The sequence below is a fragment of the Nocardioides lianchengensis genome (assembly GCF_900101465.1).
GTDB lineage: Bacteria > Actinomycetota > Actinomycetes > Propionibacteriales > Nocardioidaceae > Nocardioides > Nocardioides lianchengensis.
This window is the reverse complement of sequence record NZ_FMZM01000017.1, coordinates 57,396-113,059: the sequence shown is the minus strand read 5'-3', so window position 1 is coordinate 113,059 and position 55,664 is coordinate 57,396. Positions and strand designations below refer to the sequence as shown.

Genomic DNA, 55,664 nt, shown 5'->3' with positions numbered 1-55,664 from the left:
GCACGACGTCCTCTGGGCCGCGTCCGGGGACGGACTGGAGCCTTGGTCGGTCACGGCCCGCGGCCGGAACGCGTGAGCCGCTCCCCTACGATCGGCCGCATGTCCTCCCTGAAGCGCCCGCTCGCCGTGCTCGCCGCTCTCGCCTCCGTGGCCCTCCTCGCCGGTTGCGGCGACGACGACTCCAGCGCCGGCACGGGCACCGACCCCGGATCGTCGACCTCGTCCAGCTCGTCCGCCCCGGCGGGCGAGGGCACCGGGGTCTCCTGCGACTACCCGACCGACCCGCAGGGTGCGGCCAAGGAGGTCGAGCCCCCTCCGGCCGACGCCACCGTGAGCGGCCAGGTCGCGGTCACCTTCGCCACCAGCCTGGGCGACCTGAAGGCCACCCTCGACGCTGACGCGGCGCCGTGCACGGTCGGCTCGATCGTCTCGCTCGCCGAGCAGGGCTACTTCGACGACACCACCTGCCACCGGGTCACCACCAGCCCCGGCTTCGGCGTCCTGCAGTGCGGCGACCCGACCGGCACCGGCACCGGCGGCCCCGGCTACACCATCCCGGACGAGCTGGAGCAGACCAAGGACTACCCCGCCGGCACCCTGGCCATGGCCAACACCGGCGCCCCGAACTCGGGCGGCTCGCAGTTCTTCATCTGCTACACCGACACGCAGCTGCCCCCGTCGTACACCGTCTTCGGCACGATCGACGAGGCCAGCAACCAGCTGGTCGCCGACGCCGCTGCCGCCGGCACCGCCGACGGCGGCCCCGACGGCGCCCCGAAGACCCCGATCGACATCAGCTCGGTCACGCTGGACTGAGGTCGGCGGGTCGGCGGGCGGTGCTGTAACGCGATGTTCGCCGCACTGGAGACGCGCTGCAGCGCGTACCTAGTGCGGCGAACATCGCGTTACAGCTGCGGCGCGTCCGGATAGCGGGCGCAACCGCCGCGTCAGAACGGGAAGCGGACGCCGGTGAGGTCCTCCGAGCGGGTCCAGAGGGACTTGGCCAGGTCGGGGTCGAGGGCGCGCTGGCTCCGGCCCACGGCCGTCGGCCAGCCGCGCATCTCGCCGAGGCCGTGCGGGCCGACGTAGGTGTTGCCGGGGACGTCCATGGTCGCGGCGTAGAGGGTGGGGAGCGCGCCCTGGGCCGCGGGCATGCCGACCAGCGGGTGGCCGTAGCGGCCGACGAGGGTCTTCAGCGGGCTGCCGGTGTTGGCGGTGATCGCGGTGACCGTCGAGCCCGGGTGCGCGCCGGTCGCGCGCAGGGTCGACCCGGCCGCGGTGAGCCGGCGCTGCAGCTCGGCGAGGAACAGCATGTTGGCCAGCTTGGAGGCGGCGTAGGCGGCGTACGGCTGATAGCGCCGGCGCTCCCAGAGCAGGTCGTCGAGGTCGAGGTCGCCGGTCAGGTGCGAGCGCGAGGAGACCACGACGACGCGGTCGGTGATGCGCGGAAGGAGCAGGTTGGCCAGCGCGAAGTGGCCGAGGTGGTTGGTGGCCAGCTGCAGCTCGAAGCCGTCGACGCTGCGGGAGAAGGGCAGGCCCAGCACGCCGGCGTTGTTGACCAGGACGTCGACCTCGCCGCACGCGTCGGCGAACGACCGCACCGACTCCAGCGAGCTCACGTCGAGCAGCGCGACCTCGACGTCACCGGCCATCTGCGCGGCCGCCTGCTCGCCCTTCGCGGCGTTGCGCACGGCGAGGGTGACGCGGGCACCCCGGTCGGCCAGCACCTTCGCCGTCTCGAGGCCGATGCCGCCGCTGGCGCCGGTGACGACGAACCGCCGTCCGTCCTGACGGGGTACGGCGTCCCAGCGTCGGACCCGGCCCATCACTCCACCGGGCCCGCGACGTACCGCACCGGGTCGCCGATCTGGACGGTGCGCCCGACCGAGCAGAGCCGTCCCTCGATCTGCTCCAGGGCCCGGGGCAGGAACGCGCGGGCCTTGTCGCCGCCGTCGCCCTCGGGGAAGGTCACGTCGAAGGTGACCCGCAGGTCGACCAGGTGGTTGCCGAGCTCGTCACGCACCTTGTGGCCCTCGCTGCGGGCGGCGAAGGACGCGAACGGCGCGCGCTTGCCGGTCAGGTGCTCGAGGTCGATCGCCCCGCAGCCGGCGAGGGCCACCAGCAGCAGCTCGACGGGCGTGAAGCTGTCGTCGTCGCCGCTGCCGACCGGCAGCACTCCCCCGCGGACGTTCGTGGCGGCGAAGGTGAAGTCGCCGGTGCTCTCGAGGGTGACGGTGCGGTAGGTCTCGGGCTGCTCGCTCATGGCCGAAGACTGCCAGACCGACACGCCCGGGACGCGGCCCGACTTGAATCCCGGGAACGGACCGGGTTGCGTGGAACGCGACCTGCCCGCCAATCGGAAGGCGAGTTCATGCTCACCCTCACCGAGAACGCCAGCACGATCGTCAAGGACATCTCCACCCAGCCCGGCCTCCCGGAGACCGCCGGACTGCGCATCACCTCCGAGAACGCGCCGGAGCCGGCCTTCGCCGTCAGCGCGGCCGACCAGGCCCAGCCCGGTGACCAGGTGGTCGAGCAGTCGGGGGCCACGATCTACCTCGACGAGACCGCCGCGGTGATGCTCGACGACAAGATCCTCGACGCCGCGGTCGATCCCTCCGGGAAGGTGGAGTTCGCGCTCGGGCTCCAGGCCTAGCCGCTCCCCCATCGACGCGAAGGCCCGGGTTCCGCTACGGCGGGCCCGGGCCTTGGTGTGTCGCGCGAGAGGCGCTCAGCGCTCCCGGCGCGTCGTACGACGGAGGCGGCGGGCCGCCTCGCGGACCACGGTCAGGTCGCGGGTCTGGGCCGCCCCCTGACCACGCTGGATCCGGCCCTCGACGATGCCGCGGGCCAGGTGGATCTCGGTGTGCATGGGGTGCGCTTCACTCTCTGCCCCGTCATGGGCCATCGACGTCTTTGTCTCTTACAGAGTACGTCGGCCGGAACCGCCGGACCTGAATCCCCGGAGCGGTGACGTGCACCACCCGCCAGCACCCGACCTGCCTTCCGGCACCTGTCAGGATCGAGCGCATGACCACCACGACCCGCGAGATCCACCTGGCCTCCCGCCCGCAGGGCTGGCCGACGCCCGACAACTTCCGCACCGTCGAGGTCGAGCTCGACGATCCCGGCCCTGGCGAGGTGCTGGTCCGCAACACGGTGCTGTCGGTCGACCCCTACATGCGCGGGCGGATGAACGACGTGAAGTCCTACGTCCCGCCGTTCCGGCTCGACGCCGCGCTCGACGGCGGCGCGGTCGGCGAGGTCGTCGCCTCGGGCGACGACTCGCTGCAGCCGGGAGACACCGTGCTGCACCAGCTCGGCTGGCGCGAGCACGCCCGCGGCCCGGCCCGGGCCTTCCGCAAGGTCGACGTCTCCCAGGTCCCCGCCTCGGCGTACCTCGGGGTGCTCGGCATGCCCGGCCTCACGGGGTACGTCGGGCTGACCCGGATCGCCGAGGTGCGCGAGGGCGACACGGTCTTCGTCTCGGGCGCCGCCGGTGCCGTCGGCTCGATCGCCGGCCAGCTCGCCCGCAAGCTCGGCGCGACGACGGTCATCGGCTCGGCGGGCGGACCGGAGAAGGTCGCGTGGCTCACCGGCGAGCTGGGGTACGACGTCGGCCTCGACTACAAGGCCGGCAGGATCGGCCGGCAGCTGGCCGAGCACGGCCCGGTCGACGTCTACTTCGACAACGTCGGGGGCGACCACCTCGAGGCCGCGATCTTCTCGATGGCCGACTTCGGCCGGATCGCCGCCTGCGGGATGATCGCCGACTACAACGCCGAGGCGCCCGCGCCGGGACCCCGGAACCTGATGATGATGATCAGCAAGCGGCTCAGCCTGCGTGGCTTCATCGTCACCGACCACGCCGACGTCGCAGGTGAGTTCTACGAGCGGGCCGGGGCCTGGCTCGCGGCGGGTGAGCTCTCCTATCGGGAGACGTTCGAGGACGGCCTCGACCGAACGGTCGACGCGTTCCTCGGGGTGCTCTCCGGCGCCAACACCGGCAAGATGCTCGTCCGCCTGTGACGAAGGGCCGGGTCAGCACCCGCGGTGCTGACCCGGCCCTCGCTCACGGTCGGTGGACGGCGCTCAGCCGACCAGCACCGTGAGCATCTTCATGCCGCTGACCACGTGCCCGAGCGGGGCGGTCTTCTGGGTGCGGACGAACGAGACCTTGCGCCGGCCCATGAGGTACTCCTCCTCCTCACCGCCGAAGTCCATCTTGTTCGGCGTGCCGACCTGGACCTGGACCTGGTCGTGCCGGACCTGGGCGGCCAGGGCCGTACGGACCTTCGCCACCGAGGATCCGGAGGTGTCGGTGTAGGCGCCGTCGCCGCCCTGGGCGACCAGCATCAGCAGGCCCGGGGAGCGCTTGGGCAGCTTGATCGGCTTCAGGGGCAGGACCTGCTTGCCGGCGCGGCCGCCGACGACCACGCGGAGCCGGATCGACTTGCCGGCGCGGCCGAAGGCCGGCGAGCGCCGGGTGATCTTGACCCACTGGCCGCCGCGCTTCTGCTCGACCGCGCTGATCGCGTGCCGGCGCAGGTCGTTGGTGACCGCGGCCTTGGCGGAGACGGACGTGATCTTGACGCCGTCCAGCTGGCCGAGGGAGTAGACCAGCTCGGCCACCCCCATGTGGGCCTCCAGGCCCAGGTCGGTGCTGGTGAAGCGGTCGGTGAAGGCCAGTGCGAAAGGCTTGGAGCCCTCGGTGCCGGTGATCCGCCAGGTGAGCAGCGAGGTGCCCTTGGCGGGCCCGTCGATGACCCGGTCCTGGTTGGCGATCAACTGGTAGAGGCTCGCCTCGGCGAGGAAGTCCGGGACCGAGACGGCGGTGCGGCCGGTGCGGGCGCGGGTGCCGTAGGTGACCGTCGAGGTGATGGTCGCCGCCGACGGCGGGGCGCCGAAGGTGCCGGTGACGCCCGTGGTCCGGTCGTCGGTGATGGTGCCGACCGCCGGCGCCAGGTTCGCGACCTTGAACGGCGAGCCGAGCGAGTCCGGCTGCACGTAGATCGCGTCGGCCGGGTGCAGGCCCATCGTCGTGGCGCCCAGCAGCACCATCGGGTGACCGAAGCCGACCACCCGGCCGTTGCAGACCGAGGTCACCGTGCCGACGCCGGCCAACGCGACGTCGCCGTACGCCGCCGAGACGCCGAGGTTGCCGCCGGCGACCAGGGTCTCCGGGCCCGCGGCCTGGGCCGAGGCCCGGCCGAGCAGGTAGGTGCTCTTGTCGAGGAACGCGGGACCCTTGGTCTGCAACTGGGCCAGGCGGCGCGCCGAGAGGCCGGAGACGCCCAGCGGCATGGGCAGTTCGCGGAAGCCCTGGGCGGCCTTCGCCGTGCTGATGCCGGCGGTGGCGGCGACCTTGCGGGCCGCCGCACCGCGCAGCGGGACGCGGCTGGCCGGGGTGGCGGCGAGGTAGTCGTCCATGTCCTCGAAGGGCGTGACGCCGGCGATCGGCGAGGGGCCGGCGGACAGGCCGTAGGCGACGGCGCCGATGAGGCGACCGTCCTGGGCGTAGACCGGCGAGCCCGACATGCCCTGCCAGATGCCGCCGGTGCGGGTGAACTCGGGCATCTCGACGTCGACCATGATCATGTCGACGTCGGGGGCGATGCCGTCCTCCAGGACTCCCAGGACCGTGCCGGTGAAGCCCACCGGCGTGGTCCCGCGCGTGACGGTCAGCCCGGTGACCTCGTCCTCGGCGGCGAGCTCGTCCACCGGGAACGCCTGCTTGCAGTCCGCGGTCGGGTCGGCCGCCTGCGCCGGGGACCCGAGCGAGGACCCGACGGCCGGCAGGCCTAGGGCCAGGGCGGCCACGGTCGCCAACGACACCATCCGGTGGCGGCGGTGGATCAGGGACATGGGGGAACACCTTCCGAGTGCGAGGGCGGCCACGACGGTCATCGGGTCCGCGGAAGGCGAAGCCTAGGTAAAGCACCGGGTCCCCGCCCCCGGAACGGGAGAACCCACCCCAAACCCTAGGGTGAGGCTGTGACCTCGACCGCTCGGAGCCTTCAGCACACCGAGGCCCGTGCCCGGGCCGCCCTCCTCGAGGTCCAGGGGTACGACGTCCGCCTCGACCTGGCCTCCGACGAGGCGACCTTCGGCTCGGTGACCACCATCGCCTTCACCAGCCGAGGCGGCCCGACCTTCCTCGACCTCAAGCCGGTCCGGGTCAACGCGCTGCGGCTCAACGGCACCCCGCTCGACCCCGACCTCCTCGAGCGCGGCCGGCTGCCGCTGGAGACCCTCGAGGGCGCGAACGAGCTCGTGGTCGACGCGGTGATGCCGTTCCGCAACGACGGCGAGGGCCTGCACCGCAGCGTCGACCCAGCCGACGGCCGGCACTACGTCTACGGGATGTCCTTCATGGACGCCGCCCCCACGATCTTCGCCTGCTTCGACCAGCCGGACCTGAAGGCGCCGTACACCTTCCACGTGCGGGCGCCGCTCGACTGGACGGTGATCGGCAACGGCGCCGCCACGCAGGTGGAGCCGGGCCTGTGGGAGCTGGCGACCACGCAGCCGCTGTCGACGTACTTCGTGACCCTGGTGGCCGGGCCGTACCACGTGATCCACGCCGAGCACGACGGCATCCCGCTCGGCCTCAGCGCGCGGCAGAGCCTGGCCGCCGGGCTCGAGGCGGACGCCGAGGAGCTGGTGACGCTGACCGGCCAGTGCTTCGACGAGCTGCACCGGCTGTTCGGGATCCGCTACCCGTTCGGGGCCTACCACCAGGCCTTCGTCCCCGAGTTCAACGCCGGCGCGATGGAGAACCCCGGCTGCGTGACCTTCCGCGACTCGATGGTCTTCGACTCCCGGGTCACCCGCGGCACCCGGCTCAACCGGGCCTCCACCATCGCCCACGAGATGGCCCACCAGTGGTTCGGCAACATCGTGACGCCGCGGTGGTGGGACGACCTGTGGCTCAACGAGTCCTTCGCCGAGTACCTCGGCAACCGGGTCGCCGCCGACGCGACCGAGTACGCCGAGGCCTGGGTCGACAACGCCTACGCCCGGCGGCTGTGGGGCCTCACCGCCGACCTCGGCCCCGGCACCCACCCCGTCGCCGGCAACGGCGCGGTCGACGCGGTCGCCGCGCTCCAGGACTTCGACGGCATCTCCTACGCCAAGGGCTCGACGATCCTGCGTCAGCTCGCGACGTCGCTCGGCGACCCGGTCTTCCTGGGCGGCGTGGTCGACCACCTCGAGCGGCACCGGTTCGGCAACGCCACGATGGCCGACCTGCTCGGCAGCTGGGAGCGGGTCGGTGCGGGCGACCTCTCGGCCGTGACGTCCGAGTGGCTGCGCACGGCCGGCGCCGACACGATCGTGCTCGACCGGACGGCCGGCGTGCTCCGCCGTACTCCCCCGGCGGGCTCGCCCGCCGACCGCGCCCACACCTTCCGGGTCGCCGTCCACGACGCGGCCGACGACGCCTGGCGACTGGAGCCGGTCACGGTGGCCGGTCCCGAGACGTCGTACGACGCGGGCGGCACGCCGGTCCTCGTCGACCCGTACGGCGAGACCTGGGCCGTCGTCCCGCCCGACCCGGCGACGCTCCGCGCCCTGGTCGACCTGCTCCCGCGCGTGAGCGACCCGCTGCTGCGCTCGGGCGTGTGGAACGGCGTGCGCGAGGGACTGCACGTCGGCGTGCTCGACCCCGCGGACGTGCTCGACCTGGTCGTGGCCCACCTGCCGGTCGAGGACACCGAGGACACGCCGCAGCGGGCCAACCCGCGGCGCACCCTGCCCTGGGTCTTCCAGGTGCTGCTGCCACTCTGCCCACCCGGCTCGGTCGCCCGCGTGCACGCCGCCGCGCTCGACCGGCTGACGGCCGCCGAGTCCGGCTCCGAGCTGCAGCTCGCCGCCTTCCGCACAGCGATCCGCTCGGCCGGCGACGAGGCCACCCTCCGCGGCTGGCTGGGCTCCGCCCCGGACGGCATCGACCCCGACCTCGAGCTGCGCTGGCGGGCGCTGCACCGGCTGGCCGTCCTCGGGGCCACCGACCCGGCCGAGCTCGACGCCGAGCTCGACGCCGGGCCCACCTCGCAGACCCGGGTCGAGCACACCCGGGCGATGTCGTCGCTCCCGACGGCTGCGGCCAAGGAGTTCGCCTGGGCGCGGTTCAGCGGCGAGGTCGACGCGACCAACTACGAGATCGAGGCGGCCGGGCTCGGGATGTGGCAGCCCGGTCAGGAGTCGCTGACCACGCCGTACGTCGAGCGCTTCTTCGCCGCCCTGCCCGGGCTGGCGGCCGTGCACAGCGGCTGGGTGCTGGGCGAGGCGACCGAGGCGTTCTTCCCCGCGACCGCGCTCGACCGCGCCACGGTGGACCGGGTCGCGGCGGTGGCCTCGTCGACCGGCCTCGACCCCACCGTGCGCCGCCGGGTCCTCGACGCGGGCGACCGGTTGGCGCGGATGGTGGCCGTGCGGGCGGCGTACCCGTCATGAAGGCGCGTCGCCCCGGCCCGACCGTGCGGGCCCGCGTGCAGGAGCTGATCGGCGACGCCGTACGACGGCACGAGGACCGGCTGGCCACCGAGGAGCCCCTGGAGATCCGTCTGGAGTGGCCGGGGGTCGCCGCCCGGCGGGTCTGGGTGACCATGCGGACGCCGGGCCACGACTTCGAGCTTGCGGCCGGCTGGCTGCGGCACGAGGGGGTCGTCGGCGCCGGGTCCGCCGTCCACGGGGTCGCCTACTGCACCGACGAGGCGCTGACGGCCGAGCAGGAGTTCAACGTCGTCACCGTGGCCCTCGACGGTCCGCCCGCAGCCGACCCCGGGCACCGGCACAACGCCGCCTCCAGCGGGTCGTCGGCCTGCGGGGTCTGCGGCAAGGACAGCGTCGCCGCGGTCCTCGACGTACCACGGGGCGCGCGGTGGGCGGGTCCCGTGCCGGCGCCGGACGTCGTGCGCACCCTGCCCGGTCGGCTGCGCGAGCACCAGCAGGTGTTCGGCCGCACCGGGGGCGTGCACGCCGCGGCGCTCGCCGACGCCGACGGACGGGTGCTGGTGGTCCGCGAGGACGTCGGCCGCCACAACGCCGTCGACAAGGTGACCGGGGCGCGGCTGCTCGCGGGCGAGCCGGTGGCCGGCGCCTGCCTGGTCGTCAGCGGACGGGCGGGCTTCGAGCTCGTCCAGAAGGCCGTGGCCGCCGGCACCGGCTCGCTGGTCGCGGTCGGCGCCCCCACCAGCCTCTCGGTGCGGCTGGCCGAGGAGGCGGGCCTGGTGCTCTACGGGTTCACGTCGTCCGAGCGCTGCGTCCGCTACGCCTGATCGATCACACCCGGCGTGGGGACGCCGGCTTGTCGGTGCCGCCTCCTAGGTTCGTCCTGTGCGCCTCCTCCACACCTCCGACTGGCACCTCGGCCGGTCGTTCCACCGCGAGGGGATGCTGACCCACCAGGCGGCGTACGTCGACCACCTGCTCGAGGTGGTCGACTCCGAGCGGGTCGACGTGGTGCTGGTGGCCGGCGACGTCTACGACCGCGCCCTCCCCCACGTCGACGCGGTCCGACTGGCCGACGAGGCCCTCGCCCGGTTGGCCGCCTCCCGGGCCCAGGTCGTCCTGACGAGCGGCAACCACGACTCCGCGCAGCGGCTCGGCTTCAGCTCGCGGCTGATCGACGCGGCGGGCGTCTTCATCCGCACCGACGCGGGCCGGGTCGGCACGCCGGTGCTGCTGGAGGACGAGCACGGCCCGGTCGCGATCCACGGCATCCCCTACCTCGACCCCGACGCGGTCCGCGAGCCCTGGGGCCTGGCCGCCCGCTCCCACGAGGCGGCCCTGGCCGAGGCGATGCGGCGGGTCCGCTCCGACCTGACGGGCCGCTCCGCCGCCACCCGCTCGGTCGTCCTCGCCCACGCCTTCGTGGCCGGCGCCGAGCCCAGTGACTCCGAGCGCGACATCAGCGTCGGCGGCGTCTCCCGGGTGCCGACGTCGGTGTTCGACGGGATCTCCTACACCGCGCTGGGCCACCTCCACGGCCCTCACACGCTCACTGACGCGGTGCGCTACAGCGGATCGCCGCTGGCCTACTCGTTCTCGGAGGCCGATCAGCGCAAGGGCTCCTGGCTGGTCGACCTCGGCCCCGCGGGCGTCACCTCCGCGACGTTCGTCGAGGCCCCGGTCCCGCGCCGGCTCGCCCGGCTGCGCGGCGAGCTGGACGCGCTGCTGGTCGACCCCGCTCTGGCCGTCCACGAGGACGCCTGGGTTCAGGTCACCCTCACCGACGCCGTGCGTCCGACCCGGGCGATGGACCGGCTGCGCGACCGCTTCCCCCACACCCTGCTGCTCGGCTTCGAGGCCGCGGTGCCGGGTCTGGGCGCGCTGCCGGCCGCGCGCACCCACGGCCGCACCGACCACGACGTCGCCCACGAGTTCATGACCGACCTGCGCGGGGTCGCGCCGACCGAGGAGGAGACGACGCTGCTGTTCCGTGCCGTCGACGCCTGCTGCGACGACCCCGACGTCGACACCGTCTTCACCGAGAGCGGGGAGGACGACTGATGCGCCTGCACCACCTCGAGATCACCGCCTTCGGCCCGTTCCCCGACACGGTCGAGGTCGACTTCGACCAGCTCTCCGGTGCCGGGCTCTTCCTGCTCTCCGGCCCGACCGGCGCCGGCAAGACCAGCGTCCTCGACGCGGTCTGCTTCGCGCTCTACGGCGACGTCCCCGGTGACCGCGCGACCGCGCGCCGGCTGCGGTCCGATCAGGCCGCCTCGGGAGTCGCCCCCCGGGTCACCCTCGAGGCGACCCTGTCCGGACGTCGCTTCCGACTGGTCCGCTCCCCCGCGTGGGAGCGACCCAAGAAGCGCGGCTCGGGCACCACCTCCCAGCAGGCCTCGGTCACGGTCTCCGAGCGGATCTCCGGCGAGTGGGCGCCGCTCACCAGCCGCCTCGACGAGGCCGGCCACCTGATCAGCCGTCTCGTCGGCATGAACCTCACCCAGTTCACCCAGGTCGCGATGCTCCCCCAGGGGCGCTTCCAGGCCTTCCTGCGCTCGCGCTCGGAGGAGCGCCACCAGCTGCTCCAGCGGCTCTTCCGCACCGGCCGGTTCGAGGACGTCGAGCGGTGGCTGCGCGACCGCCGCCTCGAGCTGCGGCGCTCGTCGGAGACCGCTCACCAGGACGTCGCCGACCTGGTCAGCCGGGTCTCGGAAGCGGCGACCACGCCCCTGCCCGACGAGTGGGACGTGCGCGACCTGACGGCCCCGGCCGAGGCCGGGTCGCTGGCTTCGTGGTCGGACCGCCTGCTCGCCGAGGCGCGCGGCGCCCTGGCCGGCTCGGCGGCGGCGACCCACGCGGCGACCCAGGTCGAGCGGTCGGCCCGCTCCGCCCTCGACTCCGGTCGGGCGACCGCCGACCAGCAGGCGCGGGTCGAGGCGGCCGCGGCCGAGCACGCCCTGCTCATCGGTGCCGCCGACGAGCACGCCTCCGCCCGCGAGCGGGTCGACGCCGGTCGGCGGGCGGCGTCGGTCATGCCGCTGTGGCGGGTCGCGCGTGCCGCGCGGGAGGCCCACGAGGTCGCGGCGGCCGACGTACCGGTCGGGGTCGAGCGCACGTCCGTGGAGACCACCGTGGCCGAGCTGGCGGACGCCTCCGCGCGCGTGCGGGCGCTCCGGCCGCGGGCCGACCGGCTGGTCGAGCTCGACCAGCGGCTCGCCGAGCTGCAGGAGCACGGCCGTGAGGTCACCGAGGCCCTCCGGGTGGCGAGCGAGCGGTCCGGTGAGCTCCCGACCCGGATCGCCACGCTGCGGGAGTCTCTCGAGGAGGCCCGCGCTGCCGCGGCGACGGTCGAGTCGGCCGCCGCCCGGCTGGCCGCCCACGACGAGCTGAGCGGGCCGACCGGGCTGACCGCCCTGCTGGAGCGGGCCCGGGCCGAGCACGCCGAGGCGCGCGAGCAGACCCTGACCCGTCGTACGACCTGGCTGGACCTGCGTCAGGCCCGGCTGGAGGGCATGGCCGCTGAGATCGCCCACGCGCTCGTGGTGGGCGAGAGCTGCCCGGTCTGCGGCTCCCATGAGCACCCCCACAAGGCGGCCCGGTCGGCGGACGCACCGGATGCGTCCGCCGAGAAGGCCGCCCACAAGGCCGTCGACGCGGCCGCCGCGCTCGAGCACCTCCGGGAGGAGGAGGCCCGCGACCTCGCCACCCGCCACGCCGTCGTCACCGAGCGAGCCGGCGACCCCGCCGAGCTCGACGAGCTCCGTGCCCGGCACGGCGGCCTCCGCGCGACCGCCGCCGGCGTCCCCGGCCTGGAGCGGACGCTCGCCGCGACCGAGTCCGAGCTCGCTGCGACCGCCGAGACCGCCCGCCGACTGGAGGCCGACGCGGCCGAGACCACCGCGTCCCTGCGCCTGCTCGGCCAGGAGGCCGTCTCCCACCGGGCCGAGGTGACCCGGCTGCTGGAGCCCACGCCCCACGGATCCCTCGACGACCTCGAGGCCGACCTCCACGACCGGGACCGGGACGCCCGCGCCCTCCTGCTGGCCCTCGACGCCCGCGACGCGGCCGCGGCCCGGGCGTCGGAGTCCGCGACCGCCCTCGACGCCGCAGCCCGGGACGCCGGGTTCGACGACCCGGCCGCCGCGGCCGCCGCGGCGCTCGCGCCCGACGTGCTCGAGCGGCTCGCCGCCCAGGTGGCCGACCACGACCGCCGGCTCGCCAACGCCGAGGCGATCCTCGCCGAGCCCGGCGCCGACCAGGTCGGCCTCTTCCCGCCGCCCGACCTCCGGGCGCTCACCCGCGCCCACGACCGGGCCCATCGCGCCCTCACCACCGCCCGCGCGACCGAGCAGGCCGGCTCCGGTCGCGTGGAGCGGCTCTCCCTCCTCGTCTCCGAGCTGGGCGGCGCACTCCAGCGCTGGGCGCCGGTGCGCGCCGAGCTCGACCTGACCACCCGCCTGGCGAGCTTCGTCGAGGGAAAGGCCCCCGACAACCGGCTCCAGATGCGCCTGTCCGCCTATGTCCTCGCCTACCGGCTCTCCCAGGTCGTCGCGGCCGCCAACGAGCGGCTGGCCCGGATGAGCGACCAGCGCTACTCCCTCGAGCACACCGGCCACCGCGGGGCCGGGGAGACCCGTGGTGGCCTGAGCCTGCTGATCCGCGACGACTGGTCCGGCGAGTCCCGGGACCCGGCGACCCTCTCCGGCGGCGAGACCTTCGTCGTGTCGCTCGCGCTCGCCCTCGGCCTCGCCGACGTGATCACCCAGGAGACCGGAGGCGCCGACCTCGACACCCTGTTCGTCGACGAGGGCTTCGGCGCTCTCGACGCCGACACCCTCGACGACGTGCTCGACACGCTCGACTCGCTGCGCGACGGGGGTCGCGTCGTCGGCGTCGTCAGCCACGTCGCGGAGATGCGCGACCGGATCCCCACCCAGCTCGTCGTGACCAAGGCCCGAACCGGCTCGACGATCGCGGTCACGGGCTGATCGCCTCGGGTAGGTTCGGTCGCATGAGTGGCCAGCAGGTCGATCCCAGCTTCCTCTCGCTCCCCTACCGCAGTCTGGGCGACACCGCGCTCGCGCGGGCGCAGGAGCTCGGGGCGAGCCACGCCGACTTCCGCTTCGAGCGGGTCCGCTACCAGGACGTCGCCGTCCGCGACGCGGTGTTGCAGAGTGCCAGCGACCGCGAGGATCTGGGCTTCGCGGTCCGGGTGCTGCACGGTGGCGCGTGGGGCTTCGCGTCGGGCGTCGTCCTCACCGACGAGGAGGCGGTGCGCGTGGCCGAGACGGCCGTCGCGGTCGCCCGGGTCGCGGCCGCGATGACCCCGGTGCCGGTCGAGCTGGCCCCCGAGCCCGTGCACGCCGACGTGACGTGGGTGTCGTCGTACGACGTCAACCCGTTCGACGTCCCCGTGGCCGAGAAGGCCGCCGTGCTCGTCGGGTGGACGGAGCGGCTGCGCACCGGCGCGGCCGTCGACCACGCGTCGGCGTACCTCCAACAGGTCCTGGAGAACAAGTACTACGCCGACCTCACCGGCACCCGCACCACCCAGCAGCGGGTCCGGATGCAGCCCGGCTTCGAGGCCATGGGCGCCGGCGCCGACACCTTCGACGCGATGGCCAGCATCGCCCCGCCCGTCGGTCGCGGCTGGGAGTACGTCGTCGGCCGCGGACCGGAGGCCTGGGACTGGGACGCCGAGGTCGACGAGGTCCCCGAGCTGCTCGCCGAGAAGCTGAAGGCCCCGAGCGTCGAGGCCGGCAGCCACGATCTGGTGATCCACCCGAGCAACCTGTGGCTGACCATCCACGAGTCGATCGGCCATGCCACCGAGCTCGACCGCGCGCTCGGCTACGAGGCCAACTACGCCGGCACCTCGTTCGCGACGTACGACCAGCTCGGCACGCTGCAGTACGGCAGCGGTGTGATGAACGTGACCGGCGACCGCACGCTGGAGCACGGCCTGGCCACCGTCGGGTACGACGACGAGGGGGTCGAGACCCAGTCCTGGGACATCGTGCGCAACGGGGTCCTGGTCGGCTACCAGCTCGACCGCGCGATGGGTCTGATGAAGCCGGAGCTCAACGGCGGTCGCTCCAACGGCTGCGCGTACGCCGACTCCCCGGGCCACATCCCCATCCAGCGGATGGCCAACGTCAGCCTCCAGCCCGCTCCCGATGGCCCGAGCACCGAGGAGCTGATCGGCCGGGTCGAGCGCGGCCTCTACGTCGTGGGCGACAAGAGCTGGTCGATCGACATGCAGCGCTTCAACTTCCAGTTCACCGGTCAGCGCTTCTACCGGATCCGGGACGGCGAGCTGGTCGGGCAGGTGCGCGACGTCGCCTACCAGGCCACCACCACGGAGTTCTGGGGGTCGCTGGAGGCGGTCGGCGGTCCGGACACCTGGGTGCTGGGCGGCGCGTTCAACTGCGGCAAGGCCCAACCCGGGCAGGTGGCGTCGGTGAGCCACGGCTGCCCGACGTCGCTCTTCCGCGGCGTCAACATCCTCAACACCACCGACGAGGCGGGCCACTGATGACCACCCAGCAGTCGACGCTGTCCCCCCAGTCCTTCGTCGAGCACGCGGTCGCCACCACGCTGGCCGACGACTGCGTCGTCCTCGTCCACGACAAGACCAGTGCCAACCTGCGCTGGGCCAACAACACCCTGACCACGAACGGCGTGATGCACGGCGTGACCGTCACGGTGATCTCGTTCGTCCGCACCGCCGCCGGTGTCTCGACCGGCTCGGTCACCGGCAGCGCGACCACCCAGGCCCAGGTCACCGCGCTCGTGGAGGCCGCCGACGCCGCCGCCCGGGCGGGATCACCCGCCGAGGACGCCGCCGACCTGGTCCGCGACCGGGTCTCCCCCGACTGGGCCGACGGGTCGGTCCCCACCGACGTCCACGTGTACGACGCCTTCGCCCCCGCGCTGGGCGAGGCCTTCGGCCGGGCCACGGCGGCCGACCGCGTCCTCTACGGCTTCGTCAACCACGAGGTCACCACCACCTACCTCGGCTCGACGACCGGGCTCCGGCTGCGGCACGTCCAGCCGACCGGCCACTACGGCTGCACCGGCAAGACGGCCGACCTCACCCAGAGCGCCTGGGTCGGGGGCGCCACCCGCGACTTCACCGACGTCGACGCGCTCGCCATGGACGCCACGCTCGCGCAGCGGCTCGGCTGGGGCGCTCGGCAGGTCGCGCTGCCGGCCGGCCGCTACGACACCATCCTGCCGCCGACCGCGGTCGCCGACCTGATGATCGACGCCTACTGGTACGCCGGCGCCCGGGTCGCCTGGGAGGGCCAGTCGGTCTACAGCCGGCGCGGCGCCGGCACCCGGATCGGCGAGCGGATCGCCCACCCCGGGGTCGGTCTGTTCTCCGATCCGTCGTACCCCGCCCTGGAGTGCGCGCCCTTCGCCGTGGCCTCGCGCTCCGGCAACGAGTCCAGCGTCTTCGACAACGGCCTGCCCCTGGTGCGCACCGACTGGATCCGCGACGGCGAGCTGACCGCGCTGCTGCAGACCCGGCACTCCGCCGCGATGACCTCGCAGCCGGTCACCCCGGCCATCGACAACCTGGTGCTGAGCGTCGACGGCGCCACCGGCTCCGTCGAGGACCTGGTCGCCGGCACCGAGCGCGGCCTGCTGCTGACCTGCCTCTGGTACATCCGCGAGGTCGACCCGCAGTCGCTGCTCCTCACCGGGCTCACCCGCGACGGCGTCTACCTCGTCGAGAACGGCGAGATCACCGGCGCGGTCAACAACTTCCGGTTCAACGAGAGCCCGATCGACCTGCTCGGCCGGTTCACCCACGCGTCCGCGACGGTCCCGAGCTTCAGCCGCGAGTGGGGCGACGACTACTTCTCCCGTACGGCGACCCCCGCCCTGCGGGTCCCGGACTTCAACATGTCGAGCGTGTCGCAGGCGCAGTGACGCAACCCGGTGCCGTGGTCGGGCGTATCCCTCCCGACAACCGACACGACGCACCAGGAGCACCACCATGCACAGCACCACCCGCCTCGCCCTCGCCACCGTCTCCCTGATCGGGACGGTCGCCGGCGTGGCGTTCACGCCCGCCTCCGCGACCGCAGGCCCCGAGTCCGTCCGGGAGCGTGGCGTCGTCCTCGTCTGCACCGGCACCCTGAAGGAGAGGCAGGTCGTGGTCGAGGTCTACGAGAACGACACCTACGGCAACTCCGTCTCCGTCGTCATCGGCGATCCGGACGCGGGAGGGGTCCACGGATCGAGGAGCACCACGACGAGCCTGTGGGCCGGCCGGCGAGTAGAGGCCACCGTCCGGGTCCAGGGCCGGCGGGCCGCCGTCACGGGCGTGGCCAGGAAGACCGGTCCGCGCATCGCCGTCCACGACGAGTTCGACGACGCCGGCCAGCACATCGTCGCGGACGGCTTCCACCGCCGCCTCCGCACCGACCTGACCCTGACCTACCGCAAGAGCCGGGTCCCGCTCACCTGCGCCCCGGCCTTCCGCTACGACGTCCAGGTCACCAAGGAGGACGTGGGCTGACCAGTCGAGGGCCGAGTCAGCACTACTGGTGCTGACTCGGCCCTCAACTCCTGTTGACTCGGCGCTACTCGGCGAAGGCCTCGGGGGGCGGGCAGGCGCAGACCAGGTTGCGGTCGCCGTACGCCTGGTCGATCCGGGCCACGGGCGGCCAGTACTTGTCCGGGTCGACGCCGGTCGGGAAGACGGCCAGCTCGCGGGAGTACGGGCGGTCCCAGTCGCCGACCAGGGCCCGCGACGTGTGCGGCGCGCCGCGCAGCGGGGACTCCTCGGGGCTCCACTCCCCCGCACCGACCCGGTCGATCTCGGACTTGATGGCGATCATGGCGTCGCAGAAGCGGTCGATCTCGGCCAGGTCCTCGGACTCGGTCGGCTCCACCATCAGGGTGCCGGCCACCGGGAACGACATGGTCGGGGCGTGGAAGCCGTAGTCGACGAGCCGCTTGGCCACGTCGTCGACGCTCACGCCGGTCTCCTTGGTCAGCCCCCGCACGTCGAGGATGCACTCGTGGGCGACCAGCCCACCGTGACCGGTGTAGAGCACTGGGAAGTGCTCGCCGAGCCGTGCCGCCACGTAGTTGGCCGACAGCACCGCCGACGCGGTCGCCCGGGTCAGGCCCTCGGCACCCATCAGCCGGATGTAGGCCCACGAGATCGGCAGGATCCCCGCCGAGCCGTACGGCGCCGCGCTGATCGGACCGATCCCGGCCCGCTTGTCGGCCTCCGGGTGCATCCCGTGCGTCGGCAGGTACGGCGCCAGGTGCGCGCGCACCGCGACCGGTCCGACCCCGGGACCACCGCCGCCGTGCGGGATGCAGAAGGTCTTGTGCAGGTTCAGGTGGGAGACGTCCCCGCCGAACTCGCCGGGCTTCGCGTAGCCGAGCAGCGCGTTGAGGTTGGCGCCGTCGACGTACACCTGGCCGCCGTGGGCGTGCACGACCTCGCAGAGCTCGGTGATCGTGTCCTCGTAGGCGCCGTGCGTCGACGGGTAGGTCACCATGATGGCCGCCAGGTCGTCGGCGTGCTTCTCGCACTGCGCGCGCAGGTCGACCAGGTCGACGGTGCCGTCGTCGGCGGCCTTGACGACCACTACCCGCATGCCGGCCATCACCGCGGACGCGGCGTTGGTGCCGTGGGCCGAGGACGGGATCAGGCAGACGTCGCGCGTGGCGTCTCCGTTGGCCCGGTGGTAGCCACGGATGGCGAGCAGGCCGGCGAGCTCGCCCTGCGAGCCGGCGTTCGGCTGGATCGACACCCGGTCGTAGCCGGTGACCTCGGCCAGCCAGCCCTCCAGCTCGGTGACCAGCTGCAGGTAGCCGGTGGCGTCCTCGGCGGGCGCGAACGGGTGCAGGTCGGCGAAGCCCGGCAGCGACACCGGCTCCATCTCGGTGGTGGCGTTCAGCTTCATCGTGCAGGAGCCGAGCGGGATCATCCCCCGGTCCAGCGCGTAGTCCCGCGCGGACAACCGCCGCAGGTAGCGCAGCATCGCGGTCTCGCTGTGGTGCGTCGAGAACACCTCGTGCGTGAGGTACGGCGTCCGCCGCCGCAGGGTCTCCGGAAGCGACTCGCCCGCGGCCGCGTCGACCGCGTCCAGGTCGGCCTCCACGCCGAAGGCGTCGAGCAGCCGGACCAGCGTGGAGCGGGTCGTGCACTCGGAGGTCGAGACCCCCACCCGGTCGGCGTCGACGAGCCGGAGCTGCAGGCCCAGCTCGCGGGCCTTCGCGACCACGTCGGCCGCCCGGCCCGGCACGACCACCTCGACGGTGTCGAAGAACTCGGCGTGCGAGACCGACAGACCGCCCCCGGCGAGGGCGGCGGCCAGCACCGCGGCGTACCGGTGCGTGCGCGTCGCGATCGCCCGCAGCCCCTCGGGACCGTGGTAGACGGCGTACATCGAGGCGACCACGGCGAGCAGCACCTGGGCGGTGCAGATGTTGGAGGTCGCCTTGTCGCGGCGGATGTGCTGCTCGCGCGTCTGCAGCGCGAGCCGGTACGCCGGGCGGCCCTCGGCGTCGACCGAGACGCCGACCAGCCGCCCGGGCAGGTGCCGCTCCAGGCCGGCCGCGACGGCCATGTAGCCGGCGTGCGGGCCGCCGTAGAAGAGCGGGACACCGAAGCGCTGGGTGGAGCCGACGACGACGTCGGCACCGAGCTCGCCGGGCGACTCCAGCAGCGTCAGGGCGAGCAGGTCCGCGGCCACGACGGCCAGGGCGTTGCGCTCGTGGGCCGCCTCGATCACCGACCGCGGGTCGAGGATCCGGCCCGACGCGCCGGGGTACTGCACGAGCACGCCGGACAGCTCACCCTCCGGGAGCCCGGCGGACAGGTCGGCGACGACGACCTCGATGCCCATCGCCTCGGCGCGGGTACGGACGACCTCGATGGTCTGCGGGAGCGCGTCGGCGTCGACGATGAACGGTCCGGACGCCTTGCGATTGCCCCGTCGTACGAGCGTCATGGCCTCGGCCGCGGCCGTGCCCTCGTCCAGCAGGCTCGCGTTGGCGGTGGGCAGCCCGGTGAGGTCGCCGACCACGGTCTGGAAGTTGATCAGCGCCTCCAGCCGACCCTGCGAGATCTCCGGCTGGTACGGCGTGTAGGCGGTGTACCAGCTCGGGTCCTCGAGCACGTTGCGCCGGATCACCGGCGGCGTCAGCGTGGCGTGGTAGCCGAGGCCGATCATCGCCTCCCCCGGGCGGTTGGCGCCGGCGATGGCCCGGAGCTCCCGGGCGGTCTCGTCCTCGGTGAGGGCCGGCGGCAGGTCCAGCTCGGCGGCGGGGCGGATGCCCCCCGGGACGGCGGCGGCCATCAGGGCCTCGAGCGAGTCGAACCCGAGCCGGGCCAGCATCGTGTCGACGTCGGCGGGACACAGCCCGACGTGGCGGTCGACGAACGGGAGGGCGGCATCGAGCTCGGCGAGCGATGGGACGTCAGACAACGGGGCTCCTCGAATCCAGAAGATGGGTCGATCGGCCTCCCCCTCTGTCGGAGCACCGTCGCTCCTCCAGAGTCGCCTGCTCCACGCGGTCCGGTGGCCTGAGAGGTTCCGGGGAGGAATTGCCCCTTCGGCGCCCCGCCCGGCGAACCGGTCGAGGACTCTCCCGCGCGGGATGGTCAGCAGATCAGAATCTACCAGCCGCAACGCGAACGGTCCGCCACCCCGAAGGGCGGCGGACCGCGCAGATGTCGATATGTCGACCTGTGGTCGAGTCGATGTGTCGCCGAATCGTCAACCGGCGTTGCGGGCCGCACGGCGCGCGGCGAGCTCGTCGCTGGCGCTCGCGGCCGGAGCGTCCTCGGCGGTGCGCTCGCTGGGCAGCTCGGCGAGCGTGCCCTCGATCTCGCGCCAGACCCCGCCGATCGCGATGCCGAAGACGCCCTGCCCACCTTGGAGCAGGTCGATGACCTCGTCGTTGCTGGTGCACTCGTAGACCGAGGCGCCGTCGCTCATCAGGGTGACCCGGGTGAGGTCCTCGGTCCCCCGCTCGCGCAGGTGCTGGACCGCGGTGCGGATCTGCTGCAGCGAGATGCCGGCGTCGAGCAGGCGCTTGACGACCTTCAGCAGCAGGATGTCCTGGAAGGAGTAGAGGCGCTGCGAGCCGGACCCCTTGGCCCCGCGCACCGTCGGCTCGATCAGGCCGGTGCGGGCCCAGTAGTCGAGCTGGCGGTAGGTGATGCCGGCCGCGTTGCACGCCGTCGGACCCCGGTAGCCGGTGTCGCTGGGCAACGGCGACACGTCATCGGTGAAGAGGAGCCCCTGCTCGTCGGCAGCCTCGACAGCCGCGGCTGCCTCGGGGTTCAGCTCCTGCTCGTGCTCGTTCACACGGTCCTCCGGGGGTCTACTCCGTTTGCACGTAACTACCGGGGAAGGTGCTGAAGCCGAGCGCGAGGCGCAACCACAGCGGTGGAGTTACAACAGAGACAGTTCAAGGTATGCCCCCGCCGGGAGGTGGTCAAAGATGTCGGCGGCGTGTCGCAACCCTCAACCTCAGGTTGAGGGTGAGGGCTACTGCGCCTCGAAGTCCTCGGGGGTGACCTGGTCGAGGAACTCGCGGAACTTCTCGACCTCGTCCTCCTGCTCGGCCGGCACGGCGAGACCGGCCTCGTCGAGGACCTCCTCGGCGCAGACGATCCGGGTCCCGGTCCGCAGCGCCAGGGCGATCGAGTCGGACGGCCGCGCACTCACCTCGGCGCCGGACCCGAAGACCAGCGTCGCGAAGAAGACGCCGTCCTTGACGTCGGTGATCCGGACCTCGGTCAGCTCGTTGCCGGTCGCCTCGAGCACGTCCTTCATCAGGTCGTGCGTCAGCGGCCGGGGCGGCACCACTCCCTGCTGGGCGAAGGCGATCGCGGTCGCCTCCACAGCGCCGATCCAGATCGGCAGGTAGCGCTCCCCCGAGACCTCGCGCAGCAGCACGATGGGCTGGTTCGACGGCATCTCCACCCGGACACCCATGACATCCACTTCGCGCACATCGCCACCCTACTCCGGCCGACGACATGGCCCCGACGGCCCTACGACGAGCGCAGACCGGCCTTCACCAGCGTCGCGTGCAGCCGGACCGAGAGCGCGGCGATCTCGCTCACGGCCTCCTCGGCGCGGGCCTTGGCGGCGGCGTCCCGGCCGCGCTTGTGGGGGGCGACGACCTGCTCGACCAGGCCGACCTCGCGGTCGGCGGCGGTCTTGAACGCACGCAGGTGGCGTGGCTCGAAGCCGAAGTCGGCGAGCTCGCGGGCGGTCTGGGCGATGACCAGGCAGTCGGTGTCGTAGTGACCGGTGCCGGGGCGCGGCGAGATCAGGCCGAACTGCTCGAGCTGGTCGAGGAGGTCCTCGGAGATCTCGGCGATCTTGACCAGCTCGCGCCGGGAGAGCCGCAGCTGGTCACTGCGGCGGAAGGACTCAGGCGAGGGCAGCCCGTCGGCCGCGAGCGCGACCCGCGGGACCGTGGGGACCACGGCGTCGATCGGCGGCGGCTCGAGGCCGCGATCGATCGCGTCGAGGTGCTCTCCGATCACCTTCAGCGGGAGGTAGTGGTCGCGCTGCATGCGCAGCACGTAGCGCAGCCGCTCGACGTCCTCGGCCGAGAACTTCCGGTAGCCCGACGGCGTGCGGTCGGGCTTGATCAGGCCCTTGTCCTCGAGGAACCGGATCTTCGGGATGGTGATGCCCGGGAAGTCGGGACGCAGGAGGTCGAGCACCTCCCCGATGTTCATCCGGCCCCGGGACGAGCCCGGGGTCGGCGCCGTCACGGCCACGGGCTCAGGCGCTCTCTTGTCCGGAGAAGAAGACCAGCCGGTACTTGCCGATCTGGACCTCGTCGCCGTCGGTGAGCAGCACCCGGTCGATCCGGTCGCGGTTGACGTAGGTCCCGTTGAGACTGCCGACGTCGCTGACCGTGAACGACGCGCCCTCGCGCGTGAACTCGGCGTGCCGGCGGGACACGGTGACGTCGTCGAGGAAGATCTCGCTGTCCGGGTGCCGACCGGCCTTCACCACGTCGGCGTCGAGCAGGAACCGGCTGCCGGAGCCGGGGCCGCGCTGGACCACCAGGAGCGCGTGGCCCGTCGGGAGCGCGTCGACCGCGGCCGCGTCGACCGGGTTGAGCTGACGGTCCGAGGTCTCCGCCTTGTCGCCGACCCCGATCTGGATCGTGGCCGTGGACTCCCCCACGGGCTCGCTGACGGTCGTGTCGTCAGCGGCAGGCGCCGGCTCGGCGCTCGCGAGCCGGGTCCCGCACTGCGAGCAGAAACGGGCGTCGTCGGGGTTCTGCCTGCCACATGCTGTGCAGAACGGCATCGGTCATCCTCCGGAGTCGTGCGTGAAACCCCAGGTCCCCCAAGGCGGAACCCTCAAGGCCGGGCTGAGGTTGACGGTTGTCCGAACCTATCAGCCCCAGCCTCGCGCTCAAGCCGGTTCGGGCCTCGCGGGCGGGACGGTCAGGAGCCGAGGGACTCGACGTACGCCGCGGCGTCCATCAGCTCGTCGAGCTGGGTCGGGTCGGACGGGACGACCTCGAAGAGCCAGCCGCCGGAGTAGGGGTCGTTGTTGACCAGCTCGGGGGTCGCGTCGAGGGCCTCGTTGCGGGCCACCACCTCGCCGGAGACCGGCGCGTAGACGTCGCTGACCGACTTGGTCGACTCCAGCTCGCCGCAGGTGCTGCCGGCCTCGATGGTGTCGCCGACCTCGGGGAGCGAGACGTAGACGATGTCGCCGAGGGCGTCCTGGGCGAAGTGGGTGATGCCCACCCGGACCGACCCCTCCTGCTCACCGGGCGAGCGCAGCCACTCGTGCTCGGAGGTGTACTGAAGGTCGTCGGGGTACAAGGCGTCTCCTCTGGTCCGAGCGGGCGGGGCGGTGCAACGGTGCCTGCGAAGGCTACTGCCCGGGAGCGGCCTGGGCGTACTCCGGATCCACGACGTCGCGCACCGCGGTGATCTCAAGGCGGCCGGGGTCCTTGAAGGTGAGGGTGCCCCCGTCGATCTCCTCGACCTGGTATCGCGGCCCGAGCGGGAAGGTGAGCGCACCCTCGAGGCTGTGCGGATCCCCGATCACGTCGAAGACGTACGGCGGTTCGAGCTGCTGCCCGTCGATCACGATCCCGCCCACGCCCTCCGAGAAGGCGCTCTGCGCCACCAGCCGGACCTGCCCGTCGACCTGGATCGCCTCGGCACTGCCGGTGCGCAGCTCCTGGACCATGTCGAGCAGGGTCTCGGCGCTGACCGGGCCGGTCTTCTCCTTGACGGTGATCCGGAGGCCGGGCCCGGTCACCGGCACCTGACCGGCGAGGATCCGCAGCGTCTCGGCCTCGGTCCGGGCCTGCCCGAGAGCGGCCTGGCGACGGTCGGAGTCGGAGCGGAGCTCGTCGCGGGTGTCCTCGAGCCGCGAGATCTCGGCCTCGGCCCGCTGGCTGGTGCCGGCGAGGCCGGTGAGCACGTCGATCAGGTCCTGCTCGCGGTAGCCGGCGAAGTCGGCGTCGTCGACCTGGGTGTCGCGGACCTGGGTGATCGCCGCGAACGCCAGCAGCCCGAGAAGCACGGCCACCACGGCCTGCCCACGCGACGGGCGGGTGAGGGCCCGCTGCAGCCGCTCCCGTCCGCTGGCGGGAGCCTCGTGGGGGGTCGGGTCAGGCATGGAACAGGTGCCTCCGGATCGCCGCGACGTTCGAGAAGATCCGGATGCCGAGGACGACGATGACGCCGGTCGAGAGCTGGCCGCCGACGCCGAGCTGGTCGCCGAGGTAGACGATCGCCGCCGCGATCACGACGTTGCTCACGAACGACACCACGAAGACCTTGTCGTCGAAGATGCCGTCGAGGTAGGCGCGCAGGCCGCCGAACACGGCGTCCAGGGCGGCGACCACGGCGATGGGCAGGTAGGGCTCCAGGGACTGCGGGACGTCGGGCTCGAAGACGAGCCCCAGCACGATCCCGGCGAGCAACCCGAGTGCGGCGATCACGGCGTGGTTCCCTCCTCGGCCCTACGGTCGGACTGCGTCGTGGCCACGGAGGCGTTCCGCAGTCGCTTGTCGCGGGCGGCCGGCAGCACCATCGAGTCCTCATTGTCCATGTCGAAGCGGAAGCCGTAGCGGTCCTGGAGCGCGTCGAACCGCTCGAACGTGTCGGTGTCGAGCAGGTCGGCGGCGAGCCGGCCCGAGTCGCCGATCGCCTGCAGCGTGTACGGCGGAAGCAGCGCCGACGACTCCACGTTGATGGCGACGTCGGAGTTGTTGATCGAGGTCACCACGCTGAGCCGGTGCCCGTTGAGCGCGATCGCCTCCGCACCCGCCTGCCACAGGCCGTTGATCAGCAGGAAGAGGTCCTCCTTGCGGATCCGCTCCTCCCCCTGCTCGGGATCGTCGACGGTGATCCGGACGCCCGGGCCGCGCACCGCCACCCCACCGGTGCGGACCGAGAGACGCTCGTTGGCGTCGGCCACCGACTGCTGGGCGGCGTCGGTGCGGTCCTGCTCGTCCTCGAGATCGGCGATCTCGTCGCGCAGGTCGGCGAGGCTCACCTGCTGCGCGGCCACGTCGGCCCGCTGGTTGAGGATCTGCTCGATCAGGCTCTCCCGGCCCGCGTCGACCGTGTCGGCGTTGCGGTTGGTCTGCACCGCCGCGGTCGTGACCAGCACGCCGAAGACGGCGACGACCGCCACCACGGCAGCGGTACGACGCCCGCGGTGGCCCGGTGGCGGGTTCGCCCCGCCGCGGGCCACCCGCCGCTCGGCGGCGTGCAGGTAGTCCTCATCGAGGGACTGCTGGGTGATCAGGGTGAGCAGCGGCATGGTCACCCGGGCCGGCAGCCGCTCCTTCGTGTCAGCCATGGCGGGCCGCCGTCGTCCGGCGCTCGGTGGTGGCGAGCAGCCGGCGTACCTGCCAGGCGTAGAGGACGCCGGCCCACCAGTAGAGCCCGATCCCCCAGAACGCGAAGGCCCAGCCGAAGACGTCGGCGAGCGTGGCGACCGTCCCGTCGCCGTCGCCGAGGAGCAGCAGCGGGAAGGCGTAGAGCAGGTTGAAGGTGGCGGCCTTGCCCAGGAAGTGCACCGGCAATGCGCTGTAGCCGCGGGTTCGCAGCAGCGGCACCAGGCCCCACATCAGCAGGTCGCGCAACGGCAGGGAGACCGCCATCCACCAGGGGATGACGTCGCGCAGGGCCAGGCCGACAACGACCGCCAGGATGTAGAGACGGTCGGCGACCGGGTCCAGGATCTGCCCGACCACCGTGGTCTGGTTGAACCGGCGCGCGAGCCAGCCGTCGGCGAAGTCGGTGAAGCCGGAGACCATCAGCAGGGCCAGCGCCCACCCGTCGGCCTCGGGTCCCAGCACCAGCCAGAGGAAGACCGGGACCCCGGCGAGGCGCAGCATGCTGAGCACGTTGGGCAGCGTCCATACCCGGTTGGTCGCCGCCGCCTCGTCCACCACGGTCGACACCCTAGATCGTGGGGAGGTCAGACCTGCTCCTCGAGGTGGGCCGCGTCGCGGATCTCTCCGATCAGCTCCTCGATCACGTCCTCGAGCGTGGCCAGTCCGACGGTGGTGCCGTCGGGGTCGACCACCCGCGCCATGTGGGCGCCACGCCGCTGCAGCTGCTCCAGCGCGTCGTGCAGCGCGTCCTGCGCGGTGACCGGCGCGAACGGTCGGATCCACTTGTCCTCGATCGGGCGCAGGCGACGCTCCTCGTCGGGCTCCAGCACGTCCTTGATGTGCAGGTAGCCGAGCAGCTCGCCGTCGTCGCCCTCCACCGGGAACCGGCTGAAGCCGGTCGCGGCGCAGAGCGCCTCGACGTCGGCGGCGGACGAGCCCCGCCGTACGGTCGAGAGGGTCGCCCGGGGCATCAGCACCGCGGACACGGTCTTCTCCGTGAAGCCCAGCGCACCCGCCAGCCGGTCGTACTCGTCGTCCTCCAGCAGTCCCTCTCCCCGGGACTCCTCGACCAGCGCCGCGACCTCCTCGCGGGTGTAGCTGGAGCTGATCTCGTCCTTGGGCTCCACCTTCAGCAGCCGCAGGGTGCCGTTGGCGATCGCGTTGAGCGCGACGATGACGGGGCGCAGGACGGTCACGACGCCGAGCATCGGCGGACCGAGCACGAGGGCGGCCCGGTCGGGGCCGGCGATCGCGATGTTCTTCGGGACCATCTCGCCGAGCACGACGTGCAGGAAGACCACGATGGCCAGCGCGATCACGAACGAGATCGGGTGCACCAGCCCGTGCGGGACGTCCAGACCCTCGAACAGCGGCTCCAGCAGGTGGGCGACGGCGGGCTCGCCGACCGCACCCAGCCCGACCGAGCAGATGGTGATGCCGAGCTGGGCGCCCGCCATCATCAGCGAGACGTTCTCCATGGCGCGCAGGGTGGTGCGCGCCATCCGCGAGCCGGCCTGGGCGCGCGGCTCGATCTGGCTGCGCCGAGCCGAGATGAGCGCGAACTCCGCGCCGACGAAGAAGGCGTTGAAGGCGAGCAGCAGCACGGCCACCACCAGGGCGGTGTAGTCGCTCATCAGGCGTCCGTCCCTTCCAGCAGCCGCAACGAGAGGCGGTCGACCCGGAGGCCGTCCATGTGCTCGACGGTCAGCACCGCGAGCTGCTCGCGCGGCTCGTCGGGGTCGGAGCGGTCGGGCACCGGCACCTCGGCCAGGTCGCCGCGCTGCGGGATCCGGCCGAGCACCTTCAGCACCAGGCCAGCGACGGTGTCGTAGTCCTCGTCGTCGGGCAGCTCGATGCCGGTCAGGTCCTCCACCTCGTCGGGACGCAGCAGGCCCGAGATCGACCACGATCCGTCGCGCCGGTGGCGGGCCCGGGAACCGCTGCGGTCGTGCTCGTCGGAGATGTCACCGACGATCTCCTCGATCACGTCCTCGAGGGTCACGATGCCGGCGTGCCCGCCGTACTCGTCGAGGACGACGGCCATCTGGAAGCCGTCCTCGCGCAGCAGCGCCAGCAGCGGGTCGAGGCGCAGCGAGTCCGGGACCACGATCGGCTTGACCATCAGGTGCTTGACCTTGGTGGTCGAGCGCTCGTGCAGCGGCAGCGCGACGGCGTGCTTCACGTGGACCGTGCCGACCACGGCGTCGTCGGCGTCGAGCACCGGGAAGCGGGAGTGCCCGGTGTGCCGGGCGGCCTCGATGATCGCGCTGGCCCGGTCGTTGACCTCGAGGCTGTAGGTGCGCACCCGCGGCGTCATGATCTCGCCGGCGGAGCGGGTGCCGAACTCCACCGAGCGCTCCATCAGCTCGGCGGTCTCGGCGTCGAGGGTGCCCTCGTCGGCCGAGCGCTGGATCAGCGAGGCCAGCTCGGTGGAGCTGCGCGCCGAGCGCAGCTCCTCCTGCGGCTCGATCCCGAGCCGGCGGACCAGAGCGTTCGCGGAGCCGTTGAGGAAGCGGATCGGGATCCGGTTGACGGCGGTGAACGCGCGCATCACGCCCTGGGTGGCCCGAGCGGTCTCGAGCGGCAGCGCGATCGCGTAGTTCTTGGGCACCAGCTCGCCGAACAACATGGTCAGCACGGTGCCGAGGACCAGGCCGAACGCGATCGCGATCGGGCTCACCGCGCCGGACGGCGTGCCCACCGCCTCCAGCGGTCCGCGGACCAGCTCGGCGATGGCCGGCTCGGCCAGGAAGCCGATGCCGAGGTTCGTGAGCGTGATGCCGACCTGGGCTCCGGAGAGCTGGGTCGAGAGGCTGCGGAGCGCGGTCTGCACACCCTGGGCGCCGACGTCGCCGGCGGCCGCCGCCTGCTCGACCCGGTTGCGGTCGACGGTGACGAACGAGAACTCCGCCGCGACGAAGACGCCGCACAGCAGGACCAGCACCAGGGCGAGGGCCAGGAGCAGGAGGGAGGTGGTCATCGGCGCTCCCCTGACGGGAGCGAACTACTTTGAGAGCCGTCCATGGGGCGGGAGGTGAGTCCTTCGAGACGTAGCCGGATGAGTCGCAAAGCATACTGACCCGTGACCTGATCCGCCGCACTCCGGGAGCTCCTCGCCTTAGGCTGGACGCGGTCGCCTCGAGCTCCCGGGGCGGTCGGCCTCCTCGTCCCCCCCTCCGTGGAGAACCTCCATGCCTCCCCTCTCGGGCACCCGTCGCACGCTCCTGACCGGCTCGGTCGCGGTCGCCGGCAGCGGCTCCGCCGTCCTCCTCCCCTCGACCGCCGACGCCGCCGTGTCCTACCGCGCCGTCCGCTACCGCGGCCGCCGCAAGCTCCTCTCGGCCGCCGACCGGCACCTCGTCAACCGCTTCTCGTACGGCGTCACGCCCGCCCTCACCCAGCAGGTACGACGGGCCGGTGGCGCCGAGAAGTGGTTCGCCCGGCAGCTCCGGCCGGGCAGGGTCTCCGACCGCGGCGTGCCGAACCACTTCGGCTGGTGGTCCGGCCTGTCCCGCGGGCCGGCCGAGCTCTGGAAGCGTCAGGCCGCCGACGTCGAGGGGGTCTGGGAGGTCACGGCCGACTACGCCCGCGCCTGCCTGCTCCGACGGACCTACTCGCGCCGCCAGGTCCTGGAGGTGATGACCGAGTTCTGGGAGAACCACCTGCACGTCCCGGTCAACGGCGACGCGCACGGACTGTTCCGGGCGTCGTACGGCCGGACGATCCGCAAGCACGCGCTCGGCCGCTTCGACCGGATGCTCCAGGCCACGACGGTGCACCCCGCGATGCTCGTCTACCTCGACGGGGCGGTGTCGACCGCCCGGCACCCGAACGAGAACCTCGGTCGCGAGCTCCTGGAGCTGCACACCGTCGGCCGCGGCGCCTACACCGAGGCCGACGTCCGCGGGTCGGCCCGGATCCTCACCGGCTGGCACGTCGACATGTGGAAGACCTGGAAGCCGTCGTACGTCCCCGCCGACCACGCCACCGGCGCGGTCTCGGTCGTCGGGTTCAAGCACCCCAACCGCTCGCGGGACGGGCGCGCGGTGACCATGGCCTACCTCGCGCACCTCGCCCACCACCCGGCGACGGCGCGCCACCTGGCCCGGAAGCTCGCGGTCAAGTTCGTCCGCGACAACCCGTCGCCCGCCCTGGTCTCCCGGCTGGCCCGGGTCTACCTGAAGAACGACACGGCGATCGCGCCGGTGCTGCGGGCGCTGGTCGCGTCGAAGGAGTTCAAGCGCAGCGCCGGCGACAAGGTGCGCGACCCCGGCGAGGACCTGGTCGCCACCCTCCGGGTCCTCGGCGTGCGCTTCGCGCGTCCGCCCGAGGGGAGGAAGGGCGACGAGTACGCCGCGACCCAGGTGCTCTGGCAGGCCAGCAGCATCGGCACCACGCCGTTCGGCTGGCCCCGACCGGACGGACAGCCCATCGACAGCGAGTCCTGGTCATCGCCGTCCCGGCTGATCGCCTCGATGCAGGTCCACTACAGCCTCAGCGGCGGCTGGTGGCCGAAGACCGGGATCGCCTACCGCAAGCCGCGGCAGTGGCTGCCGCGGCGGTCGATCCGCTTCGACCAGCTCGTGGACCACCTCTCCCAGCAGCTGCTCGGCCGGCACTCGACCAAGCGGCTGCTGGCCGCCTGCTGCCAGGCGGTCGACGTACGGCCGCACGAGCGGATCACCGCCGACCACGGCCTGGTGAAGTGGTCCTTCCCTCGGCTGCTCGTCACCTTCCTCGACTCCCCCACCCACCTGACCCGGTGATCGCGATGACCTCCCCGACCCCCTGCTGCCCGGAGTACGCCGCCGTCACCCGCCGTGGGCTCTTCCGTGGCGTCGCGCTCGCCGGCGTCACCACCGTCGTCGGCTCCGCCGTGGTGACCACCTCACCCGCGCAGGCCCTCGCGCCCGCCCGGTCCGTGCTCGTCGTGCTGTCCCTGCGCGGCGCGGCCGACGGCCTGTCGCTGGTGGTGCCCTACACCGACCCCGTCTACTACGCCGCGCGCCCGAAGATCGCCATCCCGGCGGATCGGCTGCTCGCACGCAACGGGACCTTCGGCCTGCACCCGCGGCTGAGCGCCCTGGTCCCGCTCTGGACCGCGGGCAAGGTCGCGGCCATCCACGCCACCGGCCTGCCGGTCGCGAACCGGTCCCACTTCGCCGCCATGGAGGCCGTCGAGGACGCGAACCCGGGCTCGACCACCCGCCAGGGCTGGTTGAACCGGCTGATCGGCACCGATGCGAGCCGCTCCCCGCTCGAGGGGTTCCACCTCGGCCGCAGCGTCGTCCCGACCTCCCTGTACGGCCCTCAGCCGGTGATGGCCGCGGACCGGCCGGACGGGCTCTCGATCCCGGCCGGCGACCAGCGCGGCCGCACCCGGTCCCTGCACACCCTGTGGGACTCGGACCGCTCCCCGCTCGGCCGGGGGATGCGGTCGGCCTTCGAGGCGGTGAACGGGTTCGGGCCGGTCCAGGCCGCCGCCGACCGCACCAGCAGCTACGCGGCGACCGACCTCGGCAAGGCCCTCGCCCAGGTCGCCCGGGTGGTCCGGGGCGATGTCGGGACCGAGGTGATCACCGTCGACCAGGGCGAGTGGGACCACCACAACGGTCTCGGGACGCTCGAGTGGGGCTCGATGCGCGATAACGCCCAGGAGTTGGCCACAGCCGTGGCGGCGTTCTTCGGCGACCTCGGTCCGCACACCGGCAAGGTCACGATGGTGGTGCTCAGCGAGTTCGGGCGCCGGGTACAGGAGAACGCGAACTTCGGCCTCGACCACGGTCACGGCAACGTGATGCTGGCGATCGGCGCGGGCGTGAAGGGCGGCTACTACGCGAGCTGGCCCGGCCTGACCAACACCTCCGACGCCGACCTGGGGGTCACCACCGACTACCGCAACGTCCTGGCCGACGTCGTCCAGTCCCGTTTCGGCGCCTCGATCCCCCGGGTCTTCCCGGGGCTGAAGCGCAAGCGGGTCGGGTTCATGCAGGGCGTCTGAGCCCGCCGTACGGCGCGGTGCAGCAGGTCAGGTAGACGGCGAGGGCACCCCGGGGACGAGGTCGCACGACTTCCGGGCGTGCTCGGTGATCGCGGTGCCGGCCGCGTCGACCTCCTGGCCGAGGGCCAGCACGTCGCCCTGGATCGCGGCCAGCTTCTCCTCCTGCTCGGGCGTCAGCTCGAAGGTCGTGAGGTCGTCGACCGAGATGCCGGCCTCGGCCAGCTCGTCAGACAGCTTGGCGAAGGCCTCGCGGATCCGATCCCACTCGTCCGCGATCTCCACGGGCGCGTTCTCGGCCAGCCTCTCGGTCGTCTCGGCGAAGGTGTCGAAGGTCTCCGAGGCACCCAGACCGGCCAGGAGCGAGGGGAAGTCCACCACGCTCTCGCAGTAGGCCCCGTCCGCGGCACCGCTGCCCGAGGTGTCGACGCCGACGCCGTCACCCGGGTCGCCGTCACTGCACCCGGCGAGCAGTGCGGCTCCCGCCGCCGCTGCGGCCGCCCACGTCGCGATCGTGCGCATCCGATGTTCCCCTCGGGTCGTGACGCGGCGGACCCCCGCGCCGCGCACCACCCTAGTCACGGGTGGCGCGCGGGCGGGGGTCCGTGGTGCGTCAGCTCGAGGGGGACGGCGACGCCGAGTCGTCGGACCCGTCGAGGTCGATGTCGCACTCGGACTCGGCGTGGTCGGAGATCTTCTCGCCCGCTCCGTCGAGGTCCTCGCCGATCTTGGTCAGCTCCTCCTGGAGCGTGGCCATGGCCTCGGGGTCGGCGCTCTGCAGCGCCGTGGGGTCGTCGAGGTCCTCGATCGACAGACCGGCCTCCTCGAGCTTGTCCTCGAGCTGGCCGAACGCGTCCTGGATCTTCTCCCAGTCGCCGGACACCTCGTCCGGCGCCTCGTCGGCGAGCTCCTCGGCGGCGTCCTTGAACTTCGTGAAGCTCGAGGCGTCCGAGGTGTTCTGGAGGGTGTCGCGGAAGCCGCTCAGCTTGTCGCAGTACGACGAGTCGCCGCCGCCCCCGCCACTGGCGTCGTCGCTCCCGCTGCCGTCGTCACCGCCGCAGGCGGCGAGCGCGCCGGCCCCCAGCACGATCGCCGCGGCCCACGTCCCGATTCGTCTCACGTCGTCTCCTCTGCTTGGTGACGCGCGCCGATGCGGCGCGCACCCCCGACGGTGCCCACACCCGCCGAGACCGCAAACGTGGCACACCTCATCCGGTGGCCAGCGCCGACGGAAGCAGGGCGCGGTCAGGTTCGTCGTCGTGGCCGGAGCCGCTCGCGCAAGACACCCGCCACGGCGACGTCCCCGTGGGGTCGATCCCCGTGAGCCGGGCTCAGGCGACGAAGGCGAGCTTGCTCTCGACGAGCGCCAGCACCGGCGGGGTGATGTCGGTGATGCCGTGCGTCTCCGCCGCGTGCCCGGCCACCTGGGCCAGCAGCTGATCGCGGTCGGCGTGCTCGAATCGGGCTGCGCATCCCGGCATGACGTCACCGCAGGCGAGCTTGAACAAGGTGGATCCCCCAGATCTTCAACGTGGCAGCCGCACCCAGAGCACGGCCCTCTCCTCATCCTGATCGGCACCGAGGGTGCCGCCATGAGCGATCACCAGGGCTCGGGCCAGGTAGAGGCCGATCGTGACCCCGGTGCCGTCGTCGTTGAGGTCGAACGGCTCGAAGAGCGCCTGCAGGACGTCGAGGTCGATCGGGTCGGCATCCCGGACCACGCGCAGCTCCACCCAGGGCGGCACCTCCGCGGTCTCCAGCCGCAGCTCGCGCGGGGTCGGGATCGAGTGACCGGCCTGCCACAGGTCGCGCAGCACGTGCCGGAAGAGGTCGGGATCGGCGCGGACCGTGACGTCCGGGCCGAGCCCCCCGATCTCGCCGAGATCGGTCAGCCCGTCCGCGAGCTCGCCGACGGTCACCGACCGCGGCTCCAGGCGCAGCCGGCCGAGCGACGCGGCGGCCAGCAGCTCGACGTCGACGACCCGATCGGCGAGCCGGGCCAGGGCATCGTCGAGCCGGTCGACCGAGCGGGCCAGGACGCTCGGCGGCAGCTCGTCCTCGCGCAGCATCGCCACCCAGCCGCGGGCGACGGTGAGCGGCGAGCGGAGCTCGTGGGCGAAGGCCGCCAGGAAGCGGTCGCGCTGGGTGGCCGCGTCCGGGTCCGGTCGGTTGGTGACCTGCGCCGTACCGGCGTCGACGAAGGTGCGCACCCAGCGCTCGAGGACCGCGGGGTCCACCTGCCAGCGGCGCGCGACGGCGTGCGTCGGCTGACCCCCGAGCACCTCCAGGGTCGCGGCGACCCGGGCGTCCCGGGTCCCGTCGGCGTCCCGGTCGACCGGCACCAGGTGCGGCCGGAGGCGGCGCTGCTCGGAGCTCACGTCCGAAGGATCGGCAGCCGACGGCCCGACGTGAGGCTCAGAGGCCGCAGTGGGTGGAGAAGAAGCCGCGCAGCGCCGCGCGGCGCTTGTCGCCGATCGGCAGGAAGTACGACGCCGCGTCGCCCAGCTCGGGCGCGACGACCCGGACCCCGACCAGGGTGCCCACCTTGTCCTCGGCGAGGGCGTGCGGGTCACAGCGGGTCGGCACCAGCCGGAGCACGACCTCGGCCGGCGGGTCCTTCGGGCCGAGCGGCACGGCCGGGGTTCGGTCGGCGACCGGCGACCCCGGGGCCGCGCGGAACAGCACGGTGTCCTCGAACCCCCCGAACGCGACATCGTCACGGTCCCCGGTGGGCGTCAGGGTGACGGGCAGCTCGAAGACCGACGCCCGGCCGGATCCGACGACCCGCGGCGTCCCGAGCTCGACCGTCGCGGCCTCGGCCAGCACCTCCTCGGCGCAGTCGCGGTCGAGAAACAACCCGATCGCGCCGTACCGGTCGGTCGCCGTGGCCTCCGAGACCTGCTCCGGCCCGTCGTCGATGCGGTAGGTCAGCCGGACGTGCGCGTCGGACCCGTCGCCGCACCGGCCGTGGGGCACCTCGAACGGCAGGTCGGCCTCGTTCTCGAAGTCCTTCTCCCCCGCCCACGTGACCTCGCCGAAGCGCGGCGAGCTGATCTCGGCGTGGGTCACGGTGACCTGGCGGTCCGGCTCGTTCACCAGCCGCACGTAGGCCGTCCGCGTGACCCGGAACAGCCGCCCCTGGTCGACGTAGGCTGAGAGTCCGGCGGGCATCGCGACCACCTCGGGGCCGGTTCCTCCGGGGCCTGAGGAGTCACCTCCCGCGCATCCCCCGAGCGCCACCGCAGCGACCAGCAGGAGGGCGAGTCGCACGCGGATCACAGTGCTCACTCTAGGACGGCGCACCGATGTCATCAGCCGCAACATTCCAGCCCTATGATCCGCGCGTGCACACGCTCGACGCTCTCGCGTACTTCCCCGACGACCCCACCCGGGTCTACCAGCTCCTGCAGTGGCTGCCGGTCCTCGAGCGGCTCCACGAAGAGCATCCCGTCGGGATCGTCACGCGGGACCCCGAGAGCGCGCAGGTCTGCCTGGACCGCACCTCGCTGCCGGTCTTCCTGGTGCCGTCGTTCCCCGAGCTCACCGAGCTGTACGCCGGGCTCGGCGCCAAGGTCGTCCTGTACTGCAACAACTCGATGCGCAACTTCCAGTCGCTCATCGACGGGCGGATGCTGCACGTGCACATCAACCACGGCGAGAGCGACAAGCAGAGCATGGCCAGCAACAACGCCAAGGCCTACGACCGGGTGTTCGTCGCCGGCGAGGCGGCGGTCCAGCGGCACGAGGCCGGGCTGCTGGAGTTCGACACCTCGCGCCTGGTCCGCATCGGCCGGCCCCAGCTCGATCTGCGGCCCGAGCCGATCCTCGGGGCGACGGAGCGTCGTACGGTGCTCTACGCCCCGACGTGGGAGGGCGACGCGGACTACAACGACTACACGTCGGTCGACGTCTTCGGCCCCGAGATCGTCCGGGCGATCCTGGCGGTCCCGGATGCGCGCGTGGTCTACAAGCCGCACCCGAAGGTCACGACGAGCCTCACCCCGGCCATCCGCCGGGGCCATGACGAGATCCTGGCGCTGGTCGCGGCCGCGGCGCGGCAGGAGCCGGACGCGGGCCACGAGTCGGTGATCGTCGGCGACATCCTCGCGGTGATGCCCGACTGCGACGCGATGATCACCGACGTGTCCTCGGTGGGCCTGGACTGGCTCTACCTGCGCACCGAGAAGCCGATCTTCATCACCGACCGGCACCACGACGGCGAGCGACTGCGCCAGGACGTGCCGGTGAGCCGGTGTGCCGACGTCCTCGACACCGCGGCGGTCGCCGATCTCACCGCACTGCTGACCGCGCGGCTCGAGCACGACGAGCACCACCTGGCCCGGGTGGCGATGCGCCACCACTACTTCGACGACCTCCAGGTCGGCGACAGCACGACGCGGTTCCTCGGCGCGGTCGCCGAGCTCGTCGAGCTGCGCGACCGGCTGGTCGGCGCGGTGCCGCCGGACGCGGCGGCGACCGCCTGAGGGGTCAGGCGGGTCAGGCGGTCTCGGCCGAGACGATGACAGCGGAGAGCTTCACGCCCGAGCGGGGGCTGTAGGTCACCGTCGTCCCGACCTCGGCGCCGAGGATGGCGCGACCCAGCGGGCTGGCGGGGGTGACCGTGTCGACGCCGGCGGAGGCCTGCTCGACCGAGCCGACGACGTACGTCTCGGGCCCGTCGCCCAGGTCGAGGGTGACGACGTCACCGACGGAGACCACCCCGTCGGTGTGCTGCTGCCGGCCGGCCTGCTCGATCTCGAGCTCGATGGTGGCGATGCGCTCATCGAGCAGCTGCAGGCGGATGGTCGCCTCGACGTTGGTGGCGCGGTCGGCGACGTCGCCGACGGCCTCGAGGCGGCTCTCGGCCAGGACCTGCTCACGCTCGACGCGGAGCGCCTCGAGGCGCTCGGCGAGGAGGGCCGAGGCGCTGCCCGGGGTGCTGGTGGCGGAGGTGAGGGTCAAGGGAGGCTCCTTCAGGTGTCCGGACGTCGTGCGGCCCGTCCCTGGGACGGTCCGGGCAGAGCCGCAACCACGCTGGTCGCCCAGTCATTCCCGCTGCTCCGAGGGGAGAGTAGACCGCGCGGGCAAACGGCGTGTTTCCCCGCCGGGAGCAGAGGCGTAACGTGACGGGATCCTGACGCGTTGGGGGGACACGGGTCCAGCCACAGGCCCGGTGCCCGACCTCACGACGGGAGGACCCATGACCCAGGGCGACGTCGAGACCTACTTCTCCTGCGGCGCGTGGCGCAACCGCGTCGTCGGGCGCGGCGAGCTGCCCGGCCAGCACGCCAGCCGTCAGCAGGCCGCCCGCGTCGGCAGCGTCATCGCCCTCGCCCGGCACGTGCACCACCTGATCCGCTACGCCGGTCCCGGCGGCGCCGAGGACGGCGTGCGAGTCCGAGCCTGATCGGCTGCGAACGGCGACCTGACAGGTTCCTGACAACTCGTCCCTAGCGTCGCCGTCATGCTGACGCTCCGTGGCCGCCGGGCCCTCTCGCTCCTCGCCCTCCCGCTGCTGGTCGCGCTGACCTCCTGCGGGAGCGACGCCTCCGACCCCCGGGTGGCCTCGCTCCCCCCGACGGCGAGCACCCCCGCGGCGACGACCCCTCCCGCCGGTGCTCCGACCGGGTCGCCGACGGGCGCCTCCGCCGGCCAGGGCGACCGTCGTCCGGTCTTCCGGGTCGACGACAGTCCCGAGCGTCGGGCCACCATCTGGAACGCCTACAACACCTGTCTGCTGGAGAACGGGGCGAAGGCGCCGACGGGCGACGGGCCGGCGGTCGCGCTCGGCGCGAACGGCGAGGGCGATCCCGGCGTCCTCGTCGACTACCCCGCTCCGCCGGAGGCGCAGGCGGCCTGCCTGCAGCTGGAGCCGGTCCAGCCGCCGGCGCTGGAGGCGGCCACCAACCCGGACTTCCACGAGCAGCGACAGGCCTACGTGCAGTGCCTGCAGGACGGCGGCCTGTGGGTCACCCTCCTCACCGACGACCAGCTCGACTGGACCTACTCCGAGGGCCACTCGGTGCCGGACGACTCGGCCGAGCTCGAGCAGACCTGCCTGGTGCAGGCGTTCGGGGCGGCGTGATGCCGCCCCTGCGCGGGCGGATCCTCGTCGCGGCCGCCGTGCTCCTGGTCGTCGCCGGGGGAACCGGGGCCGGGCTGCTGCTGACCGGCCGTGACGCCAGCCCGTCCGGCCCGGCCCCCGCCCCCGACGTGGCGACGGTCTCCGTGGTCCGGGGCGACCTCCGCCAGGCCACCCAGGTCACCGGCGAGCTCGGGTACGGCGCCCCGGTGACCGTGACCGGACGTGGTCCCGGCATCGTCACCTGGCTGCCGTCGGCGGGCCTCACGGTCCGCCGCGGGGAGCAGCTCTACCGGGTCGACGACTCCCCCGTCGCCGTCCTGTACGGCGACCTGCCCCTCTACCGGACGCTCACCGCGGACCCGGCCCCGCCCGAGCGCGACGAGGACGAGGACGAGGACGAGGACGAGGACCGTAAGGGCGGGGACGACCCGCCGCCCGACGTACCGCTGCTGACCGGGAACGACGTCGACCTGGTCGCGACCAACCTGGCCGCCCTGGGTCTCTACGGCGGGACGACCGAGGACGCGACCTACGGCTCGCTGCTGGCCGGCGCGGTCGCGGACTGGCAGGAGGCCCGTGGCCTGGAGGGCACCGGGGTCCTGGAGCCGGGCGAGGTCGTCGTGGTGGCGGGCGCCGTGCGCGTCGACGCGGTCACCGCACAGGTCGGCGCGGACGCCGCTGCGGACGTGCTGACCGTGACCAGCACCCGCCGCTCGATCGTCCTGCAGGCACCGCCGGACCTGGCCCGGTCGCTGGCGCCCGGCCGCCGCGTGCGCGTCTCGCTCGCGGACGGGCGGCGGCTCCGCACCCGGATCGTCTCCATCGGTGGCCGGGCCACGAGCGACGACGAGAGTGGCGGCCCGCCCACGGTCGCCGTGGTCGTCGAGGCCGCGCGCGCCGGGCAGCTCGCGGACGCCGTCCTCGGACCGGTGACGGCCTCGATCACGACCGCCGCCCGGAAGGACGTCCTGCAGGTCCCGGTGACCGCGCTGCTGACCCTGGCCGGCGGCGGGCACGCGGTGGAGCGGTCCGACGGCACCCTGGTGCCGGTGACCCTCGGGATGGTGGCCGACGGCCTGGTCGAGGTCACGGGTCTCGAGGACGGCGACACCGTCGTGGTGGCGTCGTGACCGTCCTGCGGCTGACCGCCGTCCGCAAGGAGTACGCCGGCGGCGTGGTCGCCCTGCACGAGGTGGACCTGGCCGTGGAGCGTGGCGAGGACCTGGCCATCGTCGGGCCGTCCGGGTCCGGTAAGTCGACCCTGCTCCACCTGATGGGCACCCTGGACCGGCCGTCGTCGGGCACCGTCGAGATCGCGGGCGAGCGGACCGGCGACCTCGGCGACGCGGCGGTCTCACGGCTGCGGGCGCGCTGGCTCGGCTTCGTCTTCCAGCAGTCCCACCTCGCCGATCGGCTGAGCGCCGCCGACAACGTCGCCACCGGCCTCCTGTACGCCGGGGTGCCGCGCCGCCGGCGTCGCGGCCTCGCCCTCGAGGCACTCGAGCGGGTGGGGCTGGCCCACCGGGCCACCCACCTGCCCCACGAGCTGTCCGGCGGCGAGCGCCAGCGCGTCGGCATCGCCCGCGCGCTGGTCAACCGTCCCGCCCTGGTCCTGGCCGACGAGCCGACCGGCGCCCTGGACCAGGCGACCGGGCGCCAGGTGCTCGCGCTCTTCCGCGAGCTGCACGTCGAGGGCACCACGATCGCCCTGATCACCCACGACCCGGCCGTCGCCGCCACCTTCGCGCGTCGCGTCGAGATCCGCGACGGCCGGCTCTCCCCGGTGGTGGTCGCATGAGCAGCGCACTCGTCGACGCCCTGGTCCTCGGCTGGCACGGCGTCCGCGGCCGGCCCGGTCGTGCGGTGATGAGCGCGGTCGGGATCGCCCTCGGCATCGCCACCCTGGTGCTGGTGACGGGCATCCCGGCCAGCGGGCAGGCCGACCTGGACCGCCGGCTCAGCGAGCTCGGCACGGACGTGCTCGTCGCGCAGCCGAACGGGGCGAGCGACCCGGCTCCCACCCTCCCCGAGGAGGTGGCCGCCATGGTCCGTCGGATCCCGCCGGTCGAGGCCGCCGCGGCCGTCGCCAACCTCAACGCGCGGGTGCTCGGCGACCCGCTGGCCGACCCCAACCGGACCGCGGGTATCACCACCCTGGCCGCCACGCCGGACCTGTTGGCCGCCGTGCGGGGCCGGGTCGAGGCCGGGGTCTTCCTCAGCGACGCGACCGTCGACCTCCCGGCGGTGGTGCTCGGCGCCCGCGCCGCCGCCTGGCTCGGGGTCGACGGCGTGGACCCGGCGCGGCCCCGCCAGCTGCTGGTCGACGACACCTGGATGAGCGTGGTCGGCGTCCTCGCACCCATGCCGCTCACCCCCGAGCTGGAGCAGGCGGCGTTCGTCGGCGCGGGCGCCGCTCGCGCTCACCTCGGGTACGACGGCCGCCCCACGGTCGTCTACCTCCGGGCCGTCGAGTCGCAGGTCGAGGCGGTCCGCGACGTGCTACCGGCGACGCTGGACCCGACGCTGCCGGGGCTGATCTCGGTCAGCCGCCCGTCCGACGCGCTCGCCGCGAAGCGCGCCACCCAGGGCACCTTCGCGGCGCTCTTCCTCGGGCTGGCCGGCGTCGCGCTCGCGGTCGGCGGGATCGGGGTGGCCAACACGATGATCGTGTCCGTGCTGGAGCGGCGCCGCGAGATCGGCCTGCGGCGAGCGCTCGGGGCGACCCGGCGCGACGTACGACGGCAGTTCCTCACCGAGGCGGTGCTGCTCTCGCTGCTGGGCGGTGCGGCCGGGACGGCGACCGGGGTGCTCGGCAGCGTCGGGTACGCGGTCGCGCGCGGGTGGCCGGCCGTCGTCCCCCTGCCCGCCGTGGCGGGTGGCGTGCTGGGCGCGGTGGTCGTCGGTGCGCTGGCCGGCATCTACCCCGCCGTCCGCGCCTCCCGCCTCTCCCCCACCGCCGCCCTGGCGACGGCTTAGGGTCGCGGCGTGGCACGCATCCTGATCGCCGAGGACGATCCCAAGCAGGCCGAGCTGGTCCGGCGGTACGCCGTCGCGGAGGGCCACGAGGTCACGGTCGTGGGCGACGGCCGCGCGGCGGTCGACGAGGTACGGCGCCGCGTCCCGGACCTGCTGGTCCTCGACGTGATGATGCCCCGCCTCGACGGCCTCGACGTCTGCCGGATCCTGCGGTCGCAGCCGGAGTCGGAGGCGGTGCCGATCCTGGTGCTCACGGCCCGGGCCGGCGAGGACGACCTGCTCGACGCGCTCGATCTGGGCGCCGACGACTTCCTCACCAAGCCCTACAGCCCCCGGGAGCTGATGGCTCGGGTGCGCTCGCTGCTGCGGCGCCACCGGGTGTCGTCGAGCGGGGTCGCGCGCCCGCCGATCACGGTCGGCGAGCTGGTGGTCGCGCCCGCCACCCATGAGGTCCACTGGCGCGGCGTGCCCGTCGACTGCACGGCGGGCGAGTTCGCGCTGCTGGAGACCCTGGCCGCCGAGCCGGGCCGGGTGTTCAGCCGCGAGCAGCTCATCGCCCGCTCCCACGGCGAGAGCGGGCACGTGACCCGCCGTACGGTCGACGTGCACGTGGCCAACCTCCGCAAGAAGCTCGACCCGGCGCTGATCCGCACGGTCTACGGCGTCGGGTACGCCTGCGCGGTCGCCCCGTGAGCGGTCCTCGCACCCGGGTGCCCTGGCGCCGCAGCCTGTTCGTCCGGATCTTCGGCATCGCCGCCGTGGTGGCGCTGGTCGCGGTGGCCGCCGCCACCTGGGCGACCGTGCGGGCGACCACGGTCGCGGTCCGCGAGGAGGAGCAGGAGTCGCTGCACACCGACGCCCGGACCTACGACGCGCTCGTCGACTTCGCCGCGACCCACCGGGACTGGGCCGCGGCCGCCCCGCTCGTGGACCGCCTGGCGCGGCAAGCGGGCCACCGGGTCAGCGTCACCGACCTGAGGGGTCGGGCGCTGGTCGACTCCGAGGACCGCACCGACCCGCGCGACCCGGCACGTGCCCGCGCCACGCTCGACCCGCTGGACGTCGACACGGTCCTGCGCGACACCCTGGAGCTCCCCGCCACGGCGGCCGTCGCCGAGCCCGCGGTCATCCCGTGCGACGAGGGCGACGGCGAGGGCTGCCGGCGCTACGCCGTCGCGCCGCCCGGAGCGCTCGACAGCCGGGCCCTCGGACCGTTCGCCGACTCCGACGACACCCGCGCATGGACCCGCCTGCAGGCCCTGGTCGACCGCTGCCTGGGCCGGGCCGGGCTGGCGCCGGTCGAGGCGGTCGTCGAGGACTTCTCGGTCATCGTCGCCTACCGGGAGCGCCACGGCACCGTGGCCCGCTGCGCGGACCGGGCCCGCCGCGCCGCGCTCTCGGGGTACGTCGCCCCCGCGGCCCTGCTGTTCGTCGCCGACGGCTCGGAGTCGACCGCGGACGTGCTGTGGGACTTCTCCCGGGCCGCCCAGCTCCGCATCGCCTGGCTGGCCGGCGCGGTCCTCCTGGTCACGTTGCTGCTCTGCGCGGTGCTCGCGGGGAGCGTGGTCCGCCCGCTGCGCCGGATGGCCGCCGTGGCCCAGCGGGCCGGGGACGGCGACCTGGGCGCCCGGGTGCCGGCCCGGCGCCCCGACGAGGTCGGCGAGGTGGCCCAGGCGTTCAACCGGATGGCCGAGCGCCGGCAGCAGCTGGAGGAGGCCAGGCGGCGCCTGGTCGGCGACGTCTCGCACGAGCTGCGGACCCCGCTCGCCAACGTGCGCGGTTGGCTCGAGGCGGCGCAGGACGGGCTGGTCGAGCCCGACGACCGTCTGCTGGCCAGCCTGCACGAGGAGACCCTGCATCTGCAGCGGCTCGTCGACGACCTGCACGACCTCGCGCTCGGGGACGCCGGCGAGCTCCGGCTCGAGCCGGCACCGGTCGACCTGGCGCTGTTCCTGGCCCAGGTCGCCGAGGCGTTCGGCGGCGCGGCCGAGGCGGCCGGGATCGAGCTGGACGTCGCGGCCGAGCCCGGCTCGGGCGTGCGCGCCGACCCGGTCCGGCTGCGTCAGGCGGTCGGCAACCTGGTCGCCAACGCGCTGCGTCACACGCCCCGCGGCGGCCGGGTCACCCTCGCCGGCTCCTCCGGCAGGATCGCCGTGTCCGACACCGGGGAGGGGATCCCCGCCGACGAGCTGCCGCACGTGTTCGAGCGGTTCCGCCGCGTCGACCCGTCGCGGAGCCGGGCCACGGGCGGCAGCGGACTGGGCCTGGCCATCGTCCGCCAGATCACCGAGGCGCACGGCGGTGCGGTCGAGGTCACCAGCACCGTGGGCCGGGGCACCACCGTCGCACTCACCCTCCCCGGCGAACCCGGCGAACCCGACTCGCCCAGCGCTCCGGGCCGCTGATGAGAGGATCGGGACGTGCCCTACCTGGACGTGTCCGGTCACCGCAGCTACCACGAGATCACCGGCGCCGGTGAGCCGCTGCTGCTCCTGCACGGCGGGTTCTGCTCGATCGAGACCATGCGGGCGATGTCAGGCGAGCTGACCCCGTCGTACCTCGTGCACGCGCCGGAGCGGGCCGCCCACGGACGCACGCCCGACCACGGCCGGGCCTTCGACTACGGCGCGATGGTCGACGAGACGCTGGCCTACCTCGACGCCGTCGGCCTCAGCGACGCCCACGTGGTGGGCTTCAGCGACGGCGCGATCATCGGGCTGCTGCTGGCCCGCGACCACCCCGGGCGGGTCCGCTCGCTCGTGACGATCAGCGGCAACCTGGACCCGTCCGGCTTCGTGACCGGGGACCGCACCCCCAGCGCGGCGTGGCAGGCGGCTTCGGCGCAGATCGATCGGGAGTACGACGAGCTCTCCCCCGACGGTCCGGAGCACGCTCCGGTCGTCACCGAGCGGCTGATGGCGCTGTGGACCCAGCAGCCGCAGATCGTGCCCGCGTCGCTGGCCGGCGTGACCGCGCGGACGCTGGTGATGGCCGGCGACCGCGACAGCATCAGCACCGAGCACACCCTGACGATCGCGAGCGCCGTCCCGGACGCCCAGCTCTGCATCGTCCCCGGGGCCAGCCACCTGCTGGTGGTCGAGCGTCCCGGTCTGGTCGGCCGTATCGTCCACGACTTCCTGCAGGAGAGACCATGAGCAACGACGGGATGCGCAGCACCTGGACCGACGTCGGCGCCGGGTGGGTCGAGCAGGAACAGACCTTCGACGCGGCGTTCGCGCCGATCACCACGGCCCTGCTCGCGGCCGCGGCGATCGAGCCGGGGCACCGGGTGCTCGACGTCGGCTGCGGCTCGGGCACCCTCCTCGAGGCGGCTGCGGCGTCGGGAGCGACGCCGGTCGGCGTCGACATCTCCCCGACGATGGTCGAGGCCGCACGGCGCCGGGTCCCCGTCGCCGAGGTCCTCCTCGCGGACGCCCAGTCGACCGACCTGCTGGCCGCCGCGCCGGGCCCGGCCTTCGACCGGGTGGTGTCCCGCTTCGGGGTGATGTTCTTCGCCGACCCGGTGGAGGCCTTCACCCGGATCCGGACCGCGGCCGCGCCCGGCGGCCGGCTGGCCTTCGTCTGCTGGCGCGGCGATGCCGAGAACCCGATCTTCACCCGGGGCACCGAGGTGCTCACCCGCCGGCTCCCGCCGGTGGAGCGTGACCCCGACGGCGCGCCCGGCCCCCGGGCCTTCGCCGACCCGGACCGGGTCCGGACGGTCCTGGCCGACGCCGGGTGGGACCGGGTCGCCGTCAAGGCGCTCGACGTCGCCCTCGACTACTCCACCGCCACCAGCGACGGCGTCGAGGAGCGGCTGGCCACCATCCTGGCCACCGGCACCGGGCGGGACGCGCGGGCCCGTCTGGAGCCCGAGCTGGGGGCTGCGGCGTGGACGGCGCTCCTCGACGAGGTCCGCGCCGAGCTCCGCGCGACCCTCGTCGACGGAGCGCTCCAGCTGCCCGCCGCGACCTGGTTGGTCACGGCGTCCGCCTGAGCGATCAGCCGTTCTGGGCCAGCACGAGGGCGACGTCGTCGCTGGTGTCGTGCGAGCCGAAGGTCAGCAGCCGCTCGACCAGCCGGTCCAGGGCCTCGTCGACCGGGCCCTCGCCCAGCTCGGTGGCGAAGTCGTCGAGCGGGAAGAACTCCCCCTGACGATCCCGGGCCTCGACCAGGCCGTCGGTGTAGAACAGCAGCCGGCTGCCGGCCGGCCAGGTGTGCTCGGAGAGGACCGGGGCGCTGCCCAGGCCGAGCGGCAGTGTCGGCTCGCCGGTGTCGACGAGTGCGGCGCCCGCGTGGGTGACCAGCAGCGGCGGGTGGTGGCCGCAGTTGGCCAGCACGACGTGCTCACCGTGGAACTGGCCCAGGATCGCGGTCACGAACTCCTCGTCGCCGATGTGCTGCAGCAGCGCCTCGTCGATCCGGCGGGCGAGGCTGGCCGGGTCCGGCTCGGTGAACGCCGCGGCCCGGAAGGCGCCCAGCACGGCGGCAGCGGTCTGCACGGCCTCGAGGCCCTTGCCCCGCACGTCTCCGACGATCACGCGGACGCCGTACGGCGTGGCCGCGACCTCGTAGAGGTCGCCGCCCACCAGGGCCTCCTCGCTGGCCGAGACGTAGCGCGCGGCCAGCCCGACCGAGCCGATCGCCGTCGGCATCGACCGCAGGACCGCCCGCTGGGCGGTCTCGGCGATCACGATCATCCGGCGCAGCCGCGCCTCGCGGCGGTCGCGCAGCAGCGCGGAGACCGTGGCCAGGACGGAGAGGCCGATGCACAGGCCGACGCGGAACCAGTAGGAGCCGGTCATCGGCAGGTCCAGCCAGAGGCCGCCGAAGGCCGAGGCGAGGACAGCGCCGACGGCCACCACGGCCGTGCGCCGGACGTCGGCGAGGAACGAGGCCACGATGGGAGCCGCGACCATCGCGGTGGTGAGCTGCAGCTCCCCGACCACGGAGATCGTGGTCAGTCCGGCCAGGAGCACGAGCCCGATCAGCAGCCCCAGGTTCTCGCGCGGGTGCCGCGACCAACTCGTCATCACGCCTCTTATCCTTGCAGGCCGGTCGACATTCCGTCGCCGAACCCCTCCCGGGCCTAGACCACGGATCAGGACGGCGGGTACGGCGCCGCCTTCAACGACCGAGCCAGGTGCACGGCGTTCGCCGCCGAGGTCCGCGTCGTCGACGCGGTCTTCTCGGGGGTCTCGTCGAGGTCCTGGTAGTCGACGGACCCCATCGCTTCGCCGACCCAGTAGGTTCCGGCGTTCGCCGCGACCGAGAAGCCGGTGTCGTTCAGGGCCTGGAGAAGCTCGGCGACCACGTGGTGAGCGCCGTCCTCGTTGCCGACCACTCCGACCAGAGCCACCTTGCCGAAGGTCAGCATCCGGCCCTCGTCGTCGGTCTCGCTGATCTCGGCGTCCAGCCGTTCCATCACCACCTTGCTGAGCGAGGCGGGCTGGCCCATCCAGATCGGGGTCACGACCGCGAGGACGTCAGAGGCCAGCATCTTCGCGCGAATGTCCGGCCACTCGTCGCCATCGCCCTCGTCCGTGCTGACCCCGAACTTCACCGTGTGATCGGCCACCCGCACGACCTCGCCCGGGGCGCCGTGAGCGGCGAGCTCGTCGAGGACCTGCCGGCCCAGCAGCATCGAGCTCGACTCGGCCGGCGAGGGCTTCAGGGTGCAGACCAGGACGAGCGAGGTCAGGTCGCTCACGGCGTGAACACGACCTTGACCATGCCGTCCTCCTTGTCACGGAACTTCGCGTACGCCTCCGGGGCCTCGCTGAGCGGCAGCCGGTGCGTCGCGAACGACTCGGTGCCGAGCGGGTCGGCGTCGTCGGTGAGCAGCGGGAGGATGTCGTCGGTCCAGGCGCGGACGTTGGCCTGGCCCATGCGCAGCTGGATCTGCTTGTCGAACATCTGCATGAGCGGCATCGGGCTGGTCGCGCCGCCGTACACGCCCAGGACGGAGACGGTCCCGCCACGGCGTACGGCGTCGATGCCCTGGTGCAGGGCCGCGAGCCGGTCGATGCCGGCGTTCTTCATCAACGGCTGCGCGACGGCGTCGGGCAGCAGGCCGACGGCCTTGATCATCTTCTCGGCCACCGGGTTGCCGTGCGCCTCCATGCCGACGGCGTCGATGACGGCGTCGGCACCGCGCCCCCCGGTGCGGGAGCGGACCTCCTCGCCGAGGTCGTCCACGGCGTCGAGGTCGATCGTCTCGGCCCCGCGCGCCGCCACCCGGGCCAGCCGCTCCGGGACCCGGTCCACGGTGATCACGCGCAGACCCTCGTGCCGGGCGATGCGGGTGGCCATGTCGCCGATCGGTCCGGCGCCGACGACCAGCAGCGTGCCGCCCGCGGGGACGTCGGCGTACCGCACGCCCTGCCAGGCGGTCGGGAGCACGTCGGAGAGGAAGAGGAAGCGGTCGTCCGACGGCCCCTCGGGGACCTTCACCGGGAGGAAGTCGGCGAACTGCACCCGCAGGTACTCCGCCTGGCCACCGGGCACGGCGCCGTACAGCTTGCTGAAGCCGAGCAGGCTCGCACCGGTGCCCTGGTCGCGGTTCTGGGTGGTCTCGCACTGGCTGTAGAGCTTCCGCTCACAGGTCCAGCAGGACCCGCAGCTGATGTTGAACGGGACCACGACCCGGTCGCCGACCTTCAGCTCGCGCACCTCCGGTCCGACCTCGACGACCACGCCCATCGGCTCGTGGCCGACGATGTCGCCGGGAGTCATGAAGGCTCCCAGCGGTTCGTAGAGGTGCAGGTCCGAGCCGCAGAGGCCGGTGGACGTGACCCGGATGATCGCGTCGGTGGGATCGACGATCGTCGGGTCCGGCACCTCCTCCACCCGGATGTCGCGGGGTCCTTGCCACGTCGCAGCCAACATGTCTGTCCGGTGACCCGCAGGCCGTCGGGAGCCACGCACCCGTAGGGGTGACGGGTCAGCGGGCCTGGACCAGGTAGAGCACGGCGATGGCCACAGCGGCCAACCCGAGCGCGCGGCGGAGCAGGGTCTCGGGGAGGTGGGGCTGGAGGGCGGCGCCGGCGTACCCGCCGACCAGGCCGCCGAGCCCCGCCGCCAGGCCGACCGACCAGTCCGGGGCGATCGAGCCGGGCTGGCCGAGCGACAGCCCGGCGAAGGCGAGCACCCCGACGACCGACGTCACCAGGGTGGAGGCCAGCGCGGCGGGGGCGACCACGCTCACCGCCATCCCGCTCCCGACGAGCAGCGGGCCCAGCACCGAGCCGCCGCCGATGCCGTAGAGCCCGCCGATCACCCCGACGACCAGGGCCAGGGCGGTCACGGTGCGCGGCGGCAGCCCTCGCGCCCGTCGTACGACGCCCCCGCGGCGGGGTCGGAGGATCAGCAACCCGGTCGGCAGCAGCACCGCGGCCGCGACCAGCCGGAAGACCGTCGGGTCGCTGACGACATGCACGCGGAGCACCGCCCCCACCACGACGCCGGGGACGCAGCCGACGACGAGAGACCGGACCAGGGTCGGCTCCAGCTGCCCGCGCCGCCAGTAGCGCCACAGCGCCCCGGGCCCGGAGACGACGTTGAACAGCAGGTTGGTCGGCGTGACCTGAGGGTTGGGCACGTGCAGGACCGACAGCTGCACCGGCAGCAGAAACACCGCCCCGGAGACGCCGACCGGCGCGGTCAGGGTGGCGACGACCAGCCCGACCAGGAGGGCCACCAGGTCGCGCTGCCACTCCATGGCGGCAACCTAGGGCACCGGGCGACCGGCGCGGGCGGAGTGTCAGTCCCGCGAGACCGGGCAGGCTCTCGGGCATGCAGGTCTCGACGGAAGGCTCCCGACTGGTGTTCACCGGCGAGCTGGACGAGGTGTCGATCGAGCTGGCCCGCGAGAGCCTCGACAGCGCGACCTCGGCGGGCCCGGTCGAGCTCGATCTCTCGGGTCTGACCCACCTGGCCAGCATCGGGATCAGCCTGCTGGTCGCCACCCTGCGCCGGGTCGGCGGCGACGGCCTCGAGGTCCTGGCCCGGCACGGCTCGGCGGCCGACCAGGTGCTCGACATGTACCGGATCCCGCACCGGAGCACCTGAGCGTCAGGCGTTCGTCGGGCACTCCGGGTTGGTGCAGACCCGCTCGTCGACCGTCGGGTCGCCGCCGCCCACGACCCCGTCGCTCGGCCCGACGGGACCGTCCGGCTCGACGACGCCGTCCCGGGCGCGGAGGCGGACCTCGGAGCCGCAGACCGAGCAGGGCTTCTCGTCGGTGTACATGCCGTACCCCGTACCCACCGCAGGGGTGAGTTTCTCCGGGTTCCGGCGAGGACACTCGGGAGGCGTGCCCGAGACCGCCGTACGTCCCGTCCTGCTGACGTCCCCGCCCACCGCGGACGACGCGCTGCCCGGCGAGGCGGCCCGCTCCGCCCGTGGGCTCGACCCGGCGGACGTCGAGGCGGTGCTCCGCTGGGCAGCCGGACTCGGGCCGCGGGTGCCGCACCCCGCCTCCGGCGGGACGGCACGACGCTGGGAGCTGCTCGCCAGCGTCGGTGCCCAGGACCTGAGCGTGGCCCGGATGCTCGAGCCGCACCTCGACGCGCTGGCGATCCTGGCCGAGGACGGGACGACGCCGCCCGCGGACTCGACCTGGGGCGTGTGGGCCGCCGAGGGGCCGAACGCCCGGCTGACCGCGCAGGGCAGCGACGAGGCCGGCTGGGTCCTCGACGGCCGCAAGCCCTGGTGCTCCCTGGCCGGCTCGCTCACCCACGGCCTGGTCACCGCCTGGGTCGGGGACCACCAGCGCCGGCTCTTCGCGGTCGAGATGGCCGACCCCGGTGTGACGGTCGAGGACGGTCGCTGGGTCCCGGCGGGGCTCGCCGAGGTGGTCACCACGCCGGTCGCGATGACCGCGGTCGCGGCCCGACCCGTCGGTACGACGGGCTGGTACCTCGAGCGCGACGGCTTCTGGTGGGGCGGGATCGGCGTGGCCGCCGTCTGGTACGGCGGCGCCGTGGGCCTGGCCCGCCGGCTGGCCCGGCAGGTCCGCGAGCGCGAGCCCGACCAGCTGGCCCTGATGCACCTCGGCGAGGTCGACGCCGCCCTCGCCGGAGCCCGCGCCACGCTGGCCGAGGCGGCGGCGGTCGTGGACGCGGGCGGGGTCACCGGCCCGGGCGCGGTCCTGCTCGGCGCCCGGGTCCGGCATGTCGTCGCGACCGCCGTCGAGCTGGTCGGCCGCCACGTCGCGCACGCCGTCGGCCCGGGCCCGCTGAGCCAGGAGCCCGAGCACGTCGCCCGGGTCGCCGACCTGGCCCTCTACGTCCGCCAGCACCACGCCGAGCGGGACGCCGCCGGGCTGGGCGGGATGCTGGCCGAGCACCACCCCGAGGAGGCCCCGTGGTGACCTTCGCCCACCACCTGCCCGGCACGCCGCCGCTCGGCTGGACCGGCCACCCCCGCCACGGCGACGTCCCGGAGCTGGATCTGTCCGACGTCGACCGGCTCGTGGTCGTCGCCGCCCACCCCGACGACGAGTCGCTGGGCGCCGGCGGCCTCCTCGCGCGCGCCGACCGGGCCGGCTGGGTGGTCGACGTGGTCGCGGCCACCGACGGCGAGGCCAGCCACCCCGACTCCCCCACGCACACCCCCGAGCGACTGGCGGCGGTCCGGCGCGGCGAGCTGCAGGACGCCGTCGCCGCGGCCGCGCCGAGTGCTCGCGTACGGATGCTCGGGCTGCCCGACGGCGGGCTGGCCGGCCACGAGGACCACCTCGCCCGGACGCTGGTCGACCTGGTCGGCGACGGTCGCCGTACCCTCCTGGTCGCGCCGTGGCGCCGCGACGCCCACCCCGACCACGAGGCCGCCGGCCGGGCCGCGGCCACCGCCGCGGCCCGGACCGGCGCGCGACTGCTGGAGTACCCCGTCTGGTTCTGGCACTGGGGCGACCCCGAGGACGCGCCGTGGACCGACCTCCGCTCGCACACGCTCGCCGACGCCGACCGGGACGCGCGGGAGCGGGCCCAGGCCGCCCACCGCAGCCAGGTCGCGCCGTTGTCCGACCGCCCGGGCGACGAGGTGCTGCTCGCGCCCGAGCTGCTGGAGCACTTCGCCGGCCCGCGCGAGCTGTTCATCGCCGAGCGGCCGTACGACGCCGCGCTCGACGACCTGCACGCCGTCGAGGCTGACCCCTGGGGCGCGGACACCCGGTTGTACGAGGCCCGCAAGCGCGCCCTGCTGCTGGCGGCGCTCCCCCGGGCCCGGTTCCGGCACGGCCTGGAGGTCGGATCCTCGACCGGCGCCCTGGCCGCCGACCTGGCTGAGCGCTGCGACGAGCTCCTCGTGCTCGACGCGAGCCCGTCCGCGGTCGCCGCCGCCCGCGAGCGGCTGGCCGGCTCCGCCGGCGTGACGGTACGACGGGGCGCGGTGCCCGCGCAGTGGCCCGCTCCCCCGGCCGGCGGATTCGACCTGGTCGTGCTGTCGGAGGTCGGCTACTTCCTCAGCCCGGTCGACCTGGACGACGTGGTCGAGCTGGTTCGCGCGACCCTGGCGGTCGACGGCGTGCTGGTGCTCGCCCACTGGCGCCACGAGGTCGAGGGATGGCCGCTGGACGGCCCTGCGGTGCACGCGACCGTGGTGGCGGCCGGCGTACGGCCGGTGGTGGCGCGCTACGTGGACCGCGACGTCGAGCTGCTCGTGCTGGCCGACCCCGCGGTGCTGCCCGATCCGCGGGCGGAGGCGTGAGCGCGGTCGACCGGGTCCTCGTCGTGGTGCCCGCCCGCGACGAGGAGACCCTCCTGCCGGCCTGCCTCGACGCCTTGGCCCGCGCCGTGGAGATCGGGCATCGCGAGGTGGCCATCGTGGTCGTCGCCGACCGTTGCCGCGATCGCACCGCCGACCTGGCCCGGGCGGCCGGGGTGCACGTCGTCGAGACCGACGCGGGCTGCGTCGGGGCGGCCCGGCGCGCGGGCGTCGCGGCCGGGCTCGCCCTGCTCCCGCCCGCCCCCGACGACCGGACGTGGCTGGCGAGCACCGACGCCGACACCCGGGTCCCCCCGGGCTGGCTGCGCGACCAGCTCGCGCTGGCGGCCACTGGCATCGGGCTGGTGGTCGGTCCCGCCGTCCCCGACCGCCGAGACCTGGACCGCGGCACCTGGCGGGCCTGGCGACGCCGGCACGCCGCGGCCGCCCTCGGCGTCCACGTGCACGGTGCCAACCTCGGGTTCCGGCTCGACGCCTACTGCGCCGCCGGCGGCTGGCCCCGGCTGCCCGAGCACGAGGACCGGCACCTGGTCGACGCGATGCTCGCCGCCGAGGTACCCGCCGCGGCCGGGCCGCCGGTGACCACCTCCGGCCGGCTGCACGGCCGGGTCGGCGGCGGCTTCTCCGGCTACCTGCGCGGGCTCCGCGACGTCAGGTGAGGCTCAGGTGAGCCGGACCGCGACCAACGCGACGTCGTCGTCGGGGAGCTCCGGCAGCAGGCCGCGCAGCAGCCGGTCGCAGAGCTCCTCGAGCGGTACGTCGTCCGCGACCAACCGGGCCAGCAACGCCTGCATGGCAGCCAGGCCCTCGTCGAGGCTCTGCCCGCGGTGCTCCACGAGGCCGTCGGTGTAGAGCAGCACGGTGGCTCCGCGCGGCAGCGCCACCACGGACTCGTCACGCTCGGTGTCGGGGTGCAGCCCCAGCAGCAGCTGGGAGGTGGCCGCCCACAGCGGCCAGACCTCGACCGGGTCGTCGGGGCGTCCCGTCGGCGGCATCGCCACCAGGGGCGGCGGGTGCCCGGCGTTGGACCACCGGAAGCGCATCGTCCCGGTATCGCGCTCCGCGTCGGTCTGCTCGAGGCGGGCGACCACCGCCGTCGCGGTCGTCTCGACCTGCAGGGTCTGGATCGCCCCGTCCACGCGGCGCAACACGCCGGCCGGCCCCTCGCCGGTCGTCACCGCGATCCCGCGCAGCAGGCTGCGCACCTGACCCATGGCGGCGGCCGCCGCGGTGTCGTGGCCGACCACGTCGCCGATCACCAGGCTGGTCGAGCCGTCCGGCTGCTGGAACGCGTCGTACCAGTCGCCGCCCACCTGGGCGGACTCGGCCGCGGGCTCGTAGCGCACCGCGACCTGCAGGTGCTCGGGCTGCGGCGGCGCGGTGAGCATGCTGCGCTGCAGGCCCAGGGCGAGGTCCTGCTGCTGGGAGAAGGCCCGGGCGTTGTCGAGCGCCGAACCGGCGCGCACCGCGACCTCGGTCAGCAGGTCGAGGTCGTCGGAGGTGTAGGTCCCCAGGCGCCGGTCCCGGAAGACGCTCAGCAGCCCGACCGTGCGCGCCCGGCCGCGCAGGGGTACGACGACCGCCGCGTCCGGTCCGAGCCGTCCGAAGAGGTCCCGGGCCTCGCCCGGCTCCAGCACGGCCGCGATCGCGTCGGTCGCCCCGCGGCGGACCACGACCGGCTCGGACCGGCCCAGGGCCTGCGCGACGTACGACGAGTCCGTGAGGGCCGGCAGCCGCACCTCGGCGTACCGCTGGACGAGGCCGCGGCGCTCGGGGTCGTGGTGCCAGGCGCCGATGTCGCGCAGCCGGTGCCGCCAGCCGTGGCCGGCGACCGGCCCGTTCCCCTCGACCAGGGTCACGACGCACCAGTCCCCGAGCACGGGCACGACCAGCTGAGCCAGCCGGGCGACCGCCTCCTCGGCGTCGAGGGTGTCGGACAGCGAGCGGGTCACCTCAGCCAGCAGCGTCGAGCGCCGCCCCGCGCGGGCGACGGCCTCCTCGGCCGTGCGCCGCGCGGTGACGTCGACGAAGTAGACCGACAGCCCGTCCGGACTCGGCCAGACCCGCACCTCGTACCAGGTGTCGAGGGGCACCGGGTAGTACGCCTCGAACTCGACCGGCTCGCCGGTCTCCATGGCATGGCGGTAGCTCCGCTCGAACTCGCTCCCGACCGCGGCCGGGAAGAGCTCCCAGAGCACCCCGCCGACCAGGGGCATCCCGATCCCGCCGAGCAGCCGGAGCGCCTCGGCGTTGGCGTAGGTGAACCGCCAGTCGCGGTCCACGGCGAAGAACGCCGAGGGCATCGTCTCCAGGACCCGGGCGACGCGGGCCTCGCCGTCCTGCACGGCCGTCGTGTCGTACGCCGCCCCGACGACCCGGGCGGCCTCGCCGTCGGGTCCGGCGACGGCCCGCCCGCGCGCGGAGATCCAGCAGACCTCGCCGGTGGGCCGGACCACGCGGTACTCCGCGGCGTAGCCGCTGCAGGTCGCGATGGCCCCCGAGAGGGCGGCGGCGACCCGTTCCCGGTCCTCGACGTGCACCGATGCGTTGAACGCCTCGATGGTGCCGCCGAAGGTCTCGCGGGTCAGCCCGAACAGGACCAGCAGCCGCTCGTCCCAGCGCAGCTCGCCGGTGGCCAGGTCCCAGTCGAAGACGCCCACCCCGGCGGCGTCCACGGCGAGCTGCCAGAGCAGCCGGTCGTCGTCGTACGACGCGGTCAGGGCCGCCAGCTCCAGCTCGGCCAGCACCGGGCCGGCGAGCTGCTCGAGCAGCGAGACGTCCTGCTCGCTCCACTCGCGCGGGGCGCGGTCGAAGACGCAGAGCGCACCGACCGTATGACCGTCCGCGACCAGCGGCACGCCGAGATAGGACCCGACGACCCCCGAGGTCACCGGCGGCAGCGCGTCGACCCGCGGATCACCGGCGGCGTCGACGACCACGACCGGTCCGTCGGCCCGCACGGTCACGGTGCACAGCGAGTCCGCGGCCGGCGACCGGCCACCGACCGAGTCGGCCGCGTCGCCCACGCCGCCCATCACCGTCTGGTCGTCGGCGATGATCGACACCTGGGCCGACCCGGCCCCGGTCAGCCGGGCGGCCAGGTCGGCCAGCCGGTTGAGCGCCGGGATGCCGTCGGTCTGCCCCGCGAGCCGCCGGGCGTGCTGCTCGCGCGACGGCCCGGCCTCGTCGTGCTCCGAGGACGGACCGCCCGTGGCGAAGGGACCCGGGCCGGTCATGGTCGACCGGCGGGGGCGTGGTGGGGCACGGGCACTCCAGGTGGTTCGCCGCTACAGCGCGCGTTGTTCAGTGGCGGCATCGTCGCACGGCCCCGACCCCGATCGGGTCGGATCCGGGAGGGTGGGATCAGCCGGCGGCCGGGATGTCGGCGACGACGCGGGTGCCGGCCGAGGTGTCGTAGCCCCAGGCGCCGCACAGCCGCTCCACCATGGCCAGGCCGCGACCGCCGAAGGAGGTCGCCGAGGGCATCGACGCCTCGAGCCGATCGACCTGGCCCCCGTCGCAGACGCTGAACCGCAGAGCACCGTCGAGGAGCACCCAGGCGACCTCGATGGTCCCGTCGTCGTGCGGGCGACCGTGCCGCACCGCGTTCATCACCAGCTCGCCGACCACGATGTTGGCGTCCTCGACCACGTGCCGCGCGGCGCCGCGCGCCTCCAGCTCGTCGGTCACGAACCCACGGGCAGCCGTCACCGAGGACACCTCGAACGGGAGGCGGACCCGGTCCGCCTCCGGGGGCACCGACAGTGACTGCATGTCTTCCTGGTGCCCGGGACCGCCCTCGCCCAATCCGCTCACGAGGTGCGGTGGGGAAGGCCACAGATCCGGAGGACCCGTTGGGCGACGGTCCCCTCGGCCGCGAGCAGCTCGCTGGACGCCGACCCGTCGTCGCTCCGGGTCGCCCCAATCAGGGCCGCGATGGCCACGCTCGGGAAGTAGTCGACGTCGCTCAGGTCGATGACGACCGGCGTGCCGGCCGCAGCGATGTCCGCGCGGAAGACGTCGAGGCTGGTCTCGTCGACGGTGCCCGAGAAGGCGAGCGTGCGGGTGTCCGGGTCGTACGCCGAGGACAGCGGTCGTTCCTGCATGGCTCGCAGCCTAGTGTCCCCCTCCTCGTCACCTCCCGGACGCTCCGACCGGTCACGATCGCGGCGTGAGCGACCCGACCGCCGACGACGTCCGCACCTACCTGGAGCTGACCCGCCTCCTCGACGAGGTCGAGCGCACCCGCCCCGAGCTCTCCGCCCCGCTGCGGCTGACCCTGGTCCGGGCGCACCGCGAGCACCAGGTGGCCTGGCTCGACGAGGTGCGCTTCCGGCTGGTCGTCGCGGAGCTCGCCGCGTCGTAGCCACCCCGGTGGTTGAGGAGGTCGCGCAGCGACCGTCCCGAAACCCCCGCACCCGAGGGAACGACACCGACCCACCGGGTTTCGAGACGTGACCCCGTCCCTCCTCACCTCACGCCGGAGGTTGAGGAGGTCGCGCAGCGACCGTCTCGAAACCCCCGCACCCGAGA

58 protein-coding genes and 1 riboswitch (1 of these 59 only partly in view) are annotated in these 55,664 nt (G+C 73.7%); of the genes, 28 read left to right on the top strand and 30 right to left on the bottom strand.

The window, feature by feature from the left end; translation table 11 throughout:
• Together BLT76_RS24120 and BLT76_RS24115 are read left to right on the top strand one after the other, a co-directional pair.
• Positions 1-76, top strand: partial view of an alanine racemase gene (locus BLT76_RS24120; RefSeq protein WP_090860859.1) — the 3' portion only. Its footprint begins 980 nt before the window's first position; the window shows 76 of its 1,056 coding nt (coding positions 981-1,056); its start codon lies off the left edge, out of view; its stop codon occupies positions 74-76.
• A 23-nt stretch (positions 77-99) separates the two neighbouring features.
• Positions 100-816 (top strand): peptidylprolyl isomerase, encoded by a 717-nt coding sequence (locus BLT76_RS24115; protein ID WP_090860858.1) that lies wholly within the window; start codon positions 100-102, stop codon positions 814-816.
• Between the two features lie 131 nt (positions 817-947).
• Here the strand turns inward: BLT76_RS24115 and BLT76_RS24110 are convergent, their stop codons facing one another.
• Complete coding sequence (locus tag BLT76_RS24110) at positions 948-1,826, bottom strand: oxidoreductase (protein ID WP_090860857.1); 879 nt, start codon at positions 1,824-1,826, stop codon at positions 948-950.
• Complete coding sequence (locus BLT76_RS24105; RefSeq protein ID WP_090860856.1) at positions 1,826-2,263, bottom strand: OsmC family protein; 438 nt, start codon at positions 2,261-2,263, stop codon at positions 1,826-1,828. The genes BLT76_RS24110 and BLT76_RS24105 overlap by 1 nt, the downstream gene beginning before the upstream one ends.
• A 108-nt stretch (positions 2,264-2,371) precedes the next feature.
• On the opposite strand from BLT76_RS24105, the gene BLT76_RS24100 reads away from it, so the two are divergent.
• Positions 2,372-2,656: a Fe-S cluster assembly protein HesB gene (locus BLT76_RS24100; RefSeq protein WP_090860855.1), complete on the top strand. Its 285-nt coding sequence runs from the start codon at positions 2,372-2,374 to the stop codon at positions 2,654-2,656.
• Between the two features lie 75 nt (positions 2,657-2,731).
• Here BLT76_RS24100 and BLT76_RS26025 read toward each other — a convergent pair whose 3' ends face one another.
• Positions 2,732-2,872, bottom strand: coding sequence for a hypothetical protein (locus BLT76_RS26025; protein WP_170867239.1), 141 nt, complete (start codon positions 2,870-2,872; stop codon positions 2,732-2,734).
• 158 nt (positions 2,873-3,030) lie between these two features.
• Here BLT76_RS26025 and BLT76_RS24095 point away from each other — a divergent pair, with 158 nt between their 5' ends.
• Positions 3,031-4,029, top strand: a complete 999-nt coding sequence (locus tag BLT76_RS24095; protein ID WP_090860854.1) for an NADP-dependent oxidoreductase — start codon at positions 3,031-3,033, stop codon at positions 4,027-4,029.
• A gap of 63 nt (positions 4,030-4,092) precedes the next feature.
• Here BLT76_RS24095 and BLT76_RS24090 read toward each other — a convergent pair whose 3' ends face one another.
• Positions 4,093-5,865 carry a SpoIVB peptidase S55 domain-containing protein gene (locus tag BLT76_RS24090; protein ID WP_139175848.1) on the bottom strand — a complete coding sequence of 591 codons (1,773 nt, stop codon included), beginning with the start codon at positions 5,863-5,865 and terminating at the stop codon, positions 4,093-4,095.
• Between the two features lie 129 nt (positions 5,866-5,994).
• Here BLT76_RS24090 and pepN point away from each other — a divergent pair, with 129 nt between their 5' ends.
• From pepN to BLT76_RS24055, 7 genes are all read left to right on the top strand, one after another.
• A complete protein-coding gene (gene pepN, locus BLT76_RS24085; RefSeq protein WP_090860853.1) occupies positions 5,995-8,457 on the top strand; it encodes an aminopeptidase N in 2,463 nt (820 codons plus the stop codon).
• Positions 8,454-9,281, top strand: coding sequence for a formate dehydrogenase accessory sulfurtransferase FdhD (locus BLT76_RS24080; RefSeq protein ID WP_090860852.1), 828 nt, complete (start codon positions 8,454-8,456; stop codon positions 9,279-9,281). Before pepN ends, BLT76_RS24080 begins: the two co-directional genes overlap by 4 nt.
• A 58-nt stretch (positions 9,282-9,339) precedes the next feature.
• Positions 9,340-10,515: an exonuclease SbcCD subunit D gene (locus tag BLT76_RS24075; protein ID WP_090860851.1), complete on the top strand. Its 1,176-nt coding sequence runs from the start codon at positions 9,340-9,342 to the stop codon at positions 10,513-10,515.
• A complete protein-coding gene (locus BLT76_RS24070) occupies positions 10,515-13,445 on the top strand; it encodes an AAA family ATPase (RefSeq protein ID WP_090860850.1) in 2,931 nt (976 codons plus the stop codon). Before BLT76_RS24075 ends, BLT76_RS24070 begins: the two co-directional genes overlap by 1 nt.
• Positions 13,446-13,468: 23 nt before the next feature.
• Positions 13,469-14,992 (top strand): TldD/PmbA family protein, encoded by a 1,524-nt coding sequence (locus BLT76_RS24065; RefSeq protein WP_090860849.1) that lies wholly within the window; start codon positions 13,469-13,471, stop codon positions 14,990-14,992.
• Entirely contained in the window at positions 14,992-16,395 is a 1,404-nt protein-coding gene (locus BLT76_RS24060; protein WP_090860848.1) for a metallopeptidase TldD-related protein, read from the top strand. The genes BLT76_RS24065 and BLT76_RS24060 overlap by 1 nt, the downstream gene beginning before the upstream one ends.
• A gap of 67 nt (positions 16,396-16,462) precedes the next feature.
• Positions 16,463-16,987, top strand: a complete 525-nt coding sequence (locus BLT76_RS24055; protein ID WP_090860847.1) for a hypothetical protein — start codon at positions 16,463-16,465, stop codon at positions 16,985-16,987.
• A 64-nt stretch (positions 16,988-17,051) separates the two neighbouring features.
• Here the strand turns inward: BLT76_RS24055 and gcvP are convergent, their stop codons facing one another.
• From gcvP to BLT76_RS23995, 12 genes are all read right to left on the bottom strand, one after another.
• The gene (gcvP, locus tag BLT76_RS24050; protein ID WP_090860846.1) at positions 17,052-19,919 is read right to left on the bottom strand and encodes an aminomethyl-transferring glycine dehydrogenase; all 2,868 of its coding nucleotides are present in this window, start codon (positions 19,917-19,919) and stop codon (positions 17,052-17,054) included.
• Positions 19,920-19,995: 76 nt separating this feature from the next.
• Positions 19,996-20,095, bottom strand: a riboswitch (glycine riboswitch).
• A gap of 115 nt (positions 20,096-20,210) precedes the next feature.
• On the bottom strand, positions 20,211-20,804 hold the full coding sequence (locus tag BLT76_RS24045) for a MerR family transcriptional regulator (protein ID WP_090860845.1): 594 nt from the start codon (positions 20,802-20,804) through the stop codon (positions 20,211-20,213).
• Positions 20,805-20,987: 183 nt separating this feature from the next.
• Entirely contained in the window at positions 20,988-21,455 is a 468-nt protein-coding gene (locus tag BLT76_RS24040; protein WP_090860844.1) for a bifunctional nuclease family protein, read from the bottom strand.
• 41 nt (positions 21,456-21,496) lie between these two features.
• Positions 21,497-22,231, bottom strand: coding sequence for a transcriptional regulator FtsR (gene ftsR, locus BLT76_RS24035; protein ID WP_425287104.1), 735 nt, complete (start codon positions 22,229-22,231; stop codon positions 21,497-21,499).
• Positions 22,232-22,241: 10 nt separating this feature from the next.
• Positions 22,242-22,778 (bottom strand): zinc-ribbon and FHA domain-containing protein, encoded by a 537-nt coding sequence (locus BLT76_RS24030; protein WP_090860843.1) that lies wholly within the window; start codon positions 22,776-22,778, stop codon positions 22,242-22,244.
• 140 nt (positions 22,779-22,918) lie between these two features.
• Positions 22,919-23,305, bottom strand: a complete 387-nt coding sequence (gene gcvH, locus BLT76_RS24025) for a glycine cleavage system protein GcvH (protein ID WP_090860842.1) — start codon at positions 23,303-23,305, stop codon at positions 22,919-22,921.
• 52 nt (positions 23,306-23,357) lie between these two features.
• Entirely contained in the window at positions 23,358-24,113 is a 756-nt protein-coding gene (locus tag BLT76_RS24020) for a DUF881 domain-containing protein (RefSeq protein ID WP_090860841.1), read from the bottom strand.
• Positions 24,106-24,438 carry a small basic family protein gene (locus BLT76_RS24015; RefSeq protein ID WP_090860840.1) on the bottom strand — a complete coding sequence of 111 codons (333 nt, stop codon included), beginning with the start codon at positions 24,436-24,438 and terminating at the stop codon, positions 24,106-24,108. Before BLT76_RS24015 ends, BLT76_RS24020 begins: the two co-directional genes overlap by 8 nt.
• Positions 24,435-25,304: a DUF881 domain-containing protein gene (locus BLT76_RS24010; protein ID WP_090860839.1), complete on the bottom strand. Its 870-nt coding sequence runs from the start codon at positions 25,302-25,304 to the stop codon at positions 24,435-24,437. Before BLT76_RS24010 ends, BLT76_RS24015 begins: the two co-directional genes overlap by 4 nt.
• On the bottom strand, positions 25,297-25,911 hold the full coding sequence (clsA, locus tag BLT76_RS24005; RefSeq protein WP_280139659.1) for a cardiolipin synthase ClsA: 615 nt from the start codon (positions 25,909-25,911) through the stop codon (positions 25,297-25,299). The genes BLT76_RS24010 and clsA overlap by 8 nt, the downstream gene beginning before the upstream one ends.
• A gap of 17 nt (positions 25,912-25,928) precedes the next feature.
• Positions 25,929-26,978, bottom strand: coding sequence for a hemolysin family protein (locus BLT76_RS24000; RefSeq protein ID WP_090860838.1), 1,050 nt, complete (start codon positions 26,976-26,978; stop codon positions 25,929-25,931).
• Positions 26,978-28,324: a hemolysin family protein gene (locus tag BLT76_RS23995; protein WP_090860837.1), complete on the bottom strand. Its 1,347-nt coding sequence runs from the start codon at positions 28,322-28,324 to the stop codon at positions 26,978-26,980. Before BLT76_RS23995 ends, BLT76_RS24000 begins: the two co-directional genes overlap by 1 nt.
• A gap of 211 nt (positions 28,325-28,535) precedes the next feature.
• On the opposite strand from BLT76_RS23995, the gene BLT76_RS23990 reads away from it, so the two are divergent.
• Together BLT76_RS23990 and BLT76_RS23985 are read left to right on the top strand one after the other, a co-directional pair.
• Positions 28,536-30,110, top strand: a complete 1,575-nt coding sequence (locus tag BLT76_RS23990; RefSeq protein ID WP_090860836.1) for a DUF1800 domain-containing protein — start codon at positions 28,536-28,538, stop codon at positions 30,108-30,110.
• Between the two features lie 5 nt (positions 30,111-30,115).
• Complete coding sequence (locus BLT76_RS23985; protein WP_139175846.1) at positions 30,116-31,345, top strand: DUF1501 domain-containing protein; 1,230 nt, start codon at positions 30,116-30,118, stop codon at positions 31,343-31,345.
• A gap of 27 nt (positions 31,346-31,372) precedes the next feature.
• Here the strand turns inward: BLT76_RS23985 and BLT76_RS23980 are convergent, their stop codons facing one another.
• The 5 genes from BLT76_RS23980 to BLT76_RS26020 all read right to left on the bottom strand — a co-directional run bounded on the left by BLT76_RS23980 (position 31,373) and on the right by BLT76_RS26020 (position 34,621).
• Positions 31,373-31,864, bottom strand: coding sequence for a hypothetical protein (locus BLT76_RS23980; RefSeq protein WP_090860834.1), 492 nt, complete (start codon positions 31,862-31,864; stop codon positions 31,373-31,375).
• A gap of 91 nt (positions 31,865-31,955) precedes the next feature.
• Positions 31,956-32,462, bottom strand: a complete 507-nt coding sequence (locus BLT76_RS23975; RefSeq protein ID WP_090860833.1) for a hypothetical protein — start codon at positions 32,460-32,462, stop codon at positions 31,956-31,958.
• Between the two features lie 211 nt (positions 32,463-32,673).
• Positions 32,674-32,850 (bottom strand): DUF1059 domain-containing protein, encoded by a 177-nt coding sequence (locus BLT76_RS23970; RefSeq protein ID WP_090860832.1) that lies wholly within the window; start codon positions 32,848-32,850, stop codon positions 32,674-32,676.
• Between the two features lie 18 nt (positions 32,851-32,868).
• Positions 32,869-33,720 (bottom strand): sensor histidine kinase, encoded by an 852-nt coding sequence (locus BLT76_RS23965; protein ID WP_170867238.1) that lies wholly within the window; start codon positions 33,718-33,720, stop codon positions 32,869-32,871.
• Between the two features lie 37 nt (positions 33,721-33,757).
• Positions 33,758-34,621: a hypothetical protein gene (locus BLT76_RS26020; RefSeq protein WP_170867237.1), complete on the bottom strand. Its 864-nt coding sequence runs from the start codon at positions 34,619-34,621 to the stop codon at positions 33,758-33,760.
• Positions 34,622-34,686: 65 nt separating this feature from the next.
• On the opposite strand from BLT76_RS26020, the gene BLT76_RS23960 reads away from it, so the two are divergent.
• The gene (locus BLT76_RS23960; RefSeq protein ID WP_170867236.1) at positions 34,687-35,826 is read left to right on the top strand and encodes a CDP-glycerol glycerophosphotransferase family protein; all 1,140 of its coding nucleotides are present in this window, start codon (positions 34,687-34,689) and stop codon (positions 35,824-35,826) included.
• 13 nt (positions 35,827-35,839) lie between these two features.
• Here the strand turns inward: BLT76_RS23960 and BLT76_RS23955 are convergent, their stop codons facing one another.
• A complete protein-coding gene (locus BLT76_RS23955; RefSeq protein WP_170867235.1) occupies positions 35,840-36,304 on the bottom strand; it encodes a GreA/GreB family elongation factor in 465 nt (154 codons plus the stop codon).
• A 238-nt stretch (positions 36,305-36,542) separates the two neighbouring features.
• Between BLT76_RS23955 and BLT76_RS23950 the strand changes: the two genes are divergently transcribed.
• Genes BLT76_RS23950 through BLT76_RS23910 form a run of 9 tightly spaced genes read left to right on the top strand, consistent with a single transcriptional unit; the run spans position 36,543 to position 44,400 of the window.
• A complete protein-coding gene (locus tag BLT76_RS23950) occupies positions 36,543-36,749 on the top strand; it encodes a hypothetical protein (RefSeq protein WP_090860828.1) in 207 nt (68 codons plus the stop codon).
• Positions 36,750-36,806: 57 nt separating this feature from the next.
• A complete protein-coding gene (locus BLT76_RS23945; protein WP_090860827.1) occupies positions 36,807-37,427 on the top strand; it encodes a hypothetical protein in 621 nt (206 codons plus the stop codon).
• Positions 37,427-38,557, top strand: a complete 1,131-nt coding sequence (locus BLT76_RS23940; protein WP_139175844.1) for a peptidoglycan-binding domain-containing protein — start codon at positions 37,427-37,429, stop codon at positions 38,555-38,557. Before BLT76_RS23945 ends, BLT76_RS23940 begins: the two co-directional genes overlap by 1 nt.
• Positions 38,554-39,225 carry an ABC transporter ATP-binding protein gene (locus tag BLT76_RS23935; protein ID WP_090860825.1) on the top strand — a complete coding sequence of 224 codons (672 nt, stop codon included), beginning with the start codon at positions 38,554-38,556 and terminating at the stop codon, positions 39,223-39,225. The genes BLT76_RS23940 and BLT76_RS23935 overlap by 4 nt, the downstream gene beginning before the upstream one ends.
• Positions 39,222-40,403 (top strand): ABC transporter permease, encoded by a 1,182-nt coding sequence (locus BLT76_RS23930; protein ID WP_090860824.1) that lies wholly within the window; start codon positions 39,222-39,224, stop codon positions 40,401-40,403. The genes BLT76_RS23935 and BLT76_RS23930 overlap by 4 nt, the downstream gene beginning before the upstream one ends.
• A gap of 9 nt (positions 40,404-40,412) precedes the next feature.
• A complete protein-coding gene (locus tag BLT76_RS23925) occupies positions 40,413-41,096 on the top strand; it encodes a response regulator transcription factor (RefSeq protein ID WP_211753205.1) in 684 nt (227 codons plus the stop codon).
• Positions 41,093-42,808: a sensor histidine kinase gene (locus tag BLT76_RS23920; protein WP_090860823.1), complete on the top strand. Its 1,716-nt coding sequence runs from the start codon at positions 41,093-41,095 to the stop codon at positions 42,806-42,808. The genes BLT76_RS23925 and BLT76_RS23920 overlap by 4 nt, the downstream gene beginning before the upstream one ends.
• 15 nt (positions 42,809-42,823) lie before the next feature.
• The gene (locus tag BLT76_RS23915) at positions 42,824-43,558 is read left to right on the top strand and encodes an alpha/beta fold hydrolase (RefSeq protein WP_211753203.1); all 735 of its coding nucleotides are present in this window, start codon (positions 42,824-42,826) and stop codon (positions 43,556-43,558) included.
• Positions 43,555-44,400 carry a class I SAM-dependent methyltransferase gene (locus BLT76_RS23910; protein ID WP_170867234.1) on the top strand — a complete coding sequence of 282 codons (846 nt, stop codon included), beginning with the start codon at positions 43,555-43,557 and terminating at the stop codon, positions 44,398-44,400. Before BLT76_RS23915 ends, BLT76_RS23910 begins: the two co-directional genes overlap by 4 nt.
• A 4-nt stretch (positions 44,401-44,404) precedes the next feature.
• Here BLT76_RS23910 and BLT76_RS23905 read toward each other — a convergent pair whose 3' ends face one another.
• From BLT76_RS23905 to BLT76_RS23890, 4 genes are all read right to left on the bottom strand, one after another.
• The gene (locus tag BLT76_RS23905) at positions 44,405-45,436 is read right to left on the bottom strand and encodes a PP2C family protein-serine/threonine phosphatase (protein WP_139175842.1); all 1,032 of its coding nucleotides are present in this window, start codon (positions 45,434-45,436) and stop codon (positions 44,405-44,407) included.
• A gap of 68 nt (positions 45,437-45,504) precedes the next feature.
• Complete coding sequence (locus BLT76_RS23900; RefSeq protein WP_244509551.1) at positions 45,505-46,113, bottom strand: flavodoxin family protein; 609 nt, start codon at positions 46,111-46,113, stop codon at positions 45,505-45,507.
• Positions 46,110-47,291, bottom strand: a complete 1,182-nt coding sequence (locus BLT76_RS23895) for an alcohol dehydrogenase catalytic domain-containing protein (RefSeq protein ID WP_090860821.1) — start codon at positions 47,289-47,291, stop codon at positions 46,110-46,112. The genes BLT76_RS23900 and BLT76_RS23895 overlap by 4 nt, the downstream gene beginning before the upstream one ends.
• A 55-nt stretch (positions 47,292-47,346) precedes the next feature.
• Entirely contained in the window at positions 47,347-48,123 is a 777-nt protein-coding gene (locus BLT76_RS23890; RefSeq protein WP_090860820.1) for a TSUP family transporter, read from the bottom strand.
• A 74-nt stretch (positions 48,124-48,197) separates the two neighbouring features.
• On the opposite strand from BLT76_RS23890, the gene BLT76_RS23885 reads away from it, so the two are divergent.
• Positions 48,198-48,473 (top strand): STAS domain-containing protein, encoded by a 276-nt coding sequence (locus tag BLT76_RS23885; RefSeq protein WP_090860819.1) that lies wholly within the window; start codon positions 48,198-48,200, stop codon positions 48,471-48,473.
• 3 nt (positions 48,474-48,476) lie between these two features.
• Here the strand turns inward: BLT76_RS23885 and BLT76_RS26015 are convergent, their stop codons facing one another.
• Positions 48,477-48,653, bottom strand: coding sequence for a hypothetical protein (locus BLT76_RS26015; protein ID WP_170867233.1), 177 nt, complete (start codon positions 48,651-48,653; stop codon positions 48,477-48,479).
• Between the two features lie 64 nt (positions 48,654-48,717).
• Between BLT76_RS26015 and BLT76_RS23880 the strand changes: the two genes are divergently transcribed.
• The 3 genes from BLT76_RS23880 to BLT76_RS23870 are packed head-to-tail and all read left to right on the top strand — an operon-like array spanning position 48,718 to position 51,790.
• Entirely contained in the window at positions 48,718-49,776 is a 1,059-nt protein-coding gene (locus BLT76_RS23880; RefSeq protein ID WP_090860818.1) for a hypothetical protein, read from the top strand.
• A complete protein-coding gene (locus BLT76_RS23875; protein WP_090860817.1) occupies positions 49,770-51,113 on the top strand; it encodes a bifunctional PIG-L family deacetylase/class I SAM-dependent methyltransferase in 1,344 nt (447 codons plus the stop codon). Before BLT76_RS23880 ends, BLT76_RS23875 begins: the two co-directional genes overlap by 7 nt.
• The gene (locus tag BLT76_RS23870) at positions 51,110-51,790 is read left to right on the top strand and encodes a glycosyltransferase family 2 protein (RefSeq protein WP_170867232.1); all 681 of its coding nucleotides are present in this window, start codon (positions 51,110-51,112) and stop codon (positions 51,788-51,790) included. The genes BLT76_RS23875 and BLT76_RS23870 overlap by 4 nt, the downstream gene beginning before the upstream one ends.
• Positions 51,791-51,793: 3 nt before the next feature.
• On the opposite strand, the gene BLT76_RS23865 is transcribed toward BLT76_RS23870, so the two are convergent.
• The 3 genes from BLT76_RS23865 to BLT76_RS23855 all read right to left on the bottom strand — a co-directional run bounded on the left by BLT76_RS23865 (position 51,794) and on the right by BLT76_RS23855 (position 55,237).
• Positions 51,794-54,367: a SpoIIE family protein phosphatase gene (locus BLT76_RS23865; RefSeq protein ID WP_090860815.1), complete on the bottom strand. Its 2,574-nt coding sequence runs from the start codon at positions 54,365-54,367 to the stop codon at positions 51,794-51,796.
• A gap of 127 nt (positions 54,368-54,494) precedes the next feature.
• Positions 54,495-54,905, bottom strand: coding sequence for an ATP-binding protein (locus BLT76_RS23860; protein ID WP_090860814.1), 411 nt, complete (start codon positions 54,903-54,905; stop codon positions 54,495-54,497).
• 38 nt (positions 54,906-54,943) lie between these two features.
• Entirely contained in the window at positions 54,944-55,237 is a 294-nt protein-coding gene (locus tag BLT76_RS23855) for an STAS domain-containing protein (protein ID WP_090860813.1), read from the bottom strand.
• 65 nt (positions 55,238-55,302) lie between these two features.
• On the opposite strand from BLT76_RS23855, the gene BLT76_RS23850 reads away from it, so the two are divergent.
• Positions 55,303-55,497 carry a hypothetical protein gene (locus tag BLT76_RS23850; RefSeq protein ID WP_090860812.1) on the top strand — a complete coding sequence of 65 codons (195 nt, stop codon included), beginning with the start codon at positions 55,303-55,305 and terminating at the stop codon, positions 55,495-55,497.
• Positions 55,498-55,664: the final 167 nt, after the last annotated feature.

Coding starts and splice junctions, on each gene's coding strand:
- BLT76_RS24115 (WP_090860858.1), top strand. CDS start 100: ATGTCCTCCCTGAAGCGCCCGCTCGCCGTGCTCGCCGCTCTCGCCTCC.
- BLT76_RS24110 (WP_090860857.1), bottom strand. CDS start 1,826: ATGGGCCGGGTCCGACGCTGGGACGCCGTACCCCGTCAGGACGGACGG.
- BLT76_RS24105 (WP_090860856.1), bottom strand. CDS start 2,263: ATGAGCGAGCAGCCCGAGACCTACCGCACCGTCACCCTCGAGAGCACC.
- BLT76_RS24100 (WP_090860855.1), top strand. CDS start 2,372: ATGCTCACCCTCACCGAGAACGCCAGCACGATCGTCAAGGACATCTCC.
- BLT76_RS26025 (WP_170867239.1), bottom strand. CDS start 2,872: ATGCACACCGAGATCCACCTGGCCCGCGGCATCGTCGAGGGCCGGATC.
- BLT76_RS24095 (WP_090860854.1), top strand. CDS start 3,031: ATGACCACCACGACCCGCGAGATCCACCTGGCCTCCCGCCCGCAGGGC.
- BLT76_RS24090 (WP_139175848.1), bottom strand. CDS start 5,865: ATGTCCCTGATCCACCGCCGCCACCGGATGGTGTCGTTGGCGACCGTG.
- BLT76_RS24080 (WP_090860852.1), top strand. CDS start 8,454: ATGAAGGCGCGTCGCCCCGGCCCGACCGTGCGGGCCCGCGTGCAGGAG.
- BLT76_RS24070 (WP_090860850.1), top strand. CDS start 10,515: ATGCGCCTGCACCACCTCGAGATCACCGCCTTCGGCCCGTTCCCCGAC.
- BLT76_RS24065 (WP_090860849.1), top strand. CDS start 13,469: ATGAGTGGCCAGCAGGTCGATCCCAGCTTCCTCTCGCTCCCCTACCGC.
- BLT76_RS24060 (WP_090860848.1), top strand. CDS start 14,992: ATGACCACCCAGCAGTCGACGCTGTCCCCCCAGTCCTTCGTCGAGCAC.
- BLT76_RS24055 (WP_090860847.1), top strand. CDS start 16,463: ATGCACAGCACCACCCGCCTCGCCCTCGCCACCGTCTCCCTGATCGGG.
- BLT76_RS24030 (WP_090860843.1), bottom strand. CDS start 22,778: ATGCCGTTCTGCACAGCATGTGGCAGGCAGAACCCCGACGACGCCCGT.
- BLT76_RS24020 (WP_090860841.1), bottom strand. CDS start 24,113: ATGCCTGACCCGACCCCCCACGAGGCTCCCGCCAGCGGACGGGAGCGG.
- BLT76_RS24010 (WP_090860839.1), bottom strand. CDS start 25,304: ATGGCTGACACGAAGGAGCGGCTGCCGGCCCGGGTGACCATGCCGCTG.
- BLT76_RS24000 (WP_090860838.1), bottom strand. CDS start 26,978: ATGAGCGACTACACCGCCCTGGTGGTGGCCGTGCTGCTGCTCGCCTTC.
- BLT76_RS23995 (WP_090860837.1), bottom strand. CDS start 28,324: ATGACCACCTCCCTCCTGCTCCTGGCCCTCGCCCTGGTGCTGGTCCTG.
- BLT76_RS23990 (WP_090860836.1), top strand. CDS start 28,536: ATGCCTCCCCTCTCGGGCACCCGTCGCACGCTCCTGACCGGCTCGGTC.
- BLT76_RS23985 (WP_139175846.1), top strand. CDS start 30,116: ATGACCTCCCCGACCCCCTGCTGCCCGGAGTACGCCGCCGTCACCCGC.
- BLT76_RS23980 (WP_090860834.1), bottom strand. CDS start 31,864: ATGCGCACGATCGCGACGTGGGCGGCCGCAGCGGCGGCGGGAGCCGCA.
- BLT76_RS23950 (WP_090860828.1), top strand. CDS start 36,543: ATGACCCAGGGCGACGTCGAGACCTACTTCTCCTGCGGCGCGTGGCGC.
- BLT76_RS23945 (WP_090860827.1), top strand. CDS start 36,807: ATGCTGACGCTCCGTGGCCGCCGGGCCCTCTCGCTCCTCGCCCTCCCG.
- BLT76_RS23940 (WP_139175844.1), top strand. CDS start 37,427: ATGCCGCCCCTGCGCGGGCGGATCCTCGTCGCGGCCGCCGTGCTCCTG.
- BLT76_RS23930 (WP_090860824.1), top strand. CDS start 39,222: ATGAGCAGCGCACTCGTCGACGCCCTGGTCCTCGGCTGGCACGGCGTC.
- BLT76_RS23910 (WP_170867234.1), top strand. CDS start 43,555: ATGAGCAACGACGGGATGCGCAGCACCTGGACCGACGTCGGCGCCGGG.
- BLT76_RS23905 (WP_139175842.1), bottom strand. CDS start 45,436: ATGACGAGTTGGTCGCGGCACCCGCGCGAGAACCTGGGGCTGCTGATC.
- BLT76_RS23895 (WP_090860821.1), bottom strand. CDS start 47,291: ATGTTGGCTGCGACGTGGCAAGGACCCCGCGACATCCGGGTGGAGGAG.
- BLT76_RS23890 (WP_090860820.1), bottom strand. CDS start 48,123: ATGGAGTGGCAGCGCGACCTGGTGGCCCTCCTGGTCGGGCTGGTCGTC.
- BLT76_RS23885 (WP_090860819.1), top strand. CDS start 48,198: ATGCAGGTCTCGACGGAAGGCTCCCGACTGGTGTTCACCGGCGAGCTG.
- BLT76_RS26015 (WP_170867233.1), bottom strand. CDS start 48,653: ATGTACACCGACGAGAAGCCCTGCTCGGTCTGCGGCTCCGAGGTCCGC.
- BLT76_RS23865 (WP_090860815.1), bottom strand. CDS start 54,367: ATGACCGGCCCGGGTCCCTTCGCCACGGGCGGTCCGTCCTCGGAGCAC.
- BLT76_RS23860 (WP_090860814.1), bottom strand. CDS start 54,905: ATGCAGTCACTGTCGGTGCCCCCGGAGGCGGACCGGGTCCGCCTCCCG.
- BLT76_RS23855 (WP_090860813.1), bottom strand. CDS start 55,237: ATGCAGGAACGACCGCTGTCCTCGGCGTACGACCCGGACACCCGCACG.